The 46,157-nt window shown below is 68.2% G+C and carries 41 protein-coding genes and 2 tRNA genes; 21 read left to right on the forward strand and 22 right to left on the reverse strand.

Annotated features, from left to right (window positions below; translation table 11 throughout):
* Positions 1-38 precede the first annotated feature (38 nt).
* Positions 39-1,739, forward strand: coding sequence for a Stk1 family PASTA domain-containing Ser/Thr kinase (gene pknB, locus FE256_RS06620; protein WP_138173996.1), 1,701 nt, complete (start codon positions 39-41; stop codon positions 1,737-1,739).
* Here the strand turns inward: pknB and FE256_RS06625 are convergent.
* Genes FE256_RS06625 through FE256_RS06635 form a run of 3 tightly spaced genes read right to left on the reverse strand, consistent with a single transcriptional unit; the run spans position 1,721 to position 3,287 of the window.
* Positions 1,721-2,362: an anthranilate synthase component II gene (locus FE256_RS06625; protein WP_138173998.1), complete on the reverse strand. Its 642-nt coding sequence runs from the start codon at positions 2,360-2,362 to the stop codon at positions 1,721-1,723. The two genes, pknB and FE256_RS06625, sit on opposite strands and share 19 nt — an antisense overlap.
* A complete protein-coding gene (locus FE256_RS06630) occupies positions 2,359-2,514 on the reverse strand; it encodes a DUF4175 domain-containing protein (protein ID WP_138174000.1) in 156 nt (51 codons plus the stop codon). The genes FE256_RS06625 and FE256_RS06630 overlap by 4 nt, the downstream gene beginning before the upstream one ends.
* Positions 2,514-3,287, reverse strand: coding sequence for a class E sortase (locus FE256_RS06635; protein WP_138174002.1), 774 nt, complete (start codon positions 3,285-3,287; stop codon positions 2,514-2,516). The genes FE256_RS06630 and FE256_RS06635 overlap by 1 nt, the downstream gene beginning before the upstream one ends.
* Positions 3,288-3,341: 54 nt before the next feature.
* On the opposite strand from FE256_RS06635, the gene FE256_RS06640 reads away from it, so the two are divergent.
* Positions 3,342-3,581 (forward strand): cell division protein CrgA, encoded by a 240-nt coding sequence (locus tag FE256_RS06640; protein WP_138174004.1) that lies wholly within the window; start codon positions 3,342-3,344, stop codon positions 3,579-3,581.
* Between the two features lie 61 nt (positions 3,582-3,642).
* On the opposite strand, the gene FE256_RS06645 is transcribed toward FE256_RS06640, so the two are convergent.
* Entirely contained in the window at positions 3,643-4,572 is a 930-nt protein-coding gene (locus tag FE256_RS06645) for a rhomboid family intramembrane serine protease (protein ID WP_138174006.1), read from the reverse strand.
* A 17-nt stretch (positions 4,573-4,589) separates the two neighbouring features.
* Positions 4,590-5,147 carry a peptidylprolyl isomerase gene (locus tag FE256_RS06650; protein ID WP_138174008.1) on the reverse strand — a complete coding sequence of 186 codons (558 nt, stop codon included), beginning with the start codon at positions 5,145-5,147 and terminating at the stop codon, positions 4,590-4,592.
* A 100-nt stretch (positions 5,148-5,247) separates the two neighbouring features.
* Here FE256_RS06650 and FE256_RS06655 point away from each other — a divergent pair, with 100 nt between their 5' ends.
* Positions 5,248-5,820, forward strand: coding sequence for a DNA helicase (locus FE256_RS06655; protein ID WP_138174010.1), 573 nt, complete (start codon positions 5,248-5,250; stop codon positions 5,818-5,820).
* Positions 5,817-6,290 (forward strand): aminoacyl-tRNA deacylase, encoded by a 474-nt coding sequence (locus tag FE256_RS06660; protein WP_138174012.1) that lies wholly within the window; start codon positions 5,817-5,819, stop codon positions 6,288-6,290. The genes FE256_RS06655 and FE256_RS06660 overlap by 4 nt, the downstream gene beginning before the upstream one ends.
* A gap of 6 nt (positions 6,291-6,296) precedes the next feature.
* On the opposite strand, the gene FE256_RS06665 is transcribed toward FE256_RS06660, so the two are convergent.
* The 10 genes from FE256_RS06665 to dnaA form a co-directional block, all read right to left on the reverse strand.
* Entirely contained in the window at positions 6,297-6,728 is a 432-nt protein-coding gene (locus tag FE256_RS06665; protein ID WP_138174014.1) for an NUDIX hydrolase, read from the reverse strand.
* 86 nt (positions 6,729-6,814) lie between these two features.
* A tRNA-Ala gene (locus FE256_RS06670) sits at positions 6,815-6,887 on the reverse strand.
* 14 nt (positions 6,888-6,901) lie between these two features.
* Positions 6,902-6,975: transfer RNA gene (locus FE256_RS06675), tRNA-Ile, on the reverse strand.
* A 68-nt stretch (positions 6,976-7,043) separates the two neighbouring features.
* Positions 7,044-7,448: a DUF3566 domain-containing protein gene (locus tag FE256_RS06680; RefSeq protein ID WP_138174016.1), complete on the reverse strand. Its 405-nt coding sequence runs from the start codon at positions 7,446-7,448 to the stop codon at positions 7,044-7,046.
* On the reverse strand, positions 7,445-10,072 hold the full coding sequence (gyrA, locus tag FE256_RS06685; protein ID WP_138174018.1) for a DNA gyrase subunit A: 2,628 nt from the start codon (positions 10,070-10,072) through the stop codon (positions 7,445-7,447). The genes FE256_RS06680 and gyrA overlap by 4 nt, the downstream gene beginning before the upstream one ends.
* 31 nt (positions 10,073-10,103) lie before the next feature.
* Positions 10,104-12,137, reverse strand: coding sequence for a DNA topoisomerase (ATP-hydrolyzing) subunit B (gene gyrB / locus FE256_RS06690; protein WP_138174020.1), 2,034 nt, complete (start codon positions 12,135-12,137; stop codon positions 10,104-10,106).
* Positions 12,138-12,256: 119 nt separating this feature from the next.
* The gene (locus tag FE256_RS06695; RefSeq protein ID WP_138174022.1) at positions 12,257-12,751 is read right to left on the reverse strand and encodes a DciA family protein; all 495 of its coding nucleotides are present in this window, start codon (positions 12,749-12,751) and stop codon (positions 12,257-12,259) included.
* Entirely contained in the window at positions 12,738-13,889 is a 1,152-nt protein-coding gene (gene recF / locus FE256_RS06700; protein WP_138174024.1) for a DNA replication/repair protein RecF, read from the reverse strand. The genes FE256_RS06695 and recF overlap by 14 nt, the downstream gene beginning before the upstream one ends.
* 48 nt (positions 13,890-13,937) lie before the next feature.
* Positions 13,938-15,089 (reverse strand): DNA polymerase III subunit beta, encoded by a 1,152-nt coding sequence (dnaN, locus tag FE256_RS06705; protein ID WP_138174026.1) that lies wholly within the window; start codon positions 15,087-15,089, stop codon positions 13,938-13,940.
* Positions 15,090-15,540: 451 nt separating this feature from the next.
* On the reverse strand, positions 15,541-16,968 hold the full coding sequence (gene dnaA / locus FE256_RS06710; protein WP_138174028.1) for a chromosomal replication initiator protein DnaA: 1,428 nt from the start codon (positions 16,966-16,968) through the stop codon (positions 15,541-15,543).
* Positions 16,969-17,262: 294 nt separating this feature from the next.
* On the opposite strand from dnaA, the gene rpmH reads away from it, so the two are divergent.
* The 9 genes from rpmH to FE256_RS06755 all read left to right on the forward strand — a co-directional run bounded on the left by rpmH (position 17,263) and on the right by FE256_RS06755 (position 27,509).
* Entirely contained in the window at positions 17,263-17,400 is a 138-nt protein-coding gene (gene rpmH, locus FE256_RS06715) for a 50S ribosomal protein L34 (RefSeq protein WP_076492700.1), read from the forward strand.
* Positions 17,401-17,408: 8 nt separating this feature from the next.
* Positions 17,409-17,747, forward strand: coding sequence for a ribonuclease P protein component (rnpA, locus tag FE256_RS06720; protein ID WP_138174030.1), 339 nt, complete (start codon positions 17,409-17,411; stop codon positions 17,745-17,747).
* Positions 17,744-18,100, forward strand: coding sequence for a membrane protein insertion efficiency factor YidD (gene yidD, locus FE256_RS06725; RefSeq protein WP_138174032.1), 357 nt, complete (start codon positions 17,744-17,746; stop codon positions 18,098-18,100). Before rnpA ends, yidD begins: the two co-directional genes overlap by 4 nt.
* A 3-nt stretch (positions 18,101-18,103) precedes the next feature.
* Entirely contained in the window at positions 18,104-19,174 is a 1,071-nt protein-coding gene (gene yidC, locus FE256_RS06730; protein WP_138174034.1) for a membrane protein insertase YidC, read from the forward strand.
* Between the two features lie 13 nt (positions 19,175-19,187).
* On the forward strand, positions 19,188-19,694 hold the full coding sequence (locus FE256_RS18440) for a Jag family protein (RefSeq protein WP_394529574.1): 507 nt from the start codon (positions 19,188-19,190) through the stop codon (positions 19,692-19,694).
* A 10-nt stretch (positions 19,695-19,704) separates the two neighbouring features.
* The gene (rsmG, locus tag FE256_RS06735) at positions 19,705-20,334 is read left to right on the forward strand and encodes a 16S rRNA (guanine(527)-N(7))-methyltransferase RsmG (protein WP_252370926.1); all 630 of its coding nucleotides are present in this window, start codon (positions 19,705-19,707) and stop codon (positions 20,332-20,334) included.
* Positions 20,335-25,192: 4,858 nt separating this feature from the next.
* Positions 25,193-26,110, forward strand: coding sequence for a ParA family protein (locus tag FE256_RS06745; protein WP_138174038.1), 918 nt, complete (start codon positions 25,193-25,195; stop codon positions 26,108-26,110).
* Positions 26,110-27,078, forward strand: coding sequence for a ParB/RepB/Spo0J family partition protein (locus tag FE256_RS06750; protein WP_138174040.1), 969 nt, complete (start codon positions 26,110-26,112; stop codon positions 27,076-27,078). Before FE256_RS06745 ends, FE256_RS06750 begins: the two co-directional genes overlap by 1 nt.
* A gap of 83 nt (positions 27,079-27,161) precedes the next feature.
* Complete coding sequence (locus tag FE256_RS06755; RefSeq protein WP_138174042.1) at positions 27,162-27,509, forward strand: tryptophan synthase subunit alpha; 348 nt, start codon at positions 27,162-27,164, stop codon at positions 27,507-27,509.
* A 227-nt stretch (positions 27,510-27,736) separates the two neighbouring features.
* Here the strand turns inward: FE256_RS06755 and trxA are convergent, their stop codons facing one another.
* The 4 genes from trxA to FE256_RS06775 all read right to left on the reverse strand — a co-directional run bounded on the left by trxA (position 27,737) and on the right by FE256_RS06775 (position 32,931).
* Entirely contained in the window at positions 27,737-28,060 is a 324-nt protein-coding gene (trxA, locus tag FE256_RS06760) for a thioredoxin (protein ID WP_138174044.1), read from the reverse strand.
* A gap of 62 nt (positions 28,061-28,122) precedes the next feature.
* Positions 28,123-29,109, reverse strand: coding sequence for a thioredoxin-disulfide reductase (trxB, locus tag FE256_RS06765; protein ID WP_138174046.1), 987 nt, complete (start codon positions 29,107-29,109; stop codon positions 28,123-28,125).
* Positions 29,110-29,182: 73 nt separating this feature from the next.
* Positions 29,183-30,781, reverse strand: a complete 1,599-nt coding sequence (gene murJ, locus FE256_RS06770) for a murein biosynthesis integral membrane protein MurJ (protein ID WP_138174048.1) — start codon at positions 30,779-30,781, stop codon at positions 29,183-29,185.
* Positions 30,778-32,931 carry a DUF6049 family protein gene (locus tag FE256_RS06775; protein ID WP_138174050.1) on the reverse strand — a complete coding sequence of 718 codons (2,154 nt, stop codon included), beginning with the start codon at positions 32,929-32,931 and terminating at the stop codon, positions 30,778-30,780. The genes murJ and FE256_RS06775 overlap by 4 nt, the downstream gene beginning before the upstream one ends.
* Positions 32,932-33,030: 99 nt before the next feature.
* Between FE256_RS06775 and FE256_RS06780 the strand changes: the two genes are divergently transcribed.
* Together FE256_RS06780 and FE256_RS06785 are read left to right on the forward strand one after the other, a co-directional pair.
* The gene (locus FE256_RS06780; RefSeq protein ID WP_138174052.1) at positions 33,031-34,545 is read left to right on the forward strand and encodes a DUF7059 domain-containing protein; all 1,515 of its coding nucleotides are present in this window, start codon (positions 33,031-33,033) and stop codon (positions 34,543-34,545) included.
* 118 nt (positions 34,546-34,663) lie between these two features.
* Complete coding sequence (locus tag FE256_RS06785) at positions 34,664-36,091, forward strand: CCA tRNA nucleotidyltransferase (RefSeq protein WP_138174054.1); 1,428 nt, start codon at positions 34,664-34,666, stop codon at positions 36,089-36,091.
* A gap of 243 nt (positions 36,092-36,334) precedes the next feature.
* Here FE256_RS06785 and FE256_RS06790 read toward each other — a convergent pair whose 3' ends face one another.
* A complete protein-coding gene (locus FE256_RS06790; RefSeq protein WP_138174056.1) occupies positions 36,335-37,426 on the reverse strand; it encodes a hypothetical protein in 1,092 nt (363 codons plus the stop codon).
* The gene (locus tag FE256_RS06795; protein WP_138174058.1) at positions 37,423-37,782 is read right to left on the reverse strand and encodes a PadR family transcriptional regulator; all 360 of its coding nucleotides are present in this window, start codon (positions 37,780-37,782) and stop codon (positions 37,423-37,425) included. Before FE256_RS06795 ends, FE256_RS06790 begins: the two co-directional genes overlap by 4 nt.
* 267 nt (positions 37,783-38,049) lie before the next feature.
* Between FE256_RS06795 and FE256_RS06800 the strand changes: the two genes are divergently transcribed.
* Positions 38,050-39,003, forward strand: a complete 954-nt coding sequence (locus FE256_RS06800) for a hypothetical protein (protein WP_138174060.1) — start codon at positions 38,050-38,052, stop codon at positions 39,001-39,003.
* A gap of 551 nt (positions 39,004-39,554) precedes the next feature.
* Entirely contained in the window at positions 39,555-40,169 is a 615-nt protein-coding gene (locus FE256_RS18125; protein WP_171024240.1) for a helix-turn-helix domain-containing protein, read from the forward strand.
* A gap of 187 nt (positions 40,170-40,356) precedes the next feature.
* On the opposite strand, the gene FE256_RS06810 is transcribed toward FE256_RS18125, so the two are convergent.
* On the reverse strand, positions 40,357-41,391 hold the full coding sequence (locus tag FE256_RS06810) for an NAD(P)-dependent alcohol dehydrogenase (RefSeq protein ID WP_138174064.1): 1,035 nt from the start codon (positions 41,389-41,391) through the stop codon (positions 40,357-40,359).
* 374 nt (positions 41,392-41,765) lie between these two features.
* Between FE256_RS06810 and FE256_RS06815 the strand changes: the two genes are divergently transcribed.
* From FE256_RS06815 to FE256_RS06830, 4 genes are all read left to right on the forward strand, one after another.
* Complete coding sequence (locus FE256_RS06815; RefSeq protein ID WP_138174066.1) at positions 41,766-43,073, forward strand: GAF domain-containing protein; 1,308 nt, start codon at positions 41,766-41,768, stop codon at positions 43,071-43,073.
* Between the two features lie 28 nt (positions 43,074-43,101).
* A complete protein-coding gene (locus FE256_RS06820; protein ID WP_138174068.1) occupies positions 43,102-43,626 on the forward strand; it encodes a hypothetical protein in 525 nt (174 codons plus the stop codon).
* A 237-nt stretch (positions 43,627-43,863) separates the two neighbouring features.
* Positions 43,864-45,414: an acetaldehyde dehydrogenase ExaC gene (exaC, locus tag FE256_RS06825; RefSeq protein WP_138174070.1), complete on the forward strand. Its 1,551-nt coding sequence runs from the start codon at positions 43,864-43,866 to the stop codon at positions 45,412-45,414.
* Between the two features lie 357 nt (positions 45,415-45,771).
* Positions 45,772-46,155 (forward strand): DUF779 domain-containing protein, encoded by a 384-nt coding sequence (locus FE256_RS06830; protein WP_138174072.1) that lies wholly within the window; start codon positions 45,772-45,774, stop codon positions 46,153-46,155.
* Positions 46,156-46,157 lie beyond the last annotated feature (2 nt).

Here is a 46,157-nt window from a genome sequence, read left to right on the forward strand (position 1 = left end):
GCCCCTCTCATCCCCCCACCCCTCCAGGAGTTCCCACCGTGACCACTGAGACGCGCGTCCTTTCCGGGCGCTACCGCGTCGACGACCTCATCGGTCGCGGCGGTATGGCCAGCGTCTACCGTGGCTACGATCAGACGCTCGGGCGCACGGTGGCGATCAAGATCCTGAAGGCCGACCTCGCCGGCGACGCCGCGTTCCGGACGCGGTTCCGTCTCGAGGCCCAGGCCGCCTCCCGCATGGCCCACCCCACGATCGTCCGGGTCTTCGATGCGGGAGAAGACGTCGAGGTCGGTGCCGACGGGCACGAGCACCCGGTGCCGTACATCGTGATGGAGCTGGTCCACGGCAAGCTGCTGAAGGACGTCATCGCCGCCGGGCCCGTGCCCATCGACGAGTCCCTGCGCTACGTCGACGGCATCCTGGAGGCCCTGGAGTACTCGCATCGGGCCGGCGTCGTGCACCGCGACATCAAGCCGGGCAACGTCATGATCACCGATTCGGGACGCATCAAGGTGATGGACTTCGGCATCGCGCGCGCGGTGTCGGACTCCTCCTCCACCGTCGCCGAGACGACGGCGATCGTCGGGACCGCCGCGTACTTCTCCCCCGAGCAGGCGAAGGGCGAGTCGGTCGACGCACGAGCCGATCTGTACTCCACCGGAGTCGTGCTGTACGAGCTCCTCACCGGCCGCCCGCCGTTCCGTGGCGACACCCCCGTCGCCGTGGCCTACCAGCACGTCAGTGAGGCGCCGGTTCCGCCCAGCGACCTCAACGAGTCGGTGCCGCGTGCGCTCGACGCCGTCGTACTCCGCGCCCTCGCGAAGGATCCGTTCCAGCGTCCCCAGGACGCGGCCGGTTTCCGCGAAGACCTGGATGCCACGGTCGAGGGCAAGGAGCCGACCAAGCGCCAGATGTCGGCGCTGTCGAACGAGCTGTACGGACCCAACCCGCGCCAGGCGGCCGAGACGGCGCGATCGTTGCGTCAGCTCAGCACCGACACGACGATGCGGCGCACCCAGCCCGGCCCTCCGGTTGCCTGGATCTGGGCGGGTGTGGCGGTCCTGGCCGTGCTGCTGGTCTCGGTGCTGCTGTGGGTGGTGCAGATCCAGCCGTCCAACGATGTGCCCTCCGCCGGACGCACGATCCCCGACGTCGTCGACATGTCGTACGACCGCGCCGTGGAGACGCTCGAGAAGGAAGACCTGTTCGCCAAACGTGTCGATGAGTCCAACGGCTCCATCGCCGCCGGTAACGTCATCCGGACGACGCCGAGTGCCGATACGTCGGTGGCGGCAGGCCAGCAGGTGACGGTGTACGTGTCCTCGGGGGCCGACACCGCCACCGTGCCCACCCTCGAGGGCATCACCGAGTCCGAGGCGCGTGCCGCCCTGGAATCGGCGGGACTCTCGCTCGGTCTCGTGCAGCGCAAACCGGATCCGGCGCTGGCCTCGGGCGTCGTGATGTCGGCGAGCGTGGCATCCGAGACCGAGGTGGCCAAGGGCACGACGGTGAACCTCGTGGTCGCCAGCGGCACCGTGGTGATCGTCAACTACAAGGACTATCCCGTCGACGTTGCCAAGCGCGAGCTCGAGTCGACGGAGAAGCAGCTGACCGTGCGCACCCAGGAGGACCCGGGATGCCGCGCCACGACGCCGTCGCTCGTCACCACGCAGTCGCTTGCTCCGGGCGAGGTGCCCGTGCACAGCGAGATCACGCTGACCTACTGCACCGGCTCCTGATTCCGGCGGGGGTGGAGGCGGCGCCCCGTCTCCGCCGCCCCGCGCAGCCCGGCATCCTCGAGCCACGTCCCCAGCAGCGTGTGACCACCGTCGGTGAGCACGCTCTCGGGGTGGAACTGCACGCCCGTCAAGGGCGCCGTGCGATGCGCGAGGCCCATGATGACACCGGATTCACTGCGGGCGGTCACGGCCAGATCGTCCGGAACGGTGTCGGGGTCGACGGCGAGCGAGTGATAGCGCGTGGCCTCGAACCCGTCGGCCAGACCCGCGAACACCCCGTTCCCGTCGTGGTGGATCCGGCTGGTGATCCCGTGCAGCAGTTCGGGTGCGCGCGACACGCGTGCACCGAACGCGACCGCGAGGGCCTGGTGCCCGAGACACACGCCGAGGAGAGGGATGCCACGCGCGTGCGCCTCGAGGATCACATCGACCGAAGCGCCGGCATCCCGGGGGTGGCCGGGTCCGGGTGAGACCAGGATCGCGTCAGCGCTCCCCACCTCGGTCGCGGGATCGAGTCCGACGGCCGGTCGTAGAGCGACCTCGGCCCCCAGGTCGGTGAGATAGCCGGCGAGGATGTGGACGAAGCTGTCGCGGTTGTCGACGACGACCACCCGGAAGCTCACTCGACCGTGACCTCCTGTGGATAGACGATGTCACTCACCCACGGGAAGACGTAGAAGAAGAGCCCGTAGAGCACCGCCGCGGCCAGCACGAGCACGATCAGCAGGCGCACCCACCAGGGTCCGGGGAGAATGCGCCAGAGGGCTCCGTACATCAGGCTGCTCCCTCGGTGAGTGACGCGGGCGGTCCATCCGCGCGAGGAGTGAACGAGTCGAAGACGCCGTACGCGATGGCGCGCTCCGAGAAGCCGTATCGCGGGCTGCATGTGGTCATCGTGATCACCTTGTCAGTGGCAAGGACTTCCGGTGCCTGCGGAACCGGCAGCAGGACCTGCACTCCGTCGGGACGCACGTACTCGAGGTTGCGGAAGCGGTACGTGTACCAGCCGTCGGGCGTCTCCACGACGACGGAGTCGCCGACGCGAAGGGAGGGGAGGTCGGCGAACGGAGCCCCGTGACTGCCGCGGTGGCCCGCGATCGCGAAGTTCCCCGTCTGACCGGGCATGGCCGTGTCGGGGTAGTGGCCGATTCCGATGGGATCGAGGGTGACCGCCGCGCTGACCCCGCCGGCGAGCTTGAACTGGTAATCGGGTCCGAGCCGCGGAATGCGCAGAACGCCGAAGACCTCGCCGTTCCCGGGCTGCGCAAGGGCAGGGGGCTCCTCGGGGCCGGGGGCATCGGCATCCGGAGTGGGAGCGGGCGTCGCCGGGGCGGACGCCCATTCCTGCGTCAGCGAGTCGGCCTCGCTCTTGAACTTCGCACCGATGATGGCGTCGCCGATCCACAGTTGCCACGCGACGAACAACAGCACGAGGACCCCGGCGGTGAGCAGCAGATCGCCGAGCACCCCCAGCACCGTGACACGACGCCGGCGCGGCGGACGCCGGCGAGAGCCGCGTCGTGTGAGGGGCTGGTCAGCGGTGGACACGAGCCGAGTCTAGTTCCGCGGGTGGAGCACGACCGGCCCGTTAGACTGACCGGCATGGCACGTACTGGCAACGGCGAAGACCCGATCGCTGAGCGCAACGAGAGCGGATCCACGCCCAACCCGGTGTGGTTCCTGCCGATCATGATCGGCCTCATGCTCATCGGCTTGGTATGGGTCCTCGTCTTCTACCTGAGCAACTCGCAGTTCCCCATCCCCGGTATCGGGGCGTGGAACCTCGTGATCGGTTTCGGAATCGCCTTCGTCGGCTTCCTGATGACCACGCGCTGGCGCTGAGATCACCCGACTTACACTCGTGTAATTCATCCCCACCTGTGGATGAACCTGTGGATAACTCTTAGTAGTAGACCAGGGCCGGGATCGCCAGAAGCGCGAACAGTGCGACGGTGAGCACCACGAGCAAGCCGATCTGCACCGACCGCTGGCGAGCGAGTCGCGTGCGAGCGTAGATCAGCCCGACCAGCGCTCCCACGACCAGTCCGCCGAGGTGCGCCTGCCACGAGACGCCCACGTTGTTGAGCGCGGCGATGAAGTTGCCGGTAGCGAGCGACGTGACGAGGGCGACGACGAACGGCCAGGCGAAGTTGATCCCGATGAGGATCGCGATGACCCGGATGTCGGCTCCGATGTGGCGGCCGATCACGAGCAGCGCACCGAAGAGCGCGAAGATCGCTCCCGAGGCGCCGACCACGAACGTGGACGGTGCGAGCAGCGCCACGGCGACGGACCCGCCCAGCGCTCCCAGAACATAAAGCGCGACGAACCGCCAGCGTCCGAGCAGCGGCTCGAGGTTTCGGCCGATCAACCACAACACCAGCATGTTCAGGCCGACGTGGAAGAACCCCGAGTGCACGAGGGCGGCGGTGAGAAGCCGCCAGGGCTCGATGGGCCCGAACTGGGGGACCAGATAGAGCGCGGAGAACCCCAGCGCGTTCGTGAGGATGCCCCCGACGCCCGGGATCAGCCCGATGATGTAGGCCAGGCCCGTGATCGCGATGATGGCCAGCGTCGCCGTGGGGCGACCCGAGGCCACGACCGCGACCGGCCGCGATCGCGACCATCGCCGCTGGGCCTTCTTCTGGGCCGGGGTCTCGGAGGCCCGCTGCTGGGCCAGGCACTCCGGGCAGATGACACCGACGGCAGCGGGTGTCCGACAGTCAGGGCAAACCGTGCGCAGACACCGCTGGCAGAGGACGAAGCTCTGCCGGTCGGGATGCCGGTAACAGAAGTTATCGCCGTTGCGACGGAACTCCTCGGTCGTAGACACCCGCCGCCGCCCGAGGGTCAGACGGCGACGATGTCGACCGACTCGAGCACGACCGGCTCGATGGGACGGTCGCCGGCGGCCGTGGGAACCTTGCTGAGAGCGTCGACGACCTTCTTGGAGGCGTCATCGGCGACCTCGCCGAAGATCGTGTGCTTGCCCTGCAGCCAGGGAGTCGGGTCGGTGGTGATGAAGAACTGCGAGCCGTTCGTGCCCTCGGGCTGACCGGTGATCGCGTTGCGACGCAGGCCCGCGTTCGCCATCGCGAGCTTGTAGGGCGCCGAGAAGTCGAGCTCGGGGTGGATCTCGTCGTTGAACGTGTAGCCGGGACCGCCGACGCCCTGGCCGAGCGGGTCGCCACCCTGGATCATGAAGCCGGGGATGATGCGGTGGAACACGACGTTCGAGTAGAGCGGACCCTCACCCTTGGCGCCGGTGGCGGGGTTGGTCCATTCCTGGGACCCGTCGGCGAGGCCGACGAAGTTGCGGACGGTCCGGGGAGCGTGGTCGCCGAACAGGTTGACGACGATGTCGCCGTGGTTGGTGTGCAGGGTCGCGACGGCGGTGTGGGAAGCCATAGGTACATTCTCTCAGAGTTATCTGCAAGGGTCGGCGGACGGAGAGCCCTGTTCTGGCAAGATGAAGGGCGTACATCCCATCGACAGGGAGGATGAAGCCGTGGGCCTCAGCCGCAAGAGCAAGAAGGAACTGCGCAAGCTCCAGAAACACGCCGCGAAGGTGTGGGAGTCCCAGCAGGTTCTGCTGGGCGAGAGCGGAAAGGTGGCCCGCGAAGCCGGTCGCCAGCTCGGTCGCTTCAGCCGTGAAGACCTCGTTCCCACCGTCCAGGACGGATACGAGAAGTACGCTGCGCCGTACGTCGACAAGAGCGTGACCTCCGCCAACCGCTTCCTCAGCGGCAAGGTGATCCCCGCAGCGGGTGCCGTCGTCGGTGGAGCGATGTCGGTCTGGGATGCCGCGGGCGACACCCGCGACCGCCTGGCCAAGGGGCGCGGGTTCGAACTCGACACGCACAAGTACGCCAAGCGCGCCGAGAAATACGGCAAGAAGGCCAGCAAGAAGCTCGCCGCCAAGCTCCCGAAGCAGAACGACGGCATCGGTGCCGGTGGCGTCATCGCCATCCTCCTCGGCGTCGCCGCTGCCGTGGGCGTCGCGTACGCCGCCTGGCAGACCCTGCGCGCCGACGACGAGCTGTGGGTGGCCGACGACCCGCTCCGCGCTCCCGACGCGTGAGCGATCCCACCATCAGAGTCCGAGAGGCCGCGCGCGAGCGCGGCCTCTCTGTCGATGTGCGGGAGCGCCCCGCCGCGGCCTCGCTCGACGACGCGGCGGCCCTGCTCGGCATCCGTCCCGACGACATCGTCAAGACGCTCGTCGTGAAGCGTTCCGACGACACGTTCCTCTTCGCCCTCGTGCCCGGTGACCGCGTCATCTCGTGGCCGAAGCTACGGGCGGTGGTCGGCGTCAACAAGCTGCGGCTCCCCGAGCCCGAGCTGGCCCTGGCCGCCACCGGGTACGAGCGCGGCACGATCGTCCCCATCGGCAGCTCGACGGACTGGCCCGTGTATGCCGACGAGAGCATCGTCGGACGCCGCATCGCGATGGGCGCCGGCGCACACGGCTACAGCCTCTTCGTCGACGCCGACGAACTCATCCGGGCCTACGACGCGACCGTGGCCGACATCACCTCGACCCGGGACTGAGCTTCCTCAGGTTCGCTGCAGCCCCGCCATCTTGAAGGCGATGTCCACCAGCTGGACGCGACGCAGTTTGCGCACGGCCGTGAGCGAGAACCACTCCGCTCGATCGGTCGACCCGTCGACCTCGTTGCGGAGGCGTCCGCCGACGACATGGGCGCGGTAGACGATACGGAGGGCGTGCAACGGCCCGCTCCGGTCGTCGGAGAGGCGCGCCTCGGCCGGGATCACCCGCGAGTGGATGCCGAGAAGCTCGTCGACCATGACACGGAATCCGGTCTCTTCGCGCACCTCACGGCGCACCGCGCGCTCCGGGTCCTCGCCCGCCTCCAGGCCACCGCCGGGCAGGGTCCAGGCGGCGCGACGCCCCTCGACCCAGTGGGCGAGCAGGACACGGTCGTCGGCGTCGGTGACGACGGCGTAGGCGGCGACTCGCATGTCCATTGCGATCACCCTAGCCGCGCCGACTGCGACGCCGTGGGCCGAAAAGCGAAAGAATCGGCCGAGGCCGACTCTTCGGGGAGAAATTGTGGAGCCTAGGAGATTCGAACTCCTGACATCCTGCTTGCAAAGCAGGCGCTCTACCAGCTGAGCTAAGGCCCCGGGAAGGGAACGGGTGGGGCTACCAGGACTTGAACCTGGGACCTCTTCATTATCAGTGAAGCGCTCTAACCGCCTGAGCTATAGCCCCGTCTCGCTGACGTAACGTCGTCAACCTCGAAGACTTTACCTGAATCCCGAGGTTTTTCCGAATCGGCGTCAGTTGGAGGTGAAGCCCACGAGCAAGCCGCCCGTGACCTTGACCGCGAGGTTGTAGATGCCGGCGACGACGGCGCCCATCACGGTCACGACGATGAGGTTGAGGATCGCCACGATCGCGGCGAACGCCATCACCTGCGGCAGTCCGACGTACTGCGACAGCGTCGCGCTGCCGTCCGTGAAGCTCGCGAAGAACTCGTCGGCCTTGACGATGAGTCCGGTCGCGCTCACGACGAGGTAGATCAGGAAATACGACACGACCGTGACCACGGCGATTGCCACAGCAGCCAGGAACGACAGCTTCACGGCCGACCAGAAGTCGATGTACACCAGGCGCAGGCGCACCTGCTTCGCGGAGGTCTTGTGCGTCGACTTCTTGGCCAGCTTGTCGGCTACCGTGCTCATGCGTCAGTACTTTCCTCGGGGGTCTCGGAAGAGGAGGCGGTCTCGGCGGCGTCGTCTGCTGCCGGATCGGTTGTCGTCTCCGTCGTCTCGGCCAGGTTCCGCTCGCTGTTCCTCGCGATCGCGATGATGCGGTCATCGCCTCCGGCGCGAGCGAACACGACGCCCATGGTGTCGCGTCCCTTAGCGGGCACCTCGGCCACGGAGGAGCGTACCACCTTGCCGCTGGCAAGAACCACAAGGACCTCATCACCCTCGGAGACCATCATTCCGCCCGCGAGAACACCGCGATCCTCGGTCAGACGGGCCACCTTGATGCCCAGTCCACCACGGTTCTGCATGCGGTATTCGGTGACGGACGTGCGCTTGGCGTACCCGCCCTCGGTCACGATGAAGACGAACTCGTCGTCCTTGGCAACGGATGCCGAGAGCAAGCTGTCGCCGGCACGGAAGTCCATGCCCTTCACACCCGACGTCGACCGGCCCATCGGGCGCAGCGCGCTGTCGGTGGCCGAGAAGCGCAGGGACATGCCGAGGCGGCTGATGAGGAGGATGTCGTCGCCCTCGTCCACCAGCAGAGCGCTCACGAGCTCGTCCGCGGCACCGGGCTCGGTGTCGTCACCGTCGTCCGAGGCCTGACCGCGCAGCTTGATCGCGATGACACCGCCCTGACGGTTGGTGTCGTACTCGGTGAGGCGCGTCTTCTTCACCAGTCCCGCACGCGTGGCCAGGACGAGGTACGTCGCGACGGTGTAGTCGCGGATGTCGAGGATCTGGGCGATCTCTTCGTCCGGCTGCAGCGCGAGGAGGTTCGCGACGTGCTGGCCCTTGGCATCCCGACCCGCCTCGGGGACCTCATAGGCCTTCGAGCGGTAGACGCGACCCTTGTTCGTGAAGAACAACAGCCAGTGGTGCGTCGTCGTGACGAAGAAGTGCTCGACGACGTCGTCGGCGCGCAGCTGCGCACCCTTCACGCCCTTGCCGCCGCGGTGCTGCGAACGGTAGTTGTCGCTGCGCGTGCGCTTGATGTAGCCGTCGCGGGTGACCGTGATGACCATCTCTTCTTCGGCGATGAGGTCTTCGATCGACACGTCGCCGTCGAAGCCGTGCAGGATCTCGGTGCGCCGGTCGTCGCCGAAGCGGTCGACGATCGCCGTGAGCTCGTCGCGGATGATCGTGCGCTGGCGGCCGGGGGTGGCGAGGATGTCGTTGTAGTCGGCGATGCGGGCTTCGAGCTCCTGCGCCTCGTCGACGATCTTCTGCCGCTCGAGGGCCGCCAGGCGACGCAGCTGCATGTCGAGGATGGCCTGCGCCTGGATGTCGTCGATGTCGAGGAGCTTCTGCAGGCCCTCATTGGCATCCTGGGCCGTCGGCGAGCGACGGATGAGGGCGATGACCTCGTCGAGGGCGTCGAGCGCCTTGAGGTATCCGCGCAGGATGTGCATGCGCTCTTCGGCCTTGCGCAGACGGTAGCGCGTACGCCGGACGATGACCTCGACCTGGTGGTCGATCCACAGGCTGATGAAGCCGTCGAGCGAGAGCGTGCGCGGCACACCGTCGACGATGGCCAGCATGTTGGCGCCGAAGTTCTCCTGCAGCTGCGTGTGCTTGTACAGGTTGTTCAGGACGACCTTGGCGACCGCGTCGCGCTTGAGCACGATGACGAGGCGCTGGCCGGTGCGGCCCGAGGTCTCGTCACGGATGTCGGCGATGCCGGTGATCTTGCCCTCACGGGCGAGATCACCGATCTTCACCGCGACGTTGTCGGGGTTGACCTGGTACGGCAGCTCGGTGATCACGAGGCACGTGCGGCCCTGGATCTCTTCGATGTTGACCACGGCCCGCATCGTGATGGATCCACGACCGGTCCGGTAGGCCTCCTTGATGCCCCGCGTGCCGAGGATCTGGGCGTGGGTCGGAAAGTCGGGCCCGGGGATGCGCTCCATGAGCGCCTCGAGCAGCTCTTCGCGGGTGGCATCCGGGTTCTCGAGGGCCCACAGGGCGCCGGCGGAGACCTCGCGCAGGTTGTGCGGCGGGATGTTGGTCGCCATACCGACCGCGATACCGACGGAGCCGTTGACGAGGAGGTTCGGGAAGCGCGACGGCAGGACCGTGGGCTCCTGCGTCTGGCCGTCGTAGTTGTCCTCGAAGTCGACGGTCTCTTCTTCGATGTCGCGCACCATCTCGAGCGCGAGGGGAGCCATCTTCGTCTCGGTGTACCGCGGGGCGGCGGCGCCCTGGTTGCCGGGCGAACCGAAGTTGCCCTGGCCGAGAGCCAACGGGTAGCGCAGCGACCACGGCTGCACAAGACGCACGAGGGCGTCGTAGATCGGGGCGTCACCGTGCGGGTGGTAGTGCCCCATGACCTCGCCGACGACGCGCGCGCACTTCGAGAACGACTTGTCGGGGCGGAAGCCGCCGTCGTACATGCCGTAGATCACTCGGCGGTGGACGGGCTTGAGTCCGTCGCGCACGTCGGGCAGCGCGCGCCCGACGATGACGCTCATCGCGTAGTCGAGGTAGCTCCGCTGCATCTCGAGCTGGAGGTCGACCTGGTCGATCTTGCCGTGGTTGTGTGCGGCGTCCTCGCGCGCGTCGGCGGGCTCGGGAGTGGTGTCGTCAGCCATGGATTCTCAGTTTCGTATCGAGTCGACCGGATCAGATGTCGAGGAAGCGGACGTCTTTGGCGTTGCGCTGGATGAAGCTGCGACGCGACTCGACGTCTTCGCCCATGAGGACCGAGAAGATCTCGTCGGCCGCGGCCGCGTCGTCGATCGTGACCTGCTTGAGCGTGCGGGTCTCGGGGTCCATCGTGGTCTCCCACAGTTCGTGGTCGTTCATCTCGCCGAGACCCTTGTAGCGCTGGATGCCATTGTCTTTGGGGATACGACGGCCCGAGGCCTGCCCATCGACCAGCATCGCGTCGCGCTCCCGGTCGCTGTAGGCGTACTCGTGGGGGTGGTTCGACCACTTCAAGCGGTACAGCGGCGGCTGCGCGAGGTAGACGTACCCGGCCTCGATGAGTCCGCGCATGTAGCGGAACAGCAGCGTCAGCAGCAGCGTCGTGATGTGCTGGCCGTCGACGTCGGCATCGGCCATCAGCACGATCTTGTGATACCGCGCCTTGGCCATGTCGAAGTCCTCGCCGATGCCCGTGCCGAAGGCCTGGATCATCGCCTGGACTTCTTTGTTGCCCAGGGCGCGGTCGAGACGCGCGCGCTCGACGTTGAGGATCTTGCCGCGCAGCGCCAGGATCGCCTGCGTGTGCGGATCGCGTCCCTGCACCGCGGAACCGCCGGCGGAGTCACCCTCGACGAGGAAGATCTCGCTGATCGAGGGGTCCTTCGACGTGCAGTCCTTGAGCTTGTCGGGCATCGCGGCGGACTCGAACACGCTCTTGCGACGAGCGGTCTCGCGCGCCTTGCGGGCGGCCAGGCGGGCCGTCGCGGCGTCGATCGCCTTGCGGATGATGTTCTTCGCCTGGCCCGGGTTGCGGTCGAACCAGTCGCCCAGCTTGTCTCCGACGACCTTCTGCACGAACGCGCGGGCCTCGGTGTTGCCCAGCTTGGTCTTGGTCTGGCCCTCGAACTGCGGCTCCGACAGCTTGACCGAGATGACGGCCGTGAGCCCCTCGCGGATGTCCTCGCCCGTGAGGTTGTCGTCCTTCTCCTTCAGGAGATTGTTCGCGCGCGCATAGCGGTTGACGAGCGTGGTCAGCGCGGCGCGGAAGCCCTCTTCGTGCGTGCCGCCCTCGTGCGTGTTGATCGTGTTCGCGTACGTGAAGACGTTCTCGGTGTACGCCGTCGTCCACTGCATCGCGAGCTCGAGCGCGATCTTGCGGTCGGTGTCCTCGGACTCGACCTCGATGACCTCGTCGTTGACGACGTCGGCCTTGCGTACGCGGTTGAGGTGTTCGACGTAGTCGACGAGACCGCGCTCGTAGAGGAAGCTGTCGTGCCGCCCCTGCGTGACCTCTTCGCCGGGCTCGCCCTCGGTCACCACCGACTGGGGACGCTCGTCGCGCAGGCTGATGCGAAGTCCCTTGTTGAGGAACGCCATCTGCTGGAAGCGCGTGCGGAGCGTGTCGTAGTCGAAGTCGACGGTGTCGAAGATCGTGGCATCCGGCCAGAAGGTGATCGACGTGCCGGTCTCTTCGGTCTCTTCGGCCTGCTCGAGCGGAGCGAGAGGGACGCCACCGTCACGGAAGGACTGGCGCCACGCGTGGCCCTGACGCTTGACCTCGACCTCGAGGCGCGTCGAGAGGGCGTTGACGACGGACGAGCCGACACCGTGCAGACCACCCGAGACGGCGTACCCGCCGCCGCCGAACTTTCCACCGGCGTGCAGGACGGTCAGGACGACCTCGACGGTCGACTTGCCCTCGGTGCGGTGCATGTCGACCGGGATGCCACGACCGTTGTCGATCACGCGGACGGCGCCGTCCGAGAGGATCGTGACATCGATCGTGTCGCAGTAGCCGGCGAGCGCCTCGTCGACGGAGTTGTCGACGATCTCTTGCACGAGGTGGTGCAGACCCCGCTCACCGGTCGAGCCGATGTACATGCCGGGACGCTTGCGGACCGCTTCGAGACCCTCGAGCACCTGGATGGCGTCGGCCCCGTACTCGTTGGTCACCTTGGGGCTGGTCTTCTCGGGTTCCTCGGAAACGCTGTCGGGGTTTTCGGACGTCATGACTTCGCGAGCTCCAGATCGATTCGTCGGAACGTCCATCTTACCGCGCGGGGCTTCTTCTCGCGGTGTGTACGCCCATATGCGGGGAGAAATCGCGTCGCGCCGACACAGACCATGGCCTAGCCGTAGGTATCGCGCGGGCCGCGGCCTGGAACGGCTCTCGTCCCCCATTTCCAAGAGGGGACGTCCGGCCCGATGAAGCGGATCGACTCGACCCCCGCCTCGGGGAATCGTCGGATGATCTCCGACAGGATGTGCGCGCGCATCAACTGCAGCTGCTTTGCCCACGCGGTCGAGTCGGCCTGGACGGTGAGCGTCCCGCCGTCCATCGCCACCGGGCGCGTGTGCGCGGCCGTATCGGCGCCGGCCACGTCGTGCCACGTGCGAACCAAGTCTTCACGGGCGAGCTGCGGCTCCCACCCGGCCGAATGGGTCAAGGCCGACAGCACGTCGCCGAGACCGCGGGGATCCCGACCGGGGGTGAATGGTGCGTTCTCGCCGTCGTCGGCGCGGCGTCGGCGCTTCTTCTTGCGGTACGGCGAGGGCTCGAGACCTCGCAGGCGCAAATACGTGGCCATCGTCTCGGGGAGATCGGATTCGTCAGCCATCGGCATCCAGGATCCGTCCCGCGTCGACCCGAACGATGTGGGCGCGCAGCCCGTCGGGGACGTCTTCTTCGACGGCCGACGTCACGATGACCTGCTCGTAGCCGGCGACGAGTTCCGCCAAGCGGGTGCGCCGACCGGCGTCGAGCTCGGCGAAGACGTCGTCGAGGATGAGCACGGGGTCTCCGAGGCGCGACTCGGCGCGCAGCAGCTCGGCCGATGCGAGGCGGAGGGCGAGGGCGACCGACCAGGACTCACCGTGCGAGGCGTACCCCTTGACGGGAAGGCCGCGTACCTCGAGGACAAGATCGTCGCGGTGCGGTCCCACGAGCGTGAGCCCGCGCTCGAGCTCGGCCGACCGTCGAGCCGCCAGTGCGGCCCGGAACTGCTCGGCGAGCGAACCGGACGATGCTCCGACCGTCACCTCGTCGCCCTCTTCCGGGTCGGAACCGCCGACCGACAGCGCCCAGCGCAGACGCGGGTCGTGATCGGCTCCGGCGATCGCGGTGTACGCCTCGGCGACCGGGGCGGAGAGGTCGGATGCCAACGCCGACCGGGCCTCGATGACCTCGGTGCCGAGGGTGACGAGCTTGTCGTCCCACACGTCGAGGGTGCCGAGAGCGTCGCCGCGGATCCCCCGCGCGCGGGCGGACTTCAACAGCGCGGTGCGCTGGCGCAGAACGCGGTCGTAGTCGGCGAGCACACCGGCCAATCGCGGCGTCCGCTGCACGATGAGCTGATCCGCGAAGCGACGGCGGGACGACGGGTCACCGCGCACGATCTGCAGGTCTTCCGGGGCGAACAGCACGACCTGGGCGTACCGGGGCAGCTCGGCGGTGCGGACGTTCACGCCGTTGACCCGCGCTTTGTTCGACCCCTGGCGGTTGAGCTGCAGCTCGAGCAGGACGCTGCGGTCACCGTGCGCCAGACGGGCGCGGACGATCGCGGCATCCGCTCCATCGCGCACCATCGGCGCGTCGCTCGAGACGCGGTGCGAGCCCAGCGTCGCAAGGTAGGCGACGGCCTCGACGAGGTTGGTCTTGCCCTGCCCGTTACGCCCGACGAAGAGATTGGCTCCCGGGGAGAGCGAGACGCCGGCCGCCGCGTAATTGCGGAAGTCCGTCAGTTCGAGCTGCTCCACGATCACCGGGTCAGACTACCCGCCGCCCCCGACATCGGACGGCCCGCCTCTGGCTCAGCGCAGCAGCAGGTTCGGCTGCAGGAGGTACTTGAACGAGCCCTCGCCACCCTTGTCGACCGAGGTCTGCGGGGTGATGAGCACGGGGCTCAGCTTGTTCGCGTTGTCGCTCGAGGTGAACGTGATCCGCGTGAATTCGCTACGAACGGCACCCAGGGACTCGAGGAGGTACTGGGGGTTCAGACCCAGCGTGACCTCGTCGCCGAGGAGCGTCGCGTCGACGGACTCGGTGGCGCGCGCCTGCTCGGTGCCCGAGGCATCCATGGACACCCCGTCGGGCCCGAAGGTGAACCGCAGGGGCGCGGAGCGGTCGAGCACGAGCGCGACACGGCGGACCGCTTCCGCGAGCTCGGCCGTGTTGACGACGCTGTGGTGTTCGGTCTGCTCGGGGAACAACCGGCGGACCGGCGGGAAGTTGCCCTTGATGAGCAGGGACGTCACGGTCTTGTTGCCCGCGGTGAAGGCGATGATCTCGCGATCGCCCGAGCCCGAGAACGCGATCGAGATGTCGCCGCCGTGCGCGAAGGTCTTGCCGACCTCTTGGAGCGTACGGGCGGGCACGAGGGCTGCGGTGGGCTCGTCGGATGCCGCAGCACCGCCGTCCCACGGGATCTCGCGCAGAGCGACGCGGTAGCGGTCGGTGGCGACGAGGCTCAGTCGCGTTCCCGTCACCTCGAGCTGCACGCCGGTGAGCACCGGGGTGACGTCGTCGCGCGAGGCGGCGAACGCGACCTGCGCGATCGCGGTGGCGAAGTCGTCGGCCGGCACGAGTCCGGACTCGCCCGTGACCTCGGGGATCGCGGGGTATTCCTGGACGGGCATCGACGCGAGCGTGAAGCGGGCGGAGCCGCAGGTCAGGAGGATCCCTCCGTCGTCGTCGACGGTGATCTGGATCGGTGCGTTGGGGAGTCGGCTCGCGATGTCCGAGAGCAACCGGCCGTGGACGAGGATCGTGCCCGGCTCGTCGACGGTCGCCTCGATCGTCGTGCGCGCGGAGGCCTCGTAGTCGAACGCCGCGAGGGTGAGCCCCTGGTCGCCGGCCTCGATCAGCACACCGGCGAGGATCGGCTGCGGGTTGCGCTGCGGCAGGAGCTTGACCACGAACGAAACGGCTTCGCTGAAGACATCGCGATTGACGTGAAACTTCACGGGCGCTCCCTTGACGGCGGTATGGCTTACCCATGCTAGTCCCCGACTGCGTCCGCACATGTCGGGCGCCCGGCCGCACCACAAGGTCATCGAATCTCTGTTAACTCATGAATGGGATCTTCATCTTGTTAACAGCTGTGGAGAGTGTGGATAACTTGCGCGATGCGTGTTAACAGAAGGGGACTACACGCGTGTGACCTGTGGACGCACTGCGGAGAGCCTGGGCAGTTAACACGATCGAGAGGTCGTCGGTTCTGAGGCTCCTCCACAGGCGGACGCGTGTCGTTCACATCTCATCCGCAGAGAATCCGAGTTATCCACAGGTTTTCCACACTGTGTAGAACCGACTGAACTATGTGCCGCGAACGGCTTTAGGAGCCTCGCTCGCGGCGCAGAACGACGAAGGGGTTCGCCCGCGGATGCGGACGAACCCCTCGGTTCTGGTGGGCGCTCAGCGCATGCGCCCCAACTGGGTCGTGATCTCGGAGACCTGGTTGTAGATCGAGCGTCGCTCCTTCATGAGGTCGCTGATCTTCTTGTAGGCGTACATCACGGTCGTGTGATCGCGGTTGCCGAAAAGCTGGCCGATCTTGGGCAACGACAGACTCGTGCGCTCTCGACAGAGGTACATCGCGATCTGCCGGGCCGTGGCGACCGCCTGCGAACGGCTCGATCCATACAGGTCGTCGACCGACAGCTTGAAGTACTGCGCGGTGGCCGTGATGATGTCGGTCGGCGAGACGACGTTCGCGTCATCCTGGTCGATGATGTCGCGCAGGACGGTCTGGGCCAGCGACATATCGAGGGTCGAGCGATTCAGGCTGGCGAACGCGGACACGCGGATCAGCGCGCCTTCGAGCTCGCGGATGTTCGACGAGACCACGGTGGCGATGTACTCGAGCACGTCGTCCGGGATCAGCAGACGCTCGCTCTGTGCCTTCTTGCGGAGGATCGCGATGCGGGTCTCGAGATCGGGCGCCTGCACGTCGGTGATCAGGCCCCACTCAAAGCGGCTGCGCATGCGGTCTTCGAAGCCGGTCAGCTGTTTCGGAGGCAGGTCGCTCGTGATCACGACTTGCTTGTCGTGATCGTGCAGCGTGTTGAAGGTGTGGAAGAAGGCTTCCTGGGTCTCGGCGCGCCCCTGCAGGAACTGGATGTCGTCAATGAGGAGGATGTCGACGTCGCGGTACCGGGCCTGGAAGGCAGAGCCGCGGTTGTTCGCGATCGAGTTGATGAAGTCGTTCGTGAACTCCTCGCTCGAGACGTACCGCACGCGGATGCCGGCGTACATGCTCGCGGCGTAATCGCCGATGGCGTGGAGGAGGTGGGTCTTGCCGAGTCCCGAGTCGCCGTAGATGAAGAGAGGGTTGTACGCCTTTGCGGGGGCTTCGGCCACGGCGACGGCGGCGGCATGCGCGAAGCGGTTGGACTGCCCGATGACGAAGTTGTCGAACGTGTACTTCGGGTTGAGCCGGGTGTCGTTGCGGGATGCCGGGACGATCGGGTCGGGGGTCTGCTCGGTGATCGACGAACTCGTCGTCGGCGCGGTGGGAGCCGAGTTCGGACGTTCTTCGGCCGAGGGAGCCGAGCGGTGCGACTCGATGAGATCGGGGTTCACGACCACCCGGAAATTGCTGACCTCGGGGTCGATGCCCTGCACGTGAGTGAGGGCCTCGAGGATGGGCGCGCGCATGCGCTTGTTCATCTGCGCGGCGGTCAGGTCGTTGGGAACGTCGAGATAGAGCGTCCCGCCCATCACACCCTGCGGCACGGCGAGATTGAGGAAGCCGTGAAGCTGCGGGGTGACGCGGTCGTCGGTGAGGAGATGGTCGAGCACGGCGGACCAGACGGGGACATCCGGTACTTGGTGCAGTGACATATCCCCTCCGGGATCTCGGCGCGCGGCTGTCGACGTGCGACGCGCCGAACCTGTGGATAACTTCCGGGGACACGCTAGTTCGCGGTCCGCACGGAGCCAAATCAACTGTAGAACGCGCTCGCGTGTCTTTGCCACGGGTGTGGACGGGGGTTGGGGATAATGAGCGGTCGGCTTCTCGGTTTGAGTTAACGTCGCGCGCGACGTAGCCTTAGTCGGTTGACTTATGCCTAAACGGCAGTCCCGACCACGTCCCCGGCAGAAGAGCATCGGGCGACATCACCTCCGGAGTGACCCATGAGCAAGCGCACCTTCCAGCCCAACAACCGCCGCCGCGCCAAGAAGCACGGTTTCCGTGCCCGCATGCGCACGCGCGCCGGCCGCTCGATCCTGGCGGCGCGTCGCGCCAAGGGTCGCACCGAGCTCTCGGCCTGACCCACCTAGTGCTCGCGAAGCCGAACCGACTCACCCGCGGATCGGACTATAAGACCACCGTCCGTCGGGGTTCTCGGTGTGCCGGAGCGCACACCGTGACGTACGTCGGCGGCGTGCCGGACGAGGGTCCGGCACGCTTCGGTTTCATCGTGAGCCGTCAGGTCGGCTCTGCCGTCACACGCAACACCGTGCGCCGCCGTCTCAAGGCGGTGTGCGCCGAGGCGCTCCCGCTGGTTCGCGGGGGCGCCTCGGTCGTCATTCGTGCGCTGCCCTCGGCGGCGACCGCTGACTACGCAACTCTTCGCGCCGACGTCGTCCGGTGCCTGGAACGTAAGGCCGCCGCGTGAGCACCTCGACGCTGCCCACCTCGTCGACGGGCGCCGGACACCTCGAGTGGAGCTCCGTCGCGGCATCCGTTCCGCTTCTCCCCCGGAACGCCGGTCTCGCGCTTCTGCACGCGTACCGGGCCACGATTTCGCACGTCTACGGCGACGTGTGCAAGTACTACCCGTCCTGTTCCGCCTATTCGGTGGGCGCCGTGCAGCAGCACGGACTCGTCAAAGGCGTCGCGTTGACCGCGGCCCGCCTCGCCCGCTGTCATCCCTGGGCCCAGGGTGGCATCGACGACGTCCGTCCGCACCACGCCTTCCGCCACGAACTCACTCCGCACGGTTTCGTCGTGCCCTCCCGAAAGGACTGATCCGTGCCGGATCTCATTGGAATCGTCCTCTGGCCATTGAAATGGGCCGTCGAGCTCGTGCTGGTCGGTTGGCACACGCTCTTCACCGCTATCGGGATGGCGCCGGCTGCGGGCATCACCTGGGTGCTGTCGATCGTGGGCCTCGTGCTCATCGTGCGCGCTGCTCTGATCCCGCTGTTCGTGAAGCAGATCAAGAGTCAGCGCAAGATGATGGAGATCGCTCCCGAGCTGCGCAAGGTACAGGAGAAGTACCGGGGCAAGAAGGATCAGCTGTCTCGTGAGGCCATGAGCCGCGAGACGATGGCGCTTTACAAGAAGCACGGCACGACGCCGGTTTCGAGCTGCCTGCCCCTCCTGGTGCAGATGCCGATCTTCTTCGCCCTCTTCAGCGTGCTGAACGACGTCGCCAAGCACGCCACCAGCAATCAGGGTGGTGTGGGGCTGCTGACGCCCGAGTTGACGCGCGAGTTCTACGACGCGCGCCTGTTCGACGTGGCATCCATGCACGTCAACCTCGTCACCGCGTGGGGCCAGTCCGACGGTCAGATCACCGTTGCGATCCTGCTGACGCTGGTCGTGCTGATGATCGCGTCGCAGTTCTTCACTCAGCTGCAGATCATCTCGAAGAACCTGTCGCCCGAGGCCAAGACCGGTCAGGCGTACCAGATGCAGAAGATCATGCTCTACATCCTGCCGCTCGCCTTCATCTTCTCGGGTGTCTTCTTCCCACTCGGCGTCGTCATCTACTGGTTCGTCAGCAACCTGTGGACGATGGTTCAGCAGTTCATCGTCATCCGCGAGATGCCGACTCCCGGTTCCGACGCGGCGAAGGCCCGCGAGGAGCGCCTGGCGCGCAAGGGCAAGGCGATCGACTCCAGCGGTAAGGTCGTGCCGATCGAGAAGTACGAGGCCGAGCAGCGGCGGCTCTTCGAAGAGGCCGAGCGTGCCCGTGCGGCTCAGCCCAAGCGTCAGCAGCCCGTGGGCAAGCAGCGCGCGAAGAAGCAGCAATCCCCGAAGGGCGCCAACCCGACGCCGCGCACGCCGGCGAAGCCCGGCACCGAGACCCCCTCCTGAGCATCCGGAGCACATGATGACGATGTCCGAGCAGATCGCGACTGAACCGACCGCCGCTACTGAGGAGCAGCTCGAGCAGGAGGGCGACGTCGCCGCCGACTTCCTGGAAGGGCTTCTCGATATCGCCGACATCGATGGGGATCTCGCCCTGGATGTGCGCGCGGGCCGCGCGTACGTGTCCGTTGAGGCCGACGATGTGGCGGCGTTGTCGACGCTGTCGCACCCCGATACCGTGCAGGCGCTGCAAGAGCTGACGCGGCTGGCCGTGCAGAACTCCACGGGCCGTTTCTCCCGGCTGATCCTCGACATCGGTGGCTCACGGGACGCGCGTCAGCGCCAGCTCGAGACGCTCGTGGACCGCGCGATCCAGCGCCTCGATGAGGGCGCCTCGCAGGCCTCCCTGCCGGCCATGTCGAGCTACGAGCGCAAGCTGGTGCACGACATCGCTGCCGACCGCGGCTACTCCTCGGAGTCGTTCGGCGAGGGCGCAGACCGGCACACGGTCCTGCGCCGCGGCTGATCTGCACGACGTGGAGAACCACCTCGAAGCGGAACCGGATGCCGCGGTCGCGGTGTTCGGTGACCGCATCGACCTCGCGCGCCGGTTCACCGCGGCACTCGCGGAGCACGGAGAGCAGCGCGGACTGATCGGACCTCTCGAGGTTCCGCGGCTGTGGTCACGGCACATCCTGAACAGCGCGGTCGCCGCACCGTTCTTTTCGGGACGTGTGGCGGACGTCGGTTCGGGCGCGGGGCTTCCGGGAATCGTCTTGGCAATCGCTCGACCCGACGTCGAGTTCACGCTGATCGAGCCGATGGAGCGCCGGACCGTCTGGCTCACCGAGCAGGTGGGTGCGCTCGGGCTCGAGAACGTCACCGTGGAGCGTCTCCGAGCCGAGGAGTGGGCGAAAGGTCGGGTGTTCGATGTGGTCACGGCGCGCGCCGTGAGCGCGCTGCGGACGCTGATCCCGTGGACGGCCCCACTGGCGCGGGTGGGTGGTCGCCTGGCGTACCTGAAGGGCGCGAACGTCGCGGCCGAGGTCGACGCCGCCGAGAAGCAGATCCGTCGCTTCGGCGTGACCGACGTCGAGATCCACATCGTCGGTGAGGGCATCGTCGAGGAGCCGACGCGTGTGCTCACCGCGACGGTTTCCCGCTGATCAGTTCCCATTCAATGGGATTATCCTTACCACGCCTGAACGCGGCGTACAGTGGCGGCTTGGGGCATGTTCCTCGCCCCGGTGACATCTCGAAGACGTCGATCATGAGCGGGATCGGGTACGTCGGCGCCTGATCGAAGGTGTGGACGACGCGCCCCTGGCATCCGATCGCGCTCGTCTCGCCACCTCCATATGACGGTCGAGGTGAGGACGTCGCGGCTGTCTTCGTCGACGACGACCGTGATCATGTCGTCGCGGAGGCGGTCGTCGTGGTCGGCCCTGATCCCGCAACGCACGCGGGTCCTTCGGCTGATCGCATCCGCCTCGATCTCGGCGACGCCGATCTCTCCCGAATCACCGGGATCGAGGTGTTCGGTTCCGACGATCGGCATCGATGCGCAGGTCGATTCCGGCGTCGGTGAAGCCCGTACGCGCCCGTGAGCGATCTGGGGGTCGTCCAGTGTGGCAGGTAGTGAGGAATCCACGTGTCTCGCAGGACCCCCGCCGAGAAGTCGTCGTCGACATCCGTGGTCCGACGGGTATGCGGAGGAAGGGCGGTGGCGTCTGAGCGTGCAACGCATCGAGTATCGCGCGGGAGTCCGACATCAATGTGCGGGCGGGTCGGCCCCTCGTCTCGGGGTGCGCGCGCTGTGGCTGGGTGGTTGTGTCACGAGGGCGGACGCGCACACGTGCGGGCACTCATCTCGATCGGGAAATATGGAGCGGGAGCGAGGCCAGAGGAACAGCGCACGGGAGTCACTTTGGCAGTGGATGACGTGCGCCTCGGGCGCGTTCGCTCCTGCACGGTCCCGCGTGCGCCTGGTGTGTGGTGTTCGGGTGTGCGCGAGTGGTGTAGCGCCGGGACCCACTCCCCTGCGGTTCGTCTGTTCATGCGACCCCGCGGCCGTGGGCGGCGTCGTGCGCGTTGTACTTCTCAACGTGGTCGCGATGTTTCACGTGAAACGGTAGAGATGGCGCGGCAGCTGCGGAGTGGAGTCCGACGACCGCGGTGCCCCTGTACGCCGCGAAGGGTGCGCTGTTCGCTGCAGGGTGGCTGTCTGTGGGTGCGCGTCTGCGAGGGGCATGAGGAACGGCGGATTCGTCCCTGTGGAGCGGAGGTCGGCGAAGACCAAGGGGAGGCGAGGCGCGTGGACGCGCTGAGTGGCCGGGGGCCTGCCGGCCATCGCGATGGCACCGAGACCAAGGGTTGCCCGGTGTTTCACGTGAAACCCTCCCCCCTTGCTGCGCCGTGAGACCCGGGGTCGCGGGTGAGTTGAACCCGGGCGCTGCCACTGCCCCAACGCTTAGGCGCGGCTGGTCCACATCACCGAACACGTTCGGGGCCACATGCGGTTGCCATGTGGGTATCCCACGCGGTCTCTGGTTTCGCAGCGTTCCCCCGCGTACTGCGCATCAGGGACGTGTCCCGGCGGAGGATCTGCGGACGCTCCGCGAGACGTCTGTTGCGCGGTGGTGGCCGTCCGACAAGGATCCAGGTCACACCGGCGATGAGATGAGAGAGCTGCCCGTGGAGTGCCGCGCTGCGAAGGAGGTCGTCTGTGAGGGGGCGTGACCCACACGCACGCGGGCTACCGAGTCACAGGAGCTGGTGACGATGACGTTCTCCGACCTGTCGCAACTGGCGATGGGGGTGGCTCCCAAGTCGACGGATGACAAGCAACGGGCGGCAGACCGGATGCACAGCCGCCCGTCTTCCGGTCGTCGACCCGTGCCATGGTGAGGCGAAGCGTGTGAATGCGGGGTCGCCGTCTGATACCCGTCCGACCATCCTTGGCGGACCCGCTCGTCGACCGGTCGAGTGACAACCGGAGCGTGGGGCGATGGGGATGCGCGAGCTGAGGACGGGCTTGTCTACTATCCGTTTTTCGTGATCCGTCTTCGGGCTATGAGTCCTCCCCCCGCGCGATGCGTTCCCCGCCGCGACGACCGCGCGCCGGGCGTGTGGATGCAGGTGTCAGAGGCACGCCGATCAGGGCGGAGTGGCGGGGGATGTCTCCGCGTGAGGTGAGACAACGTCGTGCGCAGATCAGTGGCCCCTTGCTTCGGTAGGCACACCGTGAGGACACCCGAGATCTCAGGGTGCACAGAGGATGCCCGGGGTGCTCGTCAGCCGTGCCAATCGATCTCGTTCCCATTGCGCGGAGTCGAGGGAACTCGAGGCCACATCGTCACGTTGGGCAGACGCCGTCGCATGAGCTGGTGTGACGTCGAAGGGCCCGCGAACGCTCCACTCGGGTAAGCACCGTGAACCGTTGCGAACGTGACATGAACCCGTGGCAACCGTCGCACAGCCGTGCAGACGCGTCGGTGAGTGGACGTGGGGTGCGACGGCGGCTCCGTCGTTTCGTCTGGATGTGCGCGCGGGGCGGGATGTTTCACGTGAAACACGGGCACTGACGCACACGCCCTCCCCCGCGCCGGGCGGGTCGCGGCCCGTCGTTACCGGCCCGAAGTCACCCTCTCCGGCACATCGAGCACGCCGTGCGGAACTGGGATACGGAGATGGCTGCGATGTTCCTCGGGGAACGACTGGCACCAGTATCACTGGACGGCCCATGTCCCACCCGCACCGAGACACGGCCATCCTTCGAGCGCGGGACTGTTCAGGCCCCTCGGTCGATGGACGACGGAGGTCGGGGTACGTCGAGATGGACGCCCTGATCCGCTCTCTCCCGGAGCCCGCCAGACAGTCGCGACCGAGGGTGTGCGCAGAGTTGATTGCGCACCTGACGGAGAGGGCGGCATCCCCGTGAGCGCCAATGGCGTGCGGCTGCCCCGCGGCGCCAGCCGCATCCTTCTTCCTGGCTCATGAGGTACGGCGGGTAGGGGTAGTCGCCTCTGCCCGGTTGAGTGTGATCGCCGCGGGTGCACGTCCGGGCTATACCGCAGCAGGCCTCAGAGTGTTTCACGTGAAACATGGCTGCGCCGTGCTGTAGTGCGCCATCGGTGCTCGGCTGCCTGACGGCGCCAGCCGAGTCTCTCCCCTGGCTTAAGAGGTGTGGCGGGTACTGGGATGGTCACGGATGTCCGGTCGAGCGGGCGAGGCGCGGTGCACCTCCGCTCTGACTCACAGCGGATCTCCGAGTGGCACACGTGAAACATGGCTGCGCCGTGGGGTGCGCCATTGGTGCGCAGTTGCCCGCGGTACCCGCGGGATCCTCCCTGCTGCCTCATGAGGTGCGGCGGGTAGTGGGATGGTCACCCCTGTCTGGTTGAGTGTGCGATCCGCAGGTGCGCGTCCGGGCTGCGTCTTCAGATCCCCAGGTGTTTCACGTGGAACATGGCGGCGCCGTGCTGTGGTGCGCCATTGGTGCGCAGCTGCCCGCGGCGTCCCCGGGATCCTTCTTGCTGGCTCATGAGGTGCGGCGGGTTAGTGGGATGGTCGCCGCTATCCGGTTGAGCGTGCGAGCCGCAGGTGCACGGGCTGCGTCTTTGGATCCTCAGGTGTTTCACGTGAAACATGACGCCGGGGTGATGGGATGCGCCACTGGTGCGGGTGCCTCGTGGTGCCAACCGGGTTCTTCGAGCTGGCTCATGAGGTGCGGCGGGTAGTGGGATGGTTCCCCCTGTCCGGTTGAGTGCGCGAGCCGCAGGTGCGCGTCAGGGCTGCGTCTTTAGATAGGTGTTTCACGTGAAACATGGTGGCGCCGTGGTGGGGTGTGCGATCGGTGCGCGGCTGCCTCACCGTGCCAGCCCAATCCCTCCTCCTGCCGCATGAGGCGCGGCGGGTACTGGGATCGTCACAGATCTCCACTTGAGATGCGACAGCCGCGGCTGCTCGTCCGCGCCGCGTTTACGCAGATCTCCAGGTGTTTCACGTGAAACAGGGCGGCGCCATGGCGGGGTGTGCCATGGATGCGGGTACCTCGTGGCGCCAACCAGCTTTCTCGCCCTGGCTCATGAGGTGCGGCGGGTACTGGGATTGAGGTCGTCCCCCATGTCCGGTTGAGCGTGGCAGCCGTATTCCACGCGAAACAGGGTAGCCCCGCGGCAGGGGCGGCCCTGGCCCGTAAGAGAGCCGCCACCCATCGCCAGGCTCAGGCGCGCAAGCTGGACGCTCCCAGCCCCGCGCGGTCTATAGCGGCGCTGGGTATGCGCTTGGGCGGAGCCCGTCCGGCATCTCTGACTGGCGGTAGTGAATGGACGACCACTAGTCGACCGGATGGCCGAAGCACCCCGGGTGGGGGAAACCGGGATCCTTCATGGCCACCCGCGCCCTCCCCCGCATGCTGCCACCCGCGAGACCTCGCATCGGTCGCACCGATGCGGCGCGAAAGGCTGTCGGCTGTTGCCCGCCCATCCGCTGCATGCACGGGGCATGCGCGGCCCATGGCGTAACCGGATCTTCGCGCGTGACGAGGACGTATGCCGTGGCACACACACGTCGAAGAGCCGCGGCGCTTCAGGGAATGTGACCCCATAGGCCGGCTTCGGGCATCTTGCCCGAGGGGGATGTTTCACGTGAAACGTTGAACGACGTGCCAGCCCGCTCGCGGAGCATCTGGACGGATCAGTACGGCGATGACTCAGTTGTGATCGCCGAGCCCACCAAGGGAACACTGCCGGTCACGGCATCCACCAAGCAAGCAACAACGCGAACAGGTGCGGGGCACTCCCCCGCGGGTTGCGTCACCGAGACGGACATCAGAACGCGGATGCCAAGTGCCCAAGAACGCCGTTGAGAGTGTGTCCGTCGGCCAGCGCTCGCGGGCAGTGGCCATCTCTCCAGCGAAGAATCGCACACACTCGCGCATCCGCCTCGGATCACCCCGACGTAGCGACCGTCCCGCCGGTAGACTTGGGATGTTGTCCCCGGAGATGAAGGAGCGCGTTTCACGTGAAACAGTCCGGTGAGTCGTCAGGCTCCCCCTCCTTCGAAGACTCCCCGATTGCCCGTGAGATCGCCGATCTGTCGGCGCGACGCCGAGCGCTGGAGGCTACCGAGGTGACGTTGTCCGGTCGTACTCGTGTGTTCACGGTCTCCAACCAAAAGGGCGGGGTCGGAAAGACGACGACCGCCGTGAACATCTCCGCGGCGCTCGCATCACTCGGCGCGAAAGTCCTGGTCATCGACCTCGATCCACAGGGGAACGCATCGACCGCACTCGGTGTGCCCCACAACGCCGATACGGCCAGCATCTACGACGTCCTCATCGACGAGTTCCCGCTCGCTGACATCATTCAGACGAGCCCGGAGTCGCCCAACCTTCTGTGCGCGCCGAGCACGATCCATCTCGCGGGTGCGGAGATCGAGCTCGTGTCCCAAGTGGCTCGCGAGCACCGCCTGCGCGGCGCGCTTCGCGACTACCTCGCGATTGAGGACAACCACCTCGATTTCGTGATCATCGACTGCCCGCCGTCGCTGGGACTCCTCACGATCAATGCGTTCACCGCGGCGGATGAGGTTCTCATCCCGATCCAGTGCGAGTACTACGCGCTCGAGGGCTTGAGTCAGCTGCTCGGCAGCGTGCAGATGATCCAGAAGCACCTCAACCCGTCGCTGCACGTGTCGACGATTCTGCTCACTATGTACGACGGGCGGACCCGCCTCGCGCAGCAAGTGGCGGACGAAGTGCGCGAGCACTTCTCTGACGAAGTTCTCCACACGGTCATCCCCCGATCCGTCCGCGTGTCCGAAGCACCGAGCTTCGGCCAGACGGTCATCGCGTACGATGGCCAGTCAGCGGGCGCGATCGCCTACCGCGAAGCAGCGGTCGAGATTGTCGGACGCGACACCACCCCGAAGGAAGACTGATGGCCAAGAGAACCGGACTGGGCCGCGGTATCGGTGCCCTCATCCCCACGGCGGAATCGTCGGAGTCACGTCCGGTGGACGTCTTCTTCCCCGGGGCTTCGGCATCCGAGACGGCGAAGAAGGACTCGAACTCGACCGACGTCGCTGAGCCCGAGCTGGTCACCGTTCCCGGCGCACGGCTGGTGCACGTCGACCCGAGGTCGATCGTCCCGAACCCCCGTCAGCCGCGCACGCACTTCGACCCCGAGGACCTGGCGGAACTCGTCCACTCCGTTCGCGAGTTCGGCGTGCTGCAGCCGGTCGTCGTCCGCGACAAGGGTGACGGAACCTACGAGCTCATCATGGGTGAGCGTCGTACGCGCGCCTCCCGCGAGGCCGGTCTGACGTCCATCCCGGCGGTGGTCCGCGAGACCGAGGACGAGTACCTCCTCCGTGACGCCCTGCTCGAGAACCTGCACCGTTCACAGCTCAACCCGCTCGAAGAGGCGTCCGCCTACCAGCAGCTGCTCGAGGATTTCGGCATCACTCAGGAGGAACTCGCGACCCGCATCGGCCGGTCGCGGCCTCAGATCAGCAACACGATCCGTCTGTTGAAGCTCCCTGTGCCTGTCCAGCAGCGAGTCGCCGCGGGTGTCCTGAGCGCCGGTCATGCGCGAGCGATCCTCTCGCTCGAGGACCCACGTGAGATGCAGAAGCTCGCCGACAAGATCGTCAACGAGGATCTCTCAGTGCGCGCGGCCGAGGCCGCGGCGAAGATGCCGGGGGTGGCACCCGTTCGGCAGAAGCCCAAGGCAGGTTCTCGTCGTTCTGGCCTCGACGACGTGGCCGAACGGTTGGGCGATCGATTCGACACGAAGGTCCGCGTCTCGTTGACGGCAAGAAAAGGCCAGATCAACATTGATTTCGCCACGATTCAGGATCTCAATCGCATCTTGGCTGTTCTCGGCGAAGAGGGATACGCGGGCTGATCACCGCCTTATTCCCGGCTGGGCATATGCTCAACCTGCGAGACGACGAACCTCATGTCGGACCGGCGACGTACGCTGGATTGGTGACCGCGAACGACCAGAGCCCTCGCCGCCGCGCCAGTCTCGAGCTGCTGCGCGCTGAAGCCTCGGATGAACTGGCCGTCCTGATCCACGAACGCCTCCGTGGCGGTGAAGACCCGTGGGAGTTCATGGAAGACCTTCCCAGCGTCGACGAGCTGGTGGTGCTCACGCTGAGGGCCGAGAACATCGCCGAGAACGGTGGGGCTCGCCCGAACTCGTCGCGGAACTACCGTGTGCTGCGGCAGATCGCGCTCGAGTATCCCCCGCTGACGCGCGCTGTGTGGCGCATTCTCGGCGACGACGAGCCGCACCGGCGGTGGGACACCTCCGTGCGCCTCGACGCCTCCTGACGGCCGCCTGACGGCCGAACCCGACGACGACCGGATGCCATGGCCGTCGTGCGGCTTGGCGCGGCTGGCGGCCACCCCAGGCTCACGGCATCCCGTCTCGAACCGAGCGCTCCGTGCCCGGCATCCTGTATCCCGGCATCCGTCCGCGCCGGACCGGGCGAAGCCCCCGGAAACGACGAAGCCCCCGCCATCACGAGGATGCCGGGGGCTGTCGACGAGCGGAGGACTCAGCCGAGGAAGGCTGCGAGGTCCTGCTCGAGGGCGTACTTGGGCTTCGCGCCGATGATGGTCGTCTTGACCTCACCACCGTGGAAGACCTTCATCGCGGGGATGGAGGTGATCTGGTACTTCATCGCGAGATCGGGGTTCTCGTCGACGTTGAGCTTCAGGACGGTGATCTTGTCCGCGTTCTCGGACTGGATCTCGTCGAGGACGGGGGCGACCATACGACACGGTCCGCACCACTCGGCCCAGAAGTCCACGAGAACGGGACCCTCGGCCTGCAGGACGTCCTGCTCGAAGGTCGCGCTGGTCGTCGCCTTGGCGGTCATGTGCATATCTCCTTAGATGAAAGCGTTACCGGGGGAAACCCCGGTGGGCGCGGTTTTGTTCCTCAGACGACAGCGGCGTCGGGGAGGCCCTCGATCGGGCTCTCGGCGACGGCGGGCTCGCCCGCTTCACCACGCGCGGCGAGGAAGTGCTCCACGTCGAGCGCGGCCACGGTGCCGCTGCCGGCGGCCGTGATGGCCTGGCGGTAGGTCGGGTCGATCACGTCGCCGGCGGCGAACACGCCGTCGACCGACGTACGCGACGACCGACCGTCGACCCAGATGGTGCCCTGGTCGGTGAGCTGCAGCTTGTCGTGCACCAGGTGGGTGCGCGGGTCGTTGCCGATCGCGACGAACAGACCCTCGATCTCGAGGTCGCGCTCGGAACCGTCGACCGTCGACCGCAGACGCACACCGTTCACGGCCTCGTCGCCCAGGATCTCGGCGACTTCGCTGTTCCAGACGAACTCGATCTTCGGGTTCGCGAACGCGCGCTCCTGCATGATCTTCGAAGCGCGGAGCGCGTCCTTGCGGTGGATGATGTAGACCTTCGACGCGAACTTCGTGAGGAAGTTCGCCTCTTCCATCGCCGAGTCGCCGCCGCCGACGACGGCGATGGTCCGCTCGCGGAAGAAGAAGCCGTCGCACGTGGCGCACCACGACACACCGCGGCCGGACAGGCGCTCTTCGCCCTCGAGGCCGAGCTTGCGGTAGGCCGAACCGGTGGCGTAGATGATCGACGCAGCCTCGTGCACCTTGCCGCTGCCGAGGGTGACGGTCTTGACCGGGCCCTCGAGGTCGAGCGACACGACGTCGTCGTACAGGACCTCGGCGCCGAAACGCTCGGCCTGGGCCTGCATCTTGGCCATGAGGTCGGGTCCGAGGATGCCGTCGGGGAAGCCGGGGAAGTTCTCGACGTCGGTCGTCGTCATGAGGTCGCCGCCGGCTTCGACGGAGCTCGCGACGACGAGGGGCTCGAGGTTGGCTCGGGCAGCGTAGATCGCGGCCGTGTAGCCGGCCGGGCCCGATCCGATGATGATGACGTGACGCACGGTGGCGCGTTCCCTTCGTTGATTCCGTCGGATGAAACACATGCTAGCCCGGCGGTATTCCGCCGTCCGGGGGCTAGCGATTGGGCAGGAAACGCCGCCCGAGAGCGAGCGCGGGCGCGAGTTCGGGGGTGCGCAGCAGAGCGAGGATGCCGAGATACACCGCGAGCACGACCGTGCCGATGATCGCGGCTCCGGCGGCCCCGGCGAGGGCGCTGTTCGTGGTCCAGCCCGCCGGTCCGCCCAGCAGCAGCGAGACGCCGAAGCCCGCGGCGGCGGCGGGGATCGCGGCCAGGGTGAACTTCAGCAGGGCGAGGAGCCACGAGGCCGTGCCGATGCCCGAGAGACGCCGGTGCAGCAGCACGGTGGCGACGACGACCTGCACGATGCTCGCGAACGACTGCGTCAGCGCCACCCCCGCGGCCAGTTCTCCCCGGTCGAGGATCGCTCCGGCGGCCAGGGCTCCCCCGGCGACGAGCACGCACTGCAGGAGCGTGAAGAAGAACGGCGTGCGGGTGTCGTTGTAGGCGTAGAACGTGCGCTGGACGACGAAGAGGACGGCGAGGGGCACGAGGCACACGAGGAAGCACAGCAGCACGGGAGCGGCGGCCGCGGCCTGTTCCGGGCCGTTGGTGAAGATGCGGCTCGCCGGGACCGCGGCGACGGCGAGGGCCGCCGTGGCGGCGACGATGAAGAACCCGAGGGTGCGGATGCTGCGGGAGATGTCGGCGCGGACTTCGTCGTGACGCCCGGCCGCGGCGTGCTCGCTGAGCTGCGTGAAGTACGGCGTCCCGATCGACAGCACGATGATCGAGTACGGGAGCATGAAGAGCAGCCACGCGTTCTGCGAGGCGAAGATGGCGGGATCCTCTCCCGACGCCCCCGAGAGCACGTTCGACTGCACGATGCCGGCCAGCTGACCGGCGACGACCATGAGGAACGTCCAGCCCGCGAGACGGCCGATGTGCCGCAGCCCCACACCCTTCCACTGGAAGTCGGGTCGCAGGGCGAGCCCGGCGCGTCGCCAGAAGAACAGCAGCACGAGCGTCTGCACGACGATTCCGATGGTGGCGGTCCCGGCGAGGACCGCGATCATCCCCGGGGTCCAGTCCTGCACGACGGTCTGAGGCCCGCCGAACACGAGGATGAACGCCCCGAAGCCCGCGATGGACACGATGTTGTTGACGATCGGCGCCCACGTGTACGGGCCGAAGACGCGCCGGGCGTTGAGGATCTCGCCGAGGAGGGCATACAGGCCGTAGAAGAAGATCTGCGGGAGGCACCAGTACGCGAACGCCGTCGACAGAGCGAGCTGGTCGGGGGTGAACTTGCTCGCGTACACCTGGACGAGCAGCGGCGCGGCGATCATGGCGAGCGCCGTCGCGCCGAGCAGCCCCACCGTGCCGAGGGTGAACAGCTTCGAGATGAAGGCCTGGCCCCCATCGGCGTGCGCGGCCGCCTTGACGATCTGCGGGACGACGACCGCGGTCAGCAGGCCCGTCGAGATGATCGCGTAGATGTTGTTCGGCAGCTGATTCGCGACGGCGAACGCGTCGCCGGCGCCGCTGATGGAACCGATCGCGGCGACCAGGACGATCGTGCGGACCAGTCCGCTCACGCGCGAGACGATCGTCCCCGCCCCGATGAGCACACTGGCCCGTCCGATACTGCTCACGGGCTCTTCTCCTGTGGGGTGTCCGAGGGGGTGGGGGCATCCGATGCGTCCTCGGATGCCGCGGCATCCTCGGTCTGGGTGCGCCGTCGACGCGCGATGGTGCGGAGGATGCCGACGCCGAGGAACACGACGACGAGTCCGATGATGACGATGAGCCCGATGCTCTCCCACTCGGCACGGACTTCGACCTGCACGTTCTGCCGGCTGCCGATGAGCTCGCCCGTCGGGCTGTACAGCTGCATCGCGACGTCGACCTCGCCGTTGGCGATGCGGGCTTCGACGGGCACCTCGATGCGGGTGTTCGCGGACGCCTGGGCCTCGATCGGTGTGGTCGCCTGCACGCGCAGGCGGGCGTCGTCGGGTTGTGAGCGCAACACCACCGAGATCGGCCAGGGCAGGTCGTTGCGCACCCAGGGGCGCAGGGGCGCGCTGGAGCTGACGAGACGGAAGTCCGACGAGAGGATGCCGACGGAGTCGAGCGTCGTCTGCGTCGCGGCGCGGTGGTCGGTGACGGCCTGGCGGGCGGCATCCCCGGTCCAGGCGACGCTCAACGTCTGCAGGACCTCCGCGCGCTCGCGCCCGGTGAGGAGCTCGGGCTGGTCGAGGATCGTCGCGAAACGGTCGATCACCTGCTCGTCCGAGAGGAGGTCGGCGACGTCGGCGGCGCGGGCGGCATCCGGTTCGGAATTCCCGAGCGCGACCTCCGTCGCGGGTGCCGCGCCGACCGCGGCGAACGTCGACGGCGTGTAACCGGGGGCGGATGCCAGGGCGCCCAGGGTCGCGCGCAGACTGCCGCGCGAACGGTCGGTGCCGCGGTCCAGCACGGCGAGCACGGGACGGTCGGCGGTGCCGGTGCGGGCGAACGCGAGGTGGCCGGCCGCGGCCGCCAGAGCAGATCCCCGCCGGGCGCTGTCATTCTCGGCGGCGGCGGCGGTGAGGGCGCGTGAGACCTCGGTGTCGTAGACGGGGGTGGACACCCCGCCCACGGTCGCGCTCGCAGTGCCGGGCGCAGCGCCGAGGTTGCTCGAGCCGACGAGGACCCGGGCGGGAGCCGCGTCGGTGCCGAGCGCGCCGAGGGCGGTCACGACGCCGGGGTCGACCGAGCCGGTGGCGGGCCAGAAGACGTTCGCCGTCGCGCTTCCGATGTCGAGCAGCGCCGCGAGGTCGGGAAACGAGGGCTGTCCGGGCGCCGGGGTCGCGCCCGGGCTCGGCGCGACGGCGGATCCGGGCTGGGTGAAGTCGGCCGCGGCCATGTAGGCCTGCAGCGACGTGGGGTGCAACGGCGTCGTCACGCCCGCCCGAATCTGCGACGACAGATCGGCGTCACCGAACTGCAGGGCGAAGCGGTCGTTCGGTAGCGAGAGCAGGCGCTGCAGCCAGGCGGTCGCGGTCGGCGGCGCGGACGACCCGAGCACACGGATCGAGGCCGGGAGGGCCGGATCGATCGCGAGGGTGGCGAGCGTGCCGGCCACCGCATCGAGCTGGGCCGACAACGCGCCGTCGACCGCGGTCAACTCGGCCAGTTCGCTCGCGGTGAGAAGGCCACGGATGCGCGGAGCGGCCGTGATCGGCACGACGACGGCGAGAGGAGTGGCCGCGCCGTCGGCGGGGATGACGACGACCGTGGGGGCCTGGAGCGACGTTCCTCCGTCGGTGCGCACGAGCACGGGGTACACCCCCGGCGCGCGGCCGACGAGCGCCGGGTCGGTGCCGGGAACGGTGAACGACACCGAGGTCTGTGTGCCGGAGGCGGTGGCATCCAGGGTGCCCGTCGCGATCTGCTGCAGTGCGACGCCGGACGCGTCCCCGCTCAGCCACCGCGTGAGCGCGGCGTCGTCGCCGAGCGCGGAGGTACCGATCGACAGCGCCGCCGAACTCGCCGTGGCACTCGTGCCGGCGGGAGCGGCGAGGGTCGCGAGCACGGCGAGAGTGTCGCCCGGGCGCAGGATGCCGTTGCCGCTCGGGGCCGCCGCCAGGGTCGGGGGCGCCGCGCTCGCGGACGGGCTGGGCGACGGCGTCGCGGCCGCCGTCGCCGCCGCCGGGACCGCCAAACCGACCGCGAGCGCGGCCGCGGCGAGGGTCGCCAGCAATCGGCGCGTGAAGGGGCGCCGCAGCACGGGTGAGCCCGAGGGCAGGGAGGTCACGGTCATACGAGCGTCGGTGGGCGAGGCGGCCTCGCACCGCGACGAGTCTAGGCCCGCGCACCTCGGAGCCCCCCGATAGCCTCGCGCAGACGATTGAATGGACCGGTGCTCCCCGAACCCGACCCGATCCTGTGCCGTGCTCTCGCCGACGACCTGCGCTCCGCGGGCTTCTCGGGGGCGGCTCTGCGCGACGCGTGGGGCGAGCAGGCGGATGACGCCGTGTCCCGCGGTCTGCGTCAGCCGGCCCTGCGCGCCCTGGGCGATCGGCGCGACGCGCTCGCGACGCTCGGCCGGCTGTGGTGCCTCGGGTTCGCCGTCGACGTCGAGGCCGCGGCCGCGGCACTGCCGAACCTCGGTGTGGCGGGGGCCGTGTCGCTCGGGCTCGTCGGGATCGACGGCGACCGCGTGGTCCCCGCGGTCCTCGTGCGCCCGCAGCCGTTCGGCGACGCGGACGGCAGCGTGGAGTGGTGGATCGCGAGCGACCTCGACGAGGCGGCCCTGGGCGGACCGCTCCCCGAGGACCACGTGCTCGGCGTCGGCGGGGCCTCGCAGACCCTCGCACGCCTGCAGCTCACGTGGCGTGGCGGAACGGCTCTCGACCTCGGCACGGGGTGCGGCATCCAGGCCCTGCGGCTGCGGCGCCTCGTTCCGCACGTCGTCGCGACCGACATCTCCGAACGGGCTCTGCGCTTCACGCGCCTGAACGCCCTGCTCAACGACGTGGACGGCATCGAGACGCGCCTCGGCTCGCTCTTCGACCCCGTCGAGGGTGAGACATTCGAGCGGGTGGCATCCAATCCCCCGTTCGTGATCACTCCGCGCGTCGCGGGGGTCCCGGCGTACGAGTACCGCGACGGCGGGCTCGAGGGGGACGCGCTCGTGGCCTCGGTCGTCGCGGGGGTCGCCGCGCACCTGTCGCCGGGCGGGGTCGCGCAGTCGCTCGGCAACTGGGAGTACCGCCACGGGCACTCGGGTCTGGATCGGATCCGAGAGTGGGTCGATCCCTCGCTGGACGCCTGGGTCATCGAGCGCGAGGTGCTCGACCCGCTCGCGTACGCCGAGCTGTGGGTGCGCGACGGCGGCACGGTGCCCGGAACCCCCGCGTACGCCCGGCTGATCGACGCGTGGCTCGACGACTTCGCGCAGCGGGGCGTGACCGGCATCGGGTTCGGATACGTGCTGCTGCGGCGTCCGCTCGCGGGAGCCCCGACCCTCGCGCGGTACGAGCGCGTTGCCGGCGGAGGCGAGTCCACGTTCGGGCCGCACCTCGCGGCATGCCTCGAGAACCACGACCGCGCCGCCCTGCTCGACGACGAGGGGCTGGCATCCGCGATCCTCCGCGTCGCGCCCGACGTCACCGAGGCCCGCCACCACCGCCCGGGCGAGGAGTCGCCGTCGGTGATCGAGCTGCGCCAGGGCGGCGGCTTCGGTCGCACGCTCGAGGTCGACTCGGCGCTCGCCGCGCTCGTGGGCGCGTGCGACGGCGACCTCGCCGTCGGTCCGCTCGTCGACGCGATCGCGCAGCTGCTGGAAGTGGATGCCGACGAGCTCCGCGCCGACATCCTGCCCCGGGTGCGCGAGCTCATCGTCACCGGATTCCTGACGTTCACGGACGCGTGAGTTCGGGCGCGCGTTGCGCGTTGATCGCCGAGACCGCATCTCACTGACATCTGCGATGCAGTTTGCAGGGGAATTGTCAGCCGGATGCAGTCTCGCGGCCCCCGTTAGGCTCGAAGGCATGCTGAACATGGCCGAGGGTGTCGCGCGCCTCGGTGAGCTCGCCGAGCACCCCGTCGTCTCGACGCTCGCTCGCGTGTTCGCCGACGCCGGTCGCGACCTCGCGATCGTCGGCGGTCCGGTGCGCGACGCGCTGCTCGGCCGCACGACCCACGACTTCGATTTCACGACCGACGCGCGCCCCGACGAGATCCTGGCGCTCGTGAAGCCCGTGTCGTCGGTGCAGTGGGACGTCGGGCGGGCCTTCGGCACGATCGGCGCCAAGGTGCGCGGCGAACAGGTCGAGATCACGACGTACCGCGCCGACAGCTACGACGGCGTCACGCGCAAGCCCACAGTCGAGTTCGGCGACACCCTCGAGGCCGACCTCAGCCGCCGCGACTTCACCGTCAATGCGATGGCGCTGCGCGTCCCCGCCCGCACGCTCGTCGATCCGACCGGCGGTGTCGAAGACCTCCTCGCGCAGCGTTTGCGCACCCCCATCGACCCGGCCGTCAGCTTCGGCGACGACCCGCTGCGCATGCTGCGGGCGGCCCGGTTCGCGTCCCAGCTCGAGTTCACGGTCGACCCCGACACCCTGGATGCCATCGCCGAGCTGCGCGGAACGCTCGAGATCGTGAGCCCCGAACGCGTGCAGTCCGAGCTCGTGCGGCTGCTCCAGACCGATGACCCGGTGCGCGGCATCCGGGTCCTCGTCGAAACGGGGCTGATCGACGAGTTCCTGCCCGAGATCCCGGCGCTGCGCCTCGAGGTCGACGAGCACCACCACCACAAGGACGTGTACGAGCACTCCCTGACCGTGCTGCGCCAGGCGATCGCGCTCGAGAAGGAGCGGCATCCGGATGCCGGCCCCGACGTGCCGCTGCGCCTCGCCGCGCTTCTGCACGACATCGGCAAGCCCGCGACCCGGCGTCTCGAACCGGGCGGCGGCGTCACGTTCCACCACCACGACATCAAGGGCGCGCGCATGACGCGCAAGCGCCTGCAGGCGCTGCGGTTCGACGCCCACACGACGACCGTGGTGTCGCGCCTCGTGGAGTTGCACCTGCGCTTCTTCGGCTACGCCGAGGGGGCGTGGACGGATGCCGCCGTCCGCCGCTACGTCCGCGACGCCGGCGACGAGCTGGAACGCCTGCACATCCTCACGCGGGCCGACGTGACCACGCGCAACAAGCGCAAGGCCCAGCGCTTGGCATCCGCCTACGACGACATCGAGACCCGGATCGCCGCCCTGCGCGAGCAGGAGGAGATCGACGCGATCCGCCCCGAGATCGACGGCAATCGCATCCAGCAGATCCTGGGGCTGAAGCCCGGTCGCGAGGTCGGCGAGGCGTACCGCTTCCTCCTCGAGCTGCGCCTCGACGAGGGCGTCCTTGGCGAGGACGAGGCCGAGAAGCGGCTGCGCGAGTGGTGGGCTGCGCGGGGCTGAGTTTGGTCCGCACGTTTCGGGCCGTGACGGGTTTGATCGTGCAGCGGGGCGGTCACTGTGCGTCCCGGTGCATGGATCGCGCCCCATGCCCAACCGCAAGCGCAGCGGGGCGTGATCCGGCGCCCCCAATCCGCCGGATCACGCCCCGAAATCTTGATGTTCAGTCGTCCTCGTCGTGAGCCTCGGCCAGGGCCGCGACCACGAGGTGCGTGAGATCGATGCTCACGATCCTGGGCTGGTCGCTCACGGCGCCGCCGCCTCCGCGCCGGGACTGGGCGTCGCGACGGGTGCCGTCGGGGACGGTTCCGGCGAGGGGACCGCATCGGTGGGAATGGGCTGAACCCGCAGGAACGGGAACGTCGTCGGCTTCGCCTTCGCGACGTCGTCGACGTCGTCCCAGTTGATGGCGTCGGCCGGGATCTCACGCAGCGGATAGATGTTCCACGCGTCGCTGGCTCCGGGTGCGGTGTACGGCACCGGGACAGGCCCTCCCCCGCCGTAGAAGTACGAGTCGTACGGCTGTTGTCCCATCTCGCGGCCGACGGTGGTGAGCGGAGTGCCGTCCTGGTCGAAGAGCTGCACCGCCGGGAGGGCATTCCCCTCGGCGTCGAACGCGAAGATGTTGCGCACGCGCTGGCCGTCGACCGAGAGCCCGGGGACGTACGTGGCGTCGGGGATGTAGGAGTCGCGCGTCAGTGCCTGCGAGAGGGCAGTCGAGATCGCGAGGGCGAGAACGGGGAGCGCGAGCACCGCGCCGACGCTCATGACGGTGCGGAGCACGCGTACCCACGGTCGCGGGAGCCAGCGGCCGCGACCCCATTGGACGCTCAGCAGCACCGCACCGAGCAGGATGACCCAGGTGAGGGGGTTGCCGGTGACGAAGAAGACGGCGCCCAGAAGACCGCCCGAGGGTGCGCTGGGGACCAGCACGAGCATGACGAAGTAGGCCATGAGGTACCAGACGAATCCGCGCACGAGCCACCACACCGGCCGGAGCGACCGCAGCAGATCGAGCGTCCATGCGCCCGCGGGGTTCGCCGTCAGGCTCGCACCGAGTTCGCGCCATCCCTCGCGGACCTGCTGAGCCAGCGACTTCCGCGTCGCCGCAACCGCATCGCTGCGTTCCGGGAGTCCTGCGGCCGCGCGCAGTTCGGCGGCGTAGGTCGTGGCATCCGGGAGTTCGAAGTCGTCGCCGGCCTCGGTGGCCTGGTCGGAGAGATCGGCTTCGAGACCGTCGAGCAGGTCGTCGATCTCGTCGGCGGGAAGGTCGTCGAGCTGCGCGCGCACGGAGGCGGCGAACGTACGGATGTCTTCGCGAGCGGGCGTGGTGATCATCGGGCGTCTCCGATCGTGCGCAGGGTCTTCGGGCGGGCGGTGTCGTCGAGCAGGTCGGTCATCGCCGACGAGAAGTGAGCCCAGGTGGTGCGCTGCGCGTCGAGCAGCTCCCGGCCCTGGGTGTTGATCGCGTAGTACTTGCGGTGCGGTCCGCCGTCCGACGGAACGACGTAGCTCGACAGCGCGCCGGCCGAGTAGAGCCGACGCAGCGTGCCGTACACCGAGGCATCCCCCACCCCACCGAGGCCCGCATCGCGCAGGCGTCGCACGATGTCGTAGCCGTACCCGTCGTCGTGCTGCACGACCGCGAGCACGGCGGCATCCAGCACCCCCTTGAGCAGCTGCGTCGTATCCACGCGCGCCCCCTTTCGCTTGTCTGTGAGGGACAGTACCACGCGATGCGCAGTAGTGCGCGGTGCGGATGCCACCGGTGTGGCGTGCCGTGCGCGATGTTCGAAATGCCCCTCGCATGAGGGGTGATCGGGCCGTAGAACGCAATCGACGTCACCTGGGACTGCAATATCCGTCAGTGGCTTGAGGCCATGACGTGGAGAGGACTCGGCTGCATAGCTTGGCGCGGGGGCAGTGGCCTGCCGTCCTTGCGTTGACCGATCGGAGCACTTATGACACCCACGCCCACATCCCCTGAGCCCGTCGGCGACGCCTCCCGGAGCCAGCGGGGTATCTCGCGCCGGTCGATCGTCGTTGCGGGCGCATGGTCCGTCCCCGCCATCACCGTCGCTGTCGCCGCTCCATCCGCCTCTGCGTCGACCACTCTCGCCATCGTCGTCACTGAGCCGCCCACCCAGACCACGGCGTGCAGCGCGACGGTCACCCCCATTCGTTTCACGGTCACCGAGAACGGTGCCCCCGCAGCGGGGCGTGCCGTGACGGTCACGTTGCCCGATGGCGCGCGCTTCCGTTCCGGCGTGACCGGTACCTACATCAGCGGGTCGGACGGCGTCGTTACGGTTCCAGCGGGAGACATCCTCGCCGGTCCGAAAACGGGTGTGATCTCCGCGACCGTTTCTGGTGCGAATATCCAGACCGCTTTCCCCGTCCGGACGACGGGTGCCTTGCAGTACGGCTCGAAGGCGGCGAATATCGCTGCGGCGAGTAATTCCGGTTTCGTGCGTCTGTCGGCGTCGGATAACGGTGCGGTCGCGGTGAAGGCGAACGGTGAGGTCTGGCGTACCACGTCGGATGCGCCGGAGTGGGTGAAGGTCGGCGATGGCGGGTCGACGGAGGCGAATCAGTCCGGCTATGTGGCTTTCGGGAACGGTGAGTCCGGGGATGCGCTGTGGGTAAAGGATGGCGCGTTGCGGTATGGCTCGACGGCGGCGAATATCGCTGCGGCGAGTAATTCCGGTTTCGTGCGTCTGTCGGCGTCGGATAACGGTGCGGTTGCCGTGAAGGCGAACGGTGAGGTCTGGCGTACGACCTCGGCAGAGCGCCCGTGGGTCAAGGTCGGCGATGGCGGGTCGACGGAGACCAACCAGTCCGGGTACGTGAATTACTCGAATGGCACGACGGGTGACGCCCTGTGGATCAAGACGACCACCACCTGCGCGGTCTGACGGCGGATCAAGGGAATTGACCGCCCCGACGGGGCGGTGGTGGCGGGGGATCTCGACGCTGATTGAGCTTCGAGGTCTCCCGTCGCCGGGATTACAATGTTCGATTTCGGTGACTGAAATGCGCTCGAGCTAGATGCGTCTTACTATTTCCTCGAGGTGCGCCCATGAAGAATGACCACTCCGCACTCGGCTCCCTCAGGTTTCACGATGGTGTCGGATGGCTCGGATCGATCGGGTTTCAGCGCATCACGGCCAGGACGACAGACGTCGAGGTGCTGCGGAAGGTCTTCAGTGACGCGGGGGCGAGCCTCCTTCCACCGATCAGACCCGTCGATATGGACCTCGCGGCACTACGGTTCGACTCGTTCTTGGTCGCGCGATTCACCACGCGATCTCTCGCGATGGAGTGGACTCGTGCGCGGCCGCGCTCTAGTCGGCGGTTCCTTGCCCTGTTCGTGATGTCCGGCGCCGTCGCAGTGACCACCGACGTGCCGCGAACGGTCGTAGAGAACAATGGCGTCTTCGTGGTTCGCCCGGGGAGCGACCGGATCGTGACCGAGTTTCTGGTCCCCTCCGAGGTTGTCGTGTTCACGTTCGATCGGGACGAGGTCGGTGGACTGAGCGAGGGTCCGCTGTCGCCCGAGCCGATGTCGATGACGTCGCCTGTGCTCCGCTCAGCCTGCACATTCATGTGCGGGTTGGTGGACAGCAGAACCGCGGACGACGAGGGGAACGTCTCGGTTCTGCGGGAGCTGACTCGCGGCATGGCGCGCGCACTCGTGCAGGAGGCATCGGGCGTCGCGGAGCAGGCGGATGACGAGTTCGACCGCATCATCCTCATCCTCAAGCGCAACGCGCACGCACCGAGTTTCGGTCCCGACCAGGTGAGCGAGGTGTTGGGGATGTCGCGACGAAGCCTGGAGAGGATCTTCTCTGCACACGGTCGTACGTTCGCTCAGACCCTGAGAGAGGTGCGGGTGGAGGCAGCGCTTCAGCTCTTGCGCGAGGAGCCTCCCCACAGTTTGGAGGAGGTCGCCGAGCGGAGTGGCTTCGGATCGGTCGACTCGTTGCGGCGAGCCTGCCTGCGCCACCTCGGAAAGACGCCCCGAGACATTCGCGACGCCGGCGGACTCATCGAATCGCCGTCGCAGTCACGCGCCAGCTGACCTCGGTCGGGTGAGTGTCGCCACCACGACTACCGAGGGGGTGGCATCCACTCCCGGATGCCACCCCCTCGACGCTCTGGCCGGTCTGGGGCCGCGAAACGGCAGATGGGGCGGTCCATTGCGCGCCCCACTGCACGGATCACGCCCCGAACGCCCGGCATCGAACGCCCCGGAGCGCGACGCCCGCTTACGGAACGACGACCGCGCGGCCGCGCACCTCGCCGTGGTGCAGGCGCTGGTAGGCCTCGACGGCGGAGTCGATGTCGTACTTCTCGACGTGCACGCCCACGGCGCCGCTGCGGGCGAGGTCGAGCACCTCGATCAGCTCGCTGCGGGTGCCCCAGTACGGCGCGCGCACGGCGGCGCCCATCGGCGTCGAGAAGAAGCCGGCGGGCAGGATGCCACCACCGATGCCGACGATGTGGATGAAGCTGTTGATCGCCGCGACCTCGCGGGCCAGGTCGATCGTCGGCTGCGCGCCGACGAAGTCGAACACCGCCGACGCGCCGAGGCCGCCGGTGAGCTCGCGGATCCGCTCGGCGGCGTGCTCGTCGGAGGTCACCGTGTGGTGGGCGCCGACCTCGCGGGCGAGGGCGAGCTTGTCTTCGCTGACGTCGACCGCGATGACGGTGGCCTGCGTGATCGCGCGGAGGATCTGCACGCCCACGTGTCCGAGGCCGCCGACGCCGATCACAACGGCCGTCGCACCGGGGTACAGCTTCTCTTTCGCGGCGACGATCGCGTGGTACGGGGTGAGTCCGGCATCCGTCAGCGAGACCGTCTCGACGGGGTCGAGGTCGCCGAGCGGCACGAGGTGGCGCGGGTCGTCGACGATGACGTACTCGGCCATGGCGCCCGGGCTGCCGAGTCCGGGAGGGGTGATGCCCATCGCGGCGGCGTAGGGGCAGTAGTTCTCGGCGCCGCTGGCGCACGCGTGGCAGCGACCGCAGCCCCAGGGGCCGTAGATGGCGTACGCGGCGCCGATCTCGACGCCCTCGACACCCTCGCCGAGCTCGTCGACGACGCCCGCGCCCTCGTGGCCCAGGGTCAGGGGCAGGCCGTAGGTGTACTGCTCCTCGGGCAGGTCCATGACGAACCAGTCCGAGTGGCACAGGCCCGCAGCGGTCACCTTCAGGCGCACCTGACCGGGGCCGGGGTGGGGATCGTCGATCTCGACGACCTCGGGTCCTCTACCGATCTCCCGGTACTGCACTGCCTTCATGGCATCCCTTTCTGTCGGTGGTTCGGGTACTTCCACCGTCCTCCCGTCGCGGGGGCGTGTCGAGGGGGGTGGCGGCGTTTTCCGCGCTTGAGAACGGAACTCATCAATGCACGTGAATGGACTGGCGGATGCCGGGAGCGACACGCCGACGCGAGCGCGCTGGTGCCGCGAGGTCGGCTCCGCTTGTGTCGCGCCCCGCCGGTTCGGGGCGCGGAACGTGGCCCCGGGGCGTTGTGCGTGGCCCCGGGGCCACCGAGGCTGCTTCCGCACGCGGCCCGCAGCGCCAGGTGCCTGGCATCCCGCCGTGAACCCTGCCGCGGTGGCACGCGCCGACCTACACTGGTGCCACCTCCGTCACCGTCGATGGGAGTCCCGTGCCTTCTCCATGGTCGCGACCGACCATCTCCCCCGAGACCTCGGGATTGCTCATCGCGCGTGCGCACGACGAACTCCTCGCGGGCAACGACGATCGCCGTCTCGACGACGTGAGGCCCCTGGTGCAGGACTCGTGGCGGCGGTCGCTGGCATCCCTCGTCGGACCCGAAGGCCTGCCGACGCTCGAGTTCGCGAGCGACGAGCTCGAGGCGTACCGCCGGGCTCATCCGCTGGCCGGGGTCATGGACATGGTCCGCGCGCTGCTGCTGCCCGGGTCGGCCGAGGATTCCGGCGTCGTCGTGGCCGTGGGCGACGCGGCCGGGCGGCTGCTCTGGGTCGAGGGCGATCAGCGCGTCCGCACGCTCACGGGAGACATGGGTTTCGTGGCCGGCGCGAACTGGTCGGAGGATACCGTGGGCACCTCGGCCCCGGGGACGGCGCTGACCCTCGACCGGTCGGTGCAGATCCGTGGGGCCGAGCACTTCAACCGGCTCGTGCAGGCGTGGTCGTGCACCGCGGCACCGGTGCACGATCCCGAGACGCGGCAGCTGTTGGGGATGATCGACGTCACGGGAGGGCCCGAGGCCGTCACCCCGCAGGCCCAATTGCTGGTGGATGCCACGGCCCGGGCGATCGAGAGCGAGATCCTCGTCGCACGGCTCCGGGCGCAGCAGACTCCTCCGCCGCGGTCCCCGCGCCGTTCCCCCGGGACGCGGGCGGTGCTGCGGATCCTGGGCCGCGACCGCGCGCTGCTGGAGGTGTCGGGCGAGACCGGCGAGACGGTGATCGAGCTCGGCGCGCGGCACGCCGAGATCCTGCTGCTCCTGGCCGTGCACCGCGAGGGCATGTCCGCTGAGGTGCTGAGCGAGGCCGTCTACGGGCACCCGGCGACCGAGACGCTGCGGCCCGAGATGGTGCGGCTGCGCCGCGTGCTCGCGCCCCTCGCGCCCGGTCTGGTGCCGGCATCCCGCCCGTATCGGCTGCTCGACGGCCTCGAGACCGACGCGCAGCAGGTGCTGTCGCTGCTCGACCGCGGGGCGCACCGCGTGGCCCTCGCCGCCTACCGCGGGCCGGTGCTGCCCGACTCCGTCGCGCCCGGGGTGGTCGAGGTGCGCGAGTCGGTGCGCTCGGCGCTGCGCGAAGCCCTGATCGAGGAAGCGGGGATCGACGTGCTGCTCGCGTACGCCGAGACCGCCGACGCGCGCGAGGACGTCGAGCTGCTGCGGTTGTGCCTCGGGATGCTGCCGGCCCGCTCGCCGAAGCGTGCTGGACTCGTGACCCGGATCGAGCGCCTCGAAGGGGACTGATGTCGGAGGCCCTGGCTACGCTGGCTGCATGGACGAACAGACGCTCGACATCTTCTCGGCTGCTCGCGCGCGACGTGACGTGGGGCGCATCCGCGAGGCCCTCGCCGAGGTCAAGGCCGGCGACATCGCTCGTGTCATCGTCCGCTCCCCTCGCTACGGGCTGTACGCCCTCGAGGGCACGGTACGCATCGGTGTCGGTGGTCAGCCGCTCGTCGGCGACGTGATCCTCGCCACGAGCGCCGAGATCCAGCGCATCGACCTCGGCATCCCCGCCCCCGAGCCGGCCTTGTCGGCCGACGTCGTCGACCCCTCGACGCTCCCCCACGGCACGCCCGTGCGCGTGACGTTCCTCACGCCCACGCACCAGACCTTCGCCGTCACCGGTCCGATCACCGCGGGCAACGACCGCTTCCTCCTCGTCGGCAGCTGGATCGTCGCCGACGACCGCGCCATCGCCCCGCGCGTGCAGAGCATCGAGCGTCTCGACAACGTCGACCTGCACGAGGTCAACGTCCCGCCGCTGCGATCGGTTCTGGCCGACGCCGACGCGTAATCGCACGACAGAAGGGATGCCGCGGCCTCAGGGTCGCGGCATCCGTCGTTCTGCGCCCCGCGGGGTCGGCCGCGGCCGGGCGGCTGGCGTAGTCGTGCGGTGGCGCGGGGTGCAGCGGCCGTGTGGCGCGGTCCGGCCCGGCCCCCGTGCAACCCGATGCAACGTCCCTCGGCGTACCGTCGGCGCATCGCCGCCCCAAGGCCGTTGCGGCGTTCATGACCGTCGAAGGAGACACGCATGACCATCGTCGAAGAAGGCGTTTCCAGCGTCTACGCCGCCCCCGGTTCGCGCGGGGCCGTCGCCGAGTATCGCGAGCGGTACGGGCACTACATCGGCGGGGAGTGGGTCGAGCCGCACAGCGGTGAGTACTTCGAAGACATCACCCCCGTCACGGGCAAGCCCTTCTGCGAGGTCGGTCGCGGTGACGCCGCCGACATCGACCGGGCCGTGGATGCCGCCTGGAAGGCGTTCGCATCCTGGAAGAAGACCACGGCCGCCGAGCGCAGCGTCATCCTGAACAAGATCGCCGACCGCATCGAGGAGAACCTCGAGAAGATCGCCGTCGCCGAGACGTGGGAGAACGGCAAGCCGGTGCGCGAGACGCTCGCGGCCGACATTCCCCTGACCGTCGATCACTTCCGCTACTTCGCGGGGGTGCTGCGGGCGCAGGAGGGCTCGCTCAGCCAGCTCGACGAGAACACCGTCGCGTACCACTTCAACGAGCCGCTCGGAGTGGTGGCCCAGATCATCCCGTGGAATTTCCCGATCCTCATGGCCGCGTGGAAGCTCGCTCCCGCGCTCGCCGCGGGAAACTGCGTCGTGATCAAGCCGGCCGAGCAGACGCCGGCATCCCTTCTGTTCCTGTTCGACATCATCGGCGACCTGCTGCCGGCCGGTGTCGTGAACATCGTCAACGGTTTTGGCATCGAGGCGGGGGCGCCGCTCGCGCAGCACAAGCGCGTCCGCAAGGTCGCGTTCACGGGTGAGACCACCACGGGCCGCCTGATCATGCAGTACGCGTCGCAGAACCTCATTCCGGTGACGCTCGAGCTCGGAGGCAAGAGCCCGAACCTCTTCTTCGAAGACGTCGCGCGCGCCACCGACGACCCCTACTACGACAAGGCGCTTGAGGGCTTCACGCTCTTCGCCCTCAACCAGGGCGAGGTGTGCACGTGCCCGTCGCGGGCGCTGATCCAGCGGTCGATCTACGACCAGTTCCTCGGCGACGGCCTCGCCCGCGTCGGCAAGGTGAAGCAGGGCAACCCGCTCGACCCCGAGACGATGATCGGCGCGCAGGCCTCGAACGACCAGCTCGAGAAGATCCTGTCGTACATCGAGATCGGCAAGGCCGGCGGCGCGAAGCTGCTCACCGGTGGCGAACGGGTCGACCTCGGCGGCGAGCTGTCGGGCGGCTACTACGTCCAGCCGACGGTGTTCGAAGGCACGAACGACATGCGGATCTTCCAGGAGGAGATCTTCGGCCCGGTGCTCTCGGTCACGTCGTTCGACGACTTCGACGACGCGATCTCGATCGCGAACGACACCCTCTACGGCCTGGGCGCCGGTGTGTGGAGCCGCAGCGGCGACACCGCCTACCGCGCCGGTCGGGCCATCGAGGCCGGACGCGTCTGGACCAACACGTACCACCAGTACCCGGCGCACGCCGCGTTCGGCGGGTACAAGCAGTCGGGCATCGGCCGCGAGAACCACCTCAAGATGCTCGACCACTACCAGCAGACGAAGAACCTGCTCGTGTCGTACGCCGAAGGCGCGATGGGTTTCTTCTAAGCCGGCGCCGTGGGCTGCAGCGTCTTGGCGCCGTCGTGGACGGAGCGTCGGGGCGGCGGGTCGCCGACGCTCGGTGACCCCCGGGATGCTCTCCCCGGGGGTCACACCCTTTTGGTTGGTGTTGAGGCTGTGCGTGTCCCACTTGGTGCGGGTTCGGCGGGCTGAATCGGCACATTGTGGGACGCGCGTGTGGTTTCGGTGGTGGCGTGTCCCACTTTGTGCGAGTTGCACCGGCTGAATCCGCACTTAGTGGGACATGCCTGTGGGTGACGTCGGTGGCGTGTCCCACTTGGTGCAGATCGAGCGCCGATCTCCCGCACGTAGTGGGACGCGCTCTCGAGGAATGGAGAAGAACGGATGCCAGAACTCTCCCGCGTGGACGTGACGGATGCCGCGGCCGCGCTGCTGCGCGACCTGACGGCGAAGCACGGCCCGCTGATGTTCCACCAGTCAGGCGGCTGCTGCGACGGCAGCTCCCCCATGTGTTACCCGGTGGGGATGTTCCTCACCGGCCCCAGCGACGTGCACCTCGGCAACATCGACGTCGGCCTCGACGATCCGATCGAGGTCTACATGTCGGAGTCGCAGTTCGAGTACTGGAAGTTCACGCACCTCACGATCGACGTCGTGCCGGGGCGGGGTGCGGGGTTCTCAGTCGAAGGGCCGACGGGGATGCGGTTCCTCATCCGGTCGCGGATGTTGACCGAGGAGGAGGCGGTGGCGTTCGGGGTGGGGGTGTGATG

The organism is Microbacterium sp. 5K110, from assembly GCF_005774735.1.
In the GTDB taxonomy this organism is placed as follows: domain Bacteria; phylum Actinomycetota; class Actinomycetes; order Actinomycetales; family Microbacteriaceae; genus Microbacterium.

Excerpts from the sequence above, each read along its gene's own strand:
- rpmH (WP_076492700.1), top strand. The coding sequence starts at position 17,263 with ATGAGCAAGCGCACCTTCCAGCCCAACAACCGCCGCCGCGCCAAGAAG.
- FE256_RS06790 (WP_138174056.1), bottom strand. The coding sequence starts at position 37,426 with ATGATCACCACGCCCGCTCGCGAAGACATCCGTACGTTCGCCGCCTCC.
- gyrB (WP_138174020.1), bottom strand. The coding sequence starts at position 12,137 with ATGACGTCCGAAAACCCCGACAGCGTTTCCGAGGAACCCGAGAAGACC.
- FE256_RS06775 (WP_138174050.1), bottom strand. The coding sequence starts at position 32,931 with ATGACCGTGACCTCCCTGCCCTCGGGCTCACCCGTGCTGCGGCGCCCC.
- dnaA (WP_138174028.1), bottom strand. The coding sequence starts at position 16,968 with ATGTCACTGCACCAAGTACCGGATGTCCCCGTCTGGTCCGCCGTGCTC.
- gyrA (WP_138174018.1), bottom strand. The coding sequence starts at position 10,072 with ATGGCTGACGACACCACTCCCGAGCCCGCCGACGCGCGCGAGGACGCC.
- trxA (WP_138174044.1), bottom strand. The coding sequence starts at position 28,060 with ATGACCGCCAAGGCGACGACCAGCGCGACCTTCGAGCAGGACGTCCTG.
- FE256_RS06680 (WP_138174016.1), bottom strand. The coding sequence starts at position 7,448 with ATGAGCACGGTAGCCGACAAGCTGGCCAAGAAGTCGACGCACAAGACC.
- FE256_RS06695 (WP_138174022.1), bottom strand. The coding sequence starts at position 12,751 with ATGCCGATGGCTGACGAATCCGATCTCCCCGAGACGATGGCCACGTAT.
- FE256_RS06750 (WP_138174040.1), top strand. The coding sequence starts at position 26,110 with ATGGCCAAGAGAACCGGACTGGGCCGCGGTATCGGTGCCCTCATCCCC.
- FE256_RS18440 (WP_394529574.1), top strand. The coding sequence starts at position 19,188 with ATGATGACGATGTCCGAGCAGATCGCGACTGAACCGACCGCCGCTACT.
- FE256_RS06650 (WP_138174008.1), bottom strand. The coding sequence starts at position 5,147 with ATGGCTTCCCACACCGCCGTCGCGACCCTGCACACCAACCACGGCGAC.
- FE256_RS06800 (WP_138174060.1), top strand. The coding sequence starts at position 38,050 with ATGACACCCACGCCCACATCCCCTGAGCCCGTCGGCGACGCCTCCCGG.
- FE256_RS06810 (WP_138174064.1), bottom strand. The coding sequence starts at position 41,391 with ATGAAGGCAGTGCAGTACCGGGAGATCGGTAGAGGACCCGAGGTCGTC.
- FE256_RS06820 (WP_138174068.1), top strand. The coding sequence starts at position 43,102 with ATGGACGAACAGACGCTCGACATCTTCTCGGCTGCTCGCGCGCGACGT.
- exaC (WP_138174070.1), top strand. The coding sequence starts at position 43,864 with ATGACCATCGTCGAAGAAGGCGTTTCCAGCGTCTACGCCGCCCCCGGT.
- FE256_RS06830 (WP_138174072.1), top strand. The coding sequence starts at position 45,772 with ATGCCAGAACTCTCCCGCGTGGACGTGACGGATGCCGCGGCCGCGCTG.
- FE256_RS06640 (WP_138174004.1), top strand. The coding sequence starts at position 3,342 with ATGGCACGTACTGGCAACGGCGAAGACCCGATCGCTGAGCGCAACGAG.
- FE256_RS06785 (WP_138174054.1), top strand. The coding sequence starts at position 34,664 with ATGCTGAACATGGCCGAGGGTGTCGCGCGCCTCGGTGAGCTCGCCGAG.
- FE256_RS06630 (WP_138174000.1), bottom strand. The coding sequence starts at position 2,514 with ATGTACGGAGCCCTCTGGCGCATTCTCCCCGGACCCTGGTGGGTGCGC.
- FE256_RS06665 (WP_138174014.1), bottom strand. The coding sequence starts at position 6,728 with ATGGACATGCGAGTCGCCGCCTACGCCGTCGTCACCGACGCCGACGAC.